Annotated in this window: 59 protein-coding genes, 1 tRNA gene and 1 other RNA gene (2 of these 61 cut by a window edge); 36 read left to right on the top strand and 25 right to left on the bottom strand. The window is 73.3% G+C overall.

Going from position 1 to position 53,819, the window contains the following annotated elements; all coding sequences use genetic code 11:
• Positions 1–354, bottom strand: the 5' portion of a protein-coding gene (locus EDD26_RS14245) for a hypothetical protein (protein ID WP_211333871.1). 552 nt of this gene lie to the left of the window's left edge; 354 of the gene's 906 nt are visible here — the first part of the coding sequence; the start codon lies at positions 352–354; its stop codon lies off the left edge, out of view.
• 125 nt (positions 355–479) lie between these two features.
• Here EDD26_RS14245 and EDD26_RS14240 point away from each other — a divergent pair, with 125 nt between their 5' ends.
• The gene (locus tag EDD26_RS14240; RefSeq protein ID WP_123698301.1) at positions 480–773 is read left to right on the top strand and encodes a DUF3039 domain-containing protein; all 294 of its coding nucleotides are present in this window, start codon (positions 480–482) and stop codon (positions 771–773) included.
• 7 nt (positions 774–780) lie between these two features.
• Here EDD26_RS14240 and EDD26_RS14235 read toward each other — a convergent pair whose 3' ends face one another.
• On the bottom strand, positions 781–2,070 hold the full coding sequence (locus EDD26_RS14235) for a nicotinate phosphoribosyltransferase (protein WP_123698632.1): 1,290 nt from the start codon (positions 2,068–2,070) through the stop codon (positions 781–783).
• Between the two features lie 66 nt (positions 2,071–2,136).
• Between EDD26_RS14235 and EDD26_RS14230 the strand changes: the two genes are divergently transcribed.
• On the top strand, positions 2,137–2,676 hold the full coding sequence (locus EDD26_RS14230; RefSeq protein WP_123698300.1) for a GNAT family N-acetyltransferase: 540 nt from the start codon (positions 2,137–2,139) through the stop codon (positions 2,674–2,676).
• Between the two features lie 16 nt (positions 2,677–2,692).
• Here the strand turns inward: EDD26_RS14230 and EDD26_RS14225 are convergent, their stop codons facing one another.
• Genes EDD26_RS14225 through EDD26_RS14210 form a run of 4 tightly spaced genes read right to left on the bottom strand, consistent with a single transcriptional unit; the run spans position 2,693 to position 5,802 of the window.
• Positions 2,693–3,628 carry an ABC transporter substrate-binding protein gene (locus EDD26_RS14225; RefSeq protein ID WP_123698299.1) on the bottom strand — a complete coding sequence of 312 codons (936 nt, stop codon included), beginning with the start codon at positions 3,626–3,628 and terminating at the stop codon, positions 2,693–2,695.
• Entirely contained in the window at positions 3,625–4,359 is a 735-nt protein-coding gene (locus tag EDD26_RS14220) for an ABC transporter permease (RefSeq protein WP_245989949.1), read from the bottom strand. Before EDD26_RS14220 ends, EDD26_RS14225 begins: the two co-directional genes overlap by 4 nt.
• Positions 4,335–4,976: an ABC transporter permease gene (locus EDD26_RS14215; RefSeq protein WP_123698298.1), complete on the bottom strand. Its 642-nt coding sequence runs from the start codon at positions 4,974–4,976 to the stop codon at positions 4,335–4,337. Before EDD26_RS14215 ends, EDD26_RS14220 begins: the two co-directional genes overlap by 25 nt.
• A 13-nt stretch (positions 4,977–4,989) precedes the next feature.
• Entirely contained in the window at positions 4,990–5,802 is an 813-nt protein-coding gene (locus EDD26_RS14210) for an ABC transporter ATP-binding protein (protein ID WP_123698297.1), read from the bottom strand.
• 102 nt (positions 5,803–5,904) lie between these two features.
• Here EDD26_RS14210 and murI point away from each other — a divergent pair, with 102 nt between their 5' ends.
• The 7 genes from murI to EDD26_RS14175 all read left to right on the top strand — a co-directional run bounded on the left by murI (position 5,905) and on the right by EDD26_RS14175 (position 11,525).
• Complete coding sequence (murI, locus tag EDD26_RS14205) at positions 5,905–6,741, top strand: glutamate racemase (RefSeq protein WP_123698296.1); 837 nt, start codon at positions 5,905–5,907, stop codon at positions 6,739–6,741.
• A gap of 11 nt (positions 6,742–6,752) precedes the next feature.
• A complete protein-coding gene (gene rph / locus EDD26_RS14200) occupies positions 6,753–7,487 on the top strand; it encodes a ribonuclease PH (RefSeq protein WP_123698295.1) in 735 nt (244 codons plus the stop codon).
• Positions 7,484–8,113, top strand: a complete 630-nt coding sequence (gene rdgB / locus EDD26_RS14195) for an RdgB/HAM1 family non-canonical purine NTP pyrophosphatase (RefSeq protein WP_123698294.1) — start codon at positions 7,484–7,486, stop codon at positions 8,111–8,113. Before rph ends, rdgB begins: the two co-directional genes overlap by 4 nt.
• Positions 8,114–8,323: 210 nt before the next feature.
• Positions 8,324–9,256, top strand: coding sequence for a metal ABC transporter solute-binding protein, Zn/Mn family (locus EDD26_RS14190; protein ID WP_123698293.1), 933 nt, complete (start codon positions 8,324–8,326; stop codon positions 9,254–9,256).
• Positions 9,253–10,002: a metal ABC transporter ATP-binding protein gene (locus EDD26_RS14185; RefSeq protein ID WP_123698292.1), complete on the top strand. Its 750-nt coding sequence runs from the start codon at positions 9,253–9,255 to the stop codon at positions 10,000–10,002. Before EDD26_RS14190 ends, EDD26_RS14185 begins: the two co-directional genes overlap by 4 nt.
• A gap of 52 nt (positions 10,003–10,054) precedes the next feature.
• Positions 10,055–10,891, top strand: coding sequence for a metal ABC transporter permease (locus EDD26_RS14180; protein WP_123698630.1), 837 nt, complete (start codon positions 10,055–10,057; stop codon positions 10,889–10,891).
• Positions 10,872–11,525 carry a metal-dependent transcriptional regulator gene (locus tag EDD26_RS14175; protein WP_123698291.1) on the top strand — a complete coding sequence of 218 codons (654 nt, stop codon included), beginning with the start codon at positions 10,872–10,874 and terminating at the stop codon, positions 11,523–11,525. Before EDD26_RS14180 ends, EDD26_RS14175 begins: the two co-directional genes overlap by 20 nt.
• Before the next feature lie 21 nt (positions 11,526–11,546).
• On the opposite strand, the gene EDD26_RS14170 is transcribed toward EDD26_RS14175, so the two are convergent.
• Both EDD26_RS14170 and EDD26_RS14165 read right to left on the bottom strand, forming a co-directional pair.
• On the bottom strand, positions 11,547–12,269 hold the full coding sequence (locus tag EDD26_RS14170) for a DedA family protein (protein WP_245989947.1): 723 nt from the start codon (positions 12,267–12,269) through the stop codon (positions 11,547–11,549).
• Between the two features lie 31 nt (positions 12,270–12,300).
• Positions 12,301–12,383, bottom strand: a tRNA-Leu gene (locus EDD26_RS14165).
• Positions 12,384–12,447: 64 nt separating this feature from the next.
• Here EDD26_RS14165 and EDD26_RS14160 point away from each other — a divergent pair.
• Together EDD26_RS14160 and EDD26_RS14155 are read left to right on the top strand one after the other, a co-directional pair.
• Positions 12,448–13,215, top strand: coding sequence for an SDR family NAD(P)-dependent oxidoreductase (locus tag EDD26_RS14160; protein ID WP_123698290.1), 768 nt, complete (start codon positions 12,448–12,450; stop codon positions 13,213–13,215).
• Positions 13,215–14,081 carry a 3-hydroxyacyl-CoA dehydrogenase family protein gene (locus EDD26_RS14155; protein WP_123698289.1) on the top strand — a complete coding sequence of 289 codons (867 nt, stop codon included), beginning with the start codon at positions 13,215–13,217 and terminating at the stop codon, positions 14,079–14,081. Before EDD26_RS14160 ends, EDD26_RS14155 begins: the two co-directional genes overlap by 1 nt.
• A gap of 1 nt (position 14,082) precedes the next feature.
• Here the strand turns inward: EDD26_RS14155 and EDD26_RS14150 are convergent, their stop codons facing one another.
• From EDD26_RS14150 to EDD26_RS14135, 4 genes are read right to left on the bottom strand one after another with little or no spacing between them, the layout of a single operon-like run.
• The gene (locus tag EDD26_RS14150; protein ID WP_123698288.1) at positions 14,083–14,508 is read right to left on the bottom strand and encodes an ATP-binding protein; all 426 of its coding nucleotides are present in this window, start codon (positions 14,506–14,508) and stop codon (positions 14,083–14,085) included.
• Positions 14,498–14,830 carry an STAS domain-containing protein gene (locus EDD26_RS14145; protein ID WP_123698287.1) on the bottom strand — a complete coding sequence of 111 codons (333 nt, stop codon included), beginning with the start codon at positions 14,828–14,830 and terminating at the stop codon, positions 14,498–14,500. The genes EDD26_RS14150 and EDD26_RS14145 overlap by 11 nt, the downstream gene beginning before the upstream one ends.
• Positions 14,827–16,797, bottom strand: a complete 1,971-nt coding sequence (locus EDD26_RS14140) for a glycosyltransferase family 2 protein (RefSeq protein WP_123698286.1) — start codon at positions 16,795–16,797, stop codon at positions 14,827–14,829. The genes EDD26_RS14145 and EDD26_RS14140 overlap by 4 nt, the downstream gene beginning before the upstream one ends.
• Positions 16,797–17,945 carry a PP2C family protein-serine/threonine phosphatase gene (locus tag EDD26_RS14135; protein WP_170165646.1) on the bottom strand — a complete coding sequence of 383 codons (1,149 nt, stop codon included), beginning with the start codon at positions 17,943–17,945 and terminating at the stop codon, positions 16,797–16,799. Before EDD26_RS14135 ends, EDD26_RS14140 begins: the two co-directional genes overlap by 1 nt.
• A 205-nt stretch (positions 17,946–18,150) precedes the next feature.
• Between EDD26_RS14135 and EDD26_RS14130 the strand changes: the two genes are divergently transcribed.
• The 3 genes from EDD26_RS14130 to EDD26_RS14120 all read left to right on the top strand — a co-directional run bounded on the left by EDD26_RS14130 (position 18,151) and on the right by EDD26_RS14120 (position 20,748).
• Entirely contained in the window at positions 18,151–18,855 is a 705-nt protein-coding gene (locus tag EDD26_RS14130; RefSeq protein ID WP_123698284.1) for a flavodoxin family protein, read from the top strand.
• 52 nt (positions 18,856–18,907) lie between these two features.
• Entirely contained in the window at positions 18,908–19,714 is an 807-nt protein-coding gene (locus EDD26_RS14125; protein ID WP_123698283.1) for an alpha/beta fold hydrolase, read from the top strand.
• 110 nt (positions 19,715–19,824) lie between these two features.
• Complete coding sequence (locus tag EDD26_RS14120; RefSeq protein WP_123698282.1) at positions 19,825–20,748, top strand: hypothetical protein; 924 nt, start codon at positions 19,825–19,827, stop codon at positions 20,746–20,748.
• A gap of 6 nt (positions 20,749–20,754) precedes the next feature.
• On the opposite strand, the gene EDD26_RS14115 is transcribed toward EDD26_RS14120, so the two are convergent.
• Positions 20,755–21,132 carry a VOC family protein gene (locus tag EDD26_RS14115; protein ID WP_123698281.1) on the bottom strand — a complete coding sequence of 126 codons (378 nt, stop codon included), beginning with the start codon at positions 21,130–21,132 and terminating at the stop codon, positions 20,755–20,757.
• A 92-nt stretch (positions 21,133–21,224) separates the two neighbouring features.
• Here EDD26_RS14115 and EDD26_RS14110 point away from each other — a divergent pair, with 92 nt between their 5' ends.
• The 8 genes from EDD26_RS14110 to EDD26_RS14565 all read left to right on the top strand — a co-directional run bounded on the left by EDD26_RS14110 (position 21,225) and on the right by EDD26_RS14565 (position 26,083).
• Complete coding sequence (locus EDD26_RS14110; protein WP_123698280.1) at positions 21,225–22,457, top strand: TadA family conjugal transfer-associated ATPase; 1,233 nt, start codon at positions 21,225–21,227, stop codon at positions 22,455–22,457.
• A complete protein-coding gene (locus EDD26_RS14105) occupies positions 22,454–23,308 on the top strand; it encodes a type II secretion system F family protein (protein WP_123698279.1) in 855 nt (284 codons plus the stop codon). The genes EDD26_RS14110 and EDD26_RS14105 overlap by 4 nt, the downstream gene beginning before the upstream one ends.
• A complete protein-coding gene (locus EDD26_RS14100) occupies positions 23,305–24,237 on the top strand; it encodes a type II secretion system F family protein (RefSeq protein ID WP_245989945.1) in 933 nt (310 codons plus the stop codon). Before EDD26_RS14105 ends, EDD26_RS14100 begins: the two co-directional genes overlap by 4 nt.
• Before the next feature lie 11 nt (positions 24,238–24,248).
• Positions 24,249–24,434 (top strand): hypothetical protein, encoded by a 186-nt coding sequence (locus EDD26_RS14095; RefSeq protein ID WP_123698278.1) that lies wholly within the window; start codon positions 24,249–24,251, stop codon positions 24,432–24,434.
• Between the two features lie 5 nt (positions 24,435–24,439).
• Entirely contained in the window at positions 24,440–24,814 is a 375-nt protein-coding gene (locus tag EDD26_RS14090) for a TadE/TadG family type IV pilus assembly protein (RefSeq protein WP_123698627.1), read from the top strand.
• Positions 24,789–25,277 carry a hypothetical protein gene (locus EDD26_RS14085; RefSeq protein WP_123698277.1) on the top strand — a complete coding sequence of 163 codons (489 nt, stop codon included), beginning with the start codon at positions 24,789–24,791 and terminating at the stop codon, positions 25,275–25,277. Before EDD26_RS14090 ends, EDD26_RS14085 begins: the two co-directional genes overlap by 26 nt.
• Positions 25,274–25,720: a pilus assembly protein TadG-related protein gene (locus EDD26_RS14080; protein ID WP_123698276.1), complete on the top strand. Its 447-nt coding sequence runs from the start codon at positions 25,274–25,276 to the stop codon at positions 25,718–25,720. The genes EDD26_RS14085 and EDD26_RS14080 overlap by 4 nt, the downstream gene beginning before the upstream one ends.
• Positions 25,721–25,882: 162 nt before the next feature.
• The gene (locus tag EDD26_RS14565; RefSeq protein WP_148058751.1) at positions 25,883–26,083 is read left to right on the top strand and encodes a hypothetical protein; all 201 of its coding nucleotides are present in this window, start codon (positions 25,883–25,885) and stop codon (positions 26,081–26,083) included.
• Positions 26,084–26,115: 32 nt separating this feature from the next.
• On the opposite strand, the gene EDD26_RS14075 is transcribed toward EDD26_RS14565, so the two are convergent.
• Positions 26,116–29,262, bottom strand: a complete 3,147-nt coding sequence (locus EDD26_RS14075; protein ID WP_148058750.1) for a PKD domain-containing protein — start codon at positions 29,260–29,262, stop codon at positions 26,116–26,118.
• Between the two features lie 194 nt (positions 29,263–29,456).
• On the opposite strand from EDD26_RS14075, the gene EDD26_RS14070 reads away from it, so the two are divergent.
• Entirely contained in the window at positions 29,457–29,696 is a 240-nt protein-coding gene (locus tag EDD26_RS14070) for a hypothetical protein (RefSeq protein ID WP_123698274.1), read from the top strand.
• Between the two features lie 33 nt (positions 29,697–29,729).
• Here the strand turns inward: EDD26_RS14070 and EDD26_RS14065 are convergent, their stop codons facing one another.
• The gene (locus EDD26_RS14065) at positions 29,730–30,308 is read right to left on the bottom strand and encodes a sigma-70 family RNA polymerase sigma factor (RefSeq protein WP_123698273.1); all 579 of its coding nucleotides are present in this window, start codon (positions 30,306–30,308) and stop codon (positions 29,730–29,732) included.
• A 157-nt stretch (positions 30,309–30,465) separates the two neighbouring features.
• Here EDD26_RS14065 and EDD26_RS14060 point away from each other — a divergent pair, with 157 nt between their 5' ends.
• Complete coding sequence (locus EDD26_RS14060; RefSeq protein WP_170165645.1) at positions 30,466–32,061, top strand: serine/threonine-protein kinase; 1,596 nt, start codon at positions 30,466–30,468, stop codon at positions 32,059–32,061.
• A 4-nt stretch (positions 32,062–32,065) separates the two neighbouring features.
• Here EDD26_RS14060 and EDD26_RS14055 read toward each other — a convergent pair whose 3' ends face one another.
• Positions 32,066–33,295: an MFS transporter gene (locus EDD26_RS14055; protein ID WP_123698271.1), complete on the bottom strand. Its 1,230-nt coding sequence runs from the start codon at positions 33,293–33,295 to the stop codon at positions 32,066–32,068.
• A gap of 60 nt (positions 33,296–33,355) precedes the next feature.
• Between EDD26_RS14055 and prfB the strand changes: the two genes are divergently transcribed.
• Complete coding sequence (gene prfB / locus EDD26_RS14050; RefSeq protein ID WP_123698270.1) at positions 33,356–34,471, top strand: peptide chain release factor 2; 1,116 nt, start codon at positions 33,356–33,358, stop codon at positions 34,469–34,471.
• 35 nt (positions 34,472–34,506) lie between these two features.
• Positions 34,507–35,901 carry a 4-hydroxyphenylacetate 3-hydroxylase N-terminal domain-containing protein gene (locus EDD26_RS14045; RefSeq protein ID WP_123698269.1) on the top strand — a complete coding sequence of 465 codons (1,395 nt, stop codon included), beginning with the start codon at positions 34,507–34,509 and terminating at the stop codon, positions 35,899–35,901.
• 63 nt (positions 35,902–35,964) lie between these two features.
• On the opposite strand, the gene EDD26_RS14040 is transcribed toward EDD26_RS14045, so the two are convergent.
• Together EDD26_RS14040 and EDD26_RS14875 are read right to left on the bottom strand one after the other, a co-directional pair.
• Positions 35,965–36,828: a right-handed parallel beta-helix repeat-containing protein gene (locus tag EDD26_RS14040; RefSeq protein ID WP_123698268.1), complete on the bottom strand. Its 864-nt coding sequence runs from the start codon at positions 36,826–36,828 to the stop codon at positions 35,965–35,967.
• Between the two features lie 451 nt (positions 36,829–37,279).
• Positions 37,280–38,017: a right-handed parallel beta-helix repeat-containing protein gene (locus EDD26_RS14875; protein ID WP_211333870.1), complete on the bottom strand. Its 738-nt coding sequence runs from the start codon at positions 38,015–38,017 to the stop codon at positions 37,280–37,282.
• Between the two features lie 1,114 nt (positions 38,018–39,131).
• Here EDD26_RS14875 and ftsE point away from each other — a divergent pair.
• The 6 genes from ftsE to EDD26_RS14005 all read left to right on the top strand — a co-directional run bounded on the left by ftsE (position 39,132) and on the right by EDD26_RS14005 (position 44,404).
• Positions 39,132–39,848: a cell division ATP-binding protein FtsE gene (gene ftsE / locus EDD26_RS14030; RefSeq protein WP_123698266.1), complete on the top strand. Its 717-nt coding sequence runs from the start codon at positions 39,132–39,134 to the stop codon at positions 39,846–39,848.
• On the top strand, positions 39,845–40,759 hold the full coding sequence (gene ftsX / locus EDD26_RS14025; protein WP_123698265.1) for a permease-like cell division protein FtsX: 915 nt from the start codon (positions 39,845–39,847) through the stop codon (positions 40,757–40,759). The genes ftsE and ftsX overlap by 4 nt, the downstream gene beginning before the upstream one ends.
• A gap of 55 nt (positions 40,760–40,814) precedes the next feature.
• A complete protein-coding gene (gene smpB, locus EDD26_RS14020) occupies positions 40,815–41,291 on the top strand; it encodes an SsrA-binding protein SmpB (protein ID WP_123698264.1) in 477 nt (158 codons plus the stop codon).
• A 105-nt stretch (positions 41,292–41,396) separates the two neighbouring features.
• Positions 41,397–42,425: a 6-phosphofructokinase gene (locus tag EDD26_RS14015; protein ID WP_123698263.1), complete on the top strand. Its 1,029-nt coding sequence runs from the start codon at positions 41,397–41,399 to the stop codon at positions 42,423–42,425.
• Positions 42,426–42,537: 112 nt separating this feature from the next.
• Positions 42,538–42,908, top strand: a transfer-messenger RNA (tmRNA) gene (gene ssrA / locus EDD26_RS14010).
• Positions 42,909–43,036: 128 nt separating this feature from the next.
• Positions 43,037–44,404, top strand: coding sequence for an NAD-dependent succinate-semialdehyde dehydrogenase (locus tag EDD26_RS14005; protein ID WP_123698262.1), 1,368 nt, complete (start codon positions 43,037–43,039; stop codon positions 44,402–44,404).
• A 13-nt stretch (positions 44,405–44,417) separates the two neighbouring features.
• Here the strand turns inward: EDD26_RS14005 and EDD26_RS14000 are convergent, their stop codons facing one another.
• Together EDD26_RS14000 and EDD26_RS13995 are read right to left on the bottom strand one after the other, a co-directional pair.
• Complete coding sequence (locus EDD26_RS14000; protein ID WP_123698261.1) at positions 44,418–45,941, bottom strand: CYTH and CHAD domain-containing protein; 1,524 nt, start codon at positions 45,939–45,941, stop codon at positions 44,418–44,420.
• 49 nt (positions 45,942–45,990) lie between these two features.
• On the bottom strand, positions 45,991–46,281 hold the full coding sequence (locus EDD26_RS13995; protein ID WP_123698260.1) for a rhodanese-like domain-containing protein: 291 nt from the start codon (positions 46,279–46,281) through the stop codon (positions 45,991–45,993).
• Positions 46,282–46,328: 47 nt separating this feature from the next.
• Between EDD26_RS13995 and EDD26_RS13990 the strand changes: the two genes are divergently transcribed.
• Positions 46,329–46,802, top strand: a complete 474-nt coding sequence (locus tag EDD26_RS13990) for a VOC family protein (RefSeq protein WP_170165644.1) — start codon at positions 46,329–46,331, stop codon at positions 46,800–46,802.
• 18 nt (positions 46,803–46,820) lie between these two features.
• Here EDD26_RS13990 and hisN read toward each other — a convergent pair whose 3' ends face one another.
• The 3 genes from hisN to aroA are packed head-to-tail and all read right to left on the bottom strand — an operon-like array spanning position 46,821 to position 49,991.
• The gene (hisN, locus tag EDD26_RS13985; RefSeq protein ID WP_281273322.1) at positions 46,821–47,597 is read right to left on the bottom strand and encodes a histidinol-phosphatase; all 777 of its coding nucleotides are present in this window, start codon (positions 47,595–47,597) and stop codon (positions 46,821–46,823) included.
• 49 nt (positions 47,598–47,646) lie between these two features.
• Positions 47,647–48,687 carry a ribosome small subunit-dependent GTPase A gene (rsgA, locus tag EDD26_RS13980; protein WP_123698625.1) on the bottom strand — a complete coding sequence of 347 codons (1,041 nt, stop codon included), beginning with the start codon at positions 48,685–48,687 and terminating at the stop codon, positions 47,647–47,649.
• Positions 48,684–49,991: a 3-phosphoshikimate 1-carboxyvinyltransferase gene (gene aroA / locus EDD26_RS13975; protein ID WP_123698258.1), complete on the bottom strand. Its 1,308-nt coding sequence runs from the start codon at positions 49,989–49,991 to the stop codon at positions 48,684–48,686. Before aroA ends, rsgA begins: the two co-directional genes overlap by 4 nt.
• A gap of 118 nt (positions 49,992–50,109) precedes the next feature.
• Between aroA and EDD26_RS13970 the strand changes: the two genes are divergently transcribed.
• The 3 genes from EDD26_RS13970 to EDD26_RS13960 are packed head-to-tail and all read left to right on the top strand — an operon-like array spanning position 50,110 to position 51,492.
• Positions 50,110–50,715 (top strand): sigma-70 family RNA polymerase sigma factor, encoded by a 606-nt coding sequence (locus tag EDD26_RS13970; protein WP_123698257.1) that lies wholly within the window; start codon positions 50,110–50,112, stop codon positions 50,713–50,715.
• Entirely contained in the window at positions 50,712–50,984 is a 273-nt protein-coding gene (locus EDD26_RS13965) for a zf-HC2 domain-containing protein (protein ID WP_123698256.1), read from the top strand. The genes EDD26_RS13970 and EDD26_RS13965 overlap by 4 nt, the downstream gene beginning before the upstream one ends.
• 43 nt (positions 50,985–51,027) lie before the next feature.
• A complete protein-coding gene (locus tag EDD26_RS13960; RefSeq protein ID WP_123698255.1) occupies positions 51,028–51,492 on the top strand; it encodes a pyridoxamine 5'-phosphate oxidase family protein in 465 nt (154 codons plus the stop codon).
• 3 nt (positions 51,493–51,495) lie between these two features.
• Here EDD26_RS13960 and aceB read toward each other — a convergent pair whose 3' ends face one another.
• Positions 51,496–53,154, bottom strand: a complete 1,659-nt coding sequence (aceB, locus tag EDD26_RS13955) for a malate synthase A (protein ID WP_123698254.1) — start codon at positions 53,152–53,154, stop codon at positions 51,496–51,498.
• 33 nt (positions 53,155–53,187) lie between these two features.
• A protein-coding gene (gene aceA / locus EDD26_RS13950; RefSeq protein ID WP_123698253.1) for an isocitrate lyase crosses the window boundary here: on the bottom strand, positions 53,188–53,819 show its final stretch. Its footprint extends 697 nt past the window's final position; the window shows 632 of its 1,329 coding nt (coding positions 698–1,329); the start codon falls outside the window, past its right edge; the stop codon is at positions 53,188–53,190.

Below are 53,819 nucleotides of genomic sequence, written 5' to 3'. Positions count from 1 at the left end.
CGCCTTCGCGCGCTCCGGGTCCTCGACGTGGATGCCGTGCACCTCGGTGACCGCCTGCGCGAAGAAGGCGCTCGCCTCGAGGAAGCCGACGGTCTCGGCGACGGTCAGCCCGAGCGCCGCGGCGGTGCCGATGCCGGGGGCGACCGCGGTCGCGCCGACCGCCGCGCCGCCGCTCGTGACGGCGGCGAGGTACTGCTTCTTGAGCCGCTCGATCACCTGCGCGGGCGAGAGCTCCGGGTGCTTGCGGCGGAGCGAGCGCAGGTGGTTGACCACGAGCGGCCGCTGCACGCCGAGGATGCGGTCGAGCGTGCCGACGAGCCAGCCGAGGTCGTCGTCGCGTTCGATCTCCTGCATGGTTCCCCCTCATCCGGTGCCGGATGTGCATCCGGCGCAGACGAGAAGCATGCCGCGACGAGCCGGGAGCGGGCTGAGCGTGCGATGCCGGGGCGTGGGATGCCGGGTCGTGGGATGATGGTGGCATGACGCAGCTGCCCGCCCCCGACACCGCAGGCCCCGGCTCGATCGGCGCCGGCGGGAGCACCGACGTGCTCGACCGCGAGCTCGAGAAGCTCCTCAACGAGGAGTCGGTGGAGGACGGCGACCACGACCGGTTCTCGCACTACGTCAAGAAGGAGAAGATCCTGCAGTCGGCGCTCTCGGGCAAGCCCGTGCGCGCGCTGTGCGGCAAGAAGTGGACGCCGGGCCGCGACCCGGAGAAGTTCCCGATCTGCCCCGCCTGCAAGGAGATCTACGAGAAGCTGCGCGAGGAGTAGGCCGTCCTCAGCGGAAGACGGTCGGGATGACCGGCTCGCCGCGCGCGAGGCGGTGCGCCTCGTTCGGCAGCTCCGCGACCGCGGCGTCGTGGCGCTCACGAGCGGTGGCGACGCCCTGCCGGCCGAGCCAGCGGTCGTCGATCTCGCCGCCCTGCACGAGCGGCACCTGCAGCGCGCGGCCGCCGGCCGCCGCCGCGTCGAGGGTCGGCCGGTGGTCGGTGACGAGCACGGTCTCCTCGACCGCGACGCCCTGCTCGAGCGTGCGCACCGCGACCTTCTCGCCCGGCTTCGACGCCTTGTCCTCGGAGTGCTTCGCGACGCCGACCCACGCGCCGTCGTCGCCCTGCCGCGCGACGAGCTTGTAGACCATGCCGGCGGCGGGTGCCCCAGAGCCGGTGACGAGGCTCGTGCCGACGCCGTAGGCGTCCACCGGGCTCGCCTGCAGCGCCGCGATCGCGTACTCGTCGAGGTCGCTCGTGACGGTGATGCGCGTGCCGGTGGCGCCGAGCGAGTCGAGCAGCGCCCGCGCCTCGGTCGCGACCTCGTCGAGGTCGCCGGAGTCGAGGCGGATGCCGCCGAGGCCGGTGCCGGCGACCTCGATGGCCGTGCGGATGCCCTGCTCGATGTCGTAGGTGTCGACGAGCAGCGTCGTGCCCACGCCGAGCGCGTCGATCTGCGCCTGGAAGGCGGCCGCCTCGGAGTCGTGCAGCAGCGTGAAGGAGTGCGCCGCGGTGCCCATCGTGGGGATGCCCCAGCGCGACCCGGCCGCGAGGTTGGAGGTGGCGCCGAAGCCGGCGATGTACGCGGCGCGGGCGGCGGCGATCGCCGCCTCCTCGTTCGCGCGGCGCGACCCCATCTCGGCGACCGGGCGGCCCTTCGCCGCGCGCGTCATGCGGGTGGCGGCGTTCGCGACGGCCGAGTCGTAGTTCAGCACCGAGAGCGCGAGCGTCTCGAGCACGACCGCCTCCGCGAACGAGCCCTCGACGACGAGGATGGGGGAGCCCGGGAAGTACAGCTCGCCCTCCGCGTAGCCGCGGATGTCGCCCGAGAACCGGTAGTCGGCGAGCCAGTCGAGCAGCTCGCTCGAGACGATGTGCTCGTCGCGCAGGAAGCGCAGCTCGTCGTCGCCGAAGCGGAAGTCGGCGAGCAGCTCGAGGAAGCGGCCGGTACCGGCGACGACGCCGTAGCGGCGGGCGCCCGGGAGCCGGCGCGCGAACACCTCGAAGACGGAGGGCCGGAACGCCGTGCCGGCGCGCAGCGCGGCGTCGATCATCGTCAGCTCGTAGCGGTCGGTCATGAGCGCGGTGTCGGTCACGGCGCAAGCCTATGACGCGCCCCCGCGCGGGACGGGTAGCGTGGCTCGGTGCCCGCATCACCCCGACCCCTGCCCGATGGCGTCGAGCTGCGCCCGCCGACCCCGGCCGACGCGCCCGCGTGGGCGCTGTTCCTCGTCGAGGAGCAGCTGCGCACCTACGCCGGCCTGCTGCCGGACGCCTTCCACGAGGACGGCCTCGCGCAGGCCGACATCCAGGGGCTCGCCGACGCCTTCGCGGCGCCCGGCGACGCGCAGCGGCGCATCGCGTGGCGCGGCGACCGCATCGTCGGCGTCGCAGCCGCCGAGCCCGCCCCGGCGGCGTGGGAGGTCGAGCTCGGCTTCGTGCCGGCACCGGCTGCGCGCGAGCTCGCGCGCCTCTACGTGCACGCCGACCTGCACGGCACGGGCCTCGGCGGCGTGCTCTTCGACGAGGTCGTCGACGAGCGGCCGCACTACCTCTGGCTCATCGACGGGAACGCCCGCGCCGCTCGGTTCTACGAGCGGCGCGGGTTCCGTCACCTGGACGAGCGGGTGTCGACCGGCCCGACATGGGGCCACATCAGCATGCATCGCATGCTGAAGGACTGACCCCGACGAGGCGTGCTCAGCCGAGCAGCCCCTGCTCCTCGAGCCACGTGGCCGCGATGTCGGCGGCCGGCGACTGGTCGACGGTGCTGCGGCGGTTGAGCTCGATGAGCTCCTCCGACGTGAGCGCCGCGCTGATCTCGTTGACGACCGCCTGTGCCTCCTCGTCGACGCGGTCGCTCGCGACCGGGACGACGTTCGACGACAGGAAGAGGCCCTCGGTGTCCTCGAGCACGACGAGGTCGTTCTCGGCGATCTCGGGCTGCGCGGTGTAGAGGATCGCGAGCTGGACGTCGCCGTCCTGCAGCGCGCGCACGGTGAGCGGGCCGCCGCCGTCCTCGATCGGCGTGAAGCCGACCTCGATGCCGTAGACGTCGGCGAGGCCCTGCGGCCCGTTCGGCCGCGTCTCGGCCTCGGAGTTCGCGCCCATCGTGAGCGGCACGTCGACGTTCGCGAGGTCGGCGACCGTCGTGAGGTCGTACTGCTCGGCGAACTCGCGCGTCACGACGTAGGAGTCCTGGTCGGTCGCGGGCGCCTGGTCGAGGACCGTGATGCCCTCGGGCGCAGCCTCGGTGAGGGCGGCGTAGACCTCGTCGCTCTCGCGCTCCTCGGGTGCGTCGGCCCAGACCTGCAGCAGCGGGCCGGTGTACTCCGGGAAGAGGTCGATCGAGCCGGACTCGATCTCGGGCAGGTAGACCTCGCGCTGCCCGATGCGCAGCTGGCGGTCGATCGTGTAGCCGGCGTCCTCGAGGCCCTGCGCGTAGAGCTCGGCGATGATCTCGTTCGAGTAGTAGTCCTGCGAGCCGACGACGAGCGTCGTGCTCTCGCCGCTGCCGCTCGGCGCGGTGGTGGGGCTCTCCTCGAGCGGGTCGGCGCTCGAGCAGCCGGCCAGGACGACACCGGCGGTGCCGAGCGCGGCGAGCGCGAGGCCCGTCCTGCGAATGGGAGTGGTCATGCGGAGTTCCTCTCTGATGCGCGTGCGCGCGCGGTGGTGCGTGGGGTGCCGAGTGGTTCGGCGCGGCGGGCCGCCGCGGATTGGGCGGCTTGGAACAGCAGCTCGACGACGAGCGCGAGCAGCGCGACGAGCAGCGAGCCGGCGAGCATGACGCCGTAGTCGCGGGTCTTCAGGCCGGAGAAGATGAGCCGGCCGAGGCCGGTGTCGGAGACGTAGGCGGCGAGCGTCGCCGTCGAGATGACCTGCAGCGCCGCGGAGCGGAGCCCGCCGATGAGCACCGGGCTCGCGAGCGGCAGCTCGACGCCGGTGAGGATCTGCCGCTCGGTCATGCCGATCGCCCGCGCCCCGCCGATCACGAGCCGGTCGACCGACTCGACGCCGGCGTAGGCGCCCGCGAGCACGGGCGGCAGCGCGAGCACGACGAGCGCGAGGAAGGGCGCCTCGAACCCGATGCCGAGCAGCAGCCCGAAGATCGTCAGCAGTCCGAGCGTGGGGATCGCGCGCGCGCCGCTCGTCAGCGCGATGACGAGCCCGCGGCCGCGGCCGGTGTGCCCGATGAGCACCCCGGCGGGCACGCCGATGGCCGCGGCGACGAGCAGCACGGCGCCCGAGAACGCGAGGTGCTCGAGGATCCGCAGGCCGATGCTGCCGTCCCCTGCCCAGTTGGCCGGGTCGAGCAGGTAGGCCATCGCCTCCGCGAACAGGTTCACGCCGCCACCGCCCGCCGCCACGGCATCGCGAGCCTGCCCGCGAGCACGACGAGCGCGTCGAGCGCGAACGCGACGACGACGGTCAGCACGATGCCGGTGAGGATCGACGCCTCGATGCCGCGCTGGAAGCCGTCGGTGAAGAGCGTGCCGAGGCTCGACGCGCCGACCACGGCGCCGACCGTGACGAGGCTCACGGTCGAGACCACCACGACGCGCAGCGACGACAGCAGCACGGGGCCGGCGAGCGGCAGCTCGACGCGCCAGAAGCGCGCCCACGCGGAGTGGCCCATGGCATCCGCCGCGAGCATCGTCTCGCGGGGCACCGAGCCGAAGGCGTCGGCGGCGCCGCGCACGAGCAGCGCCACGCCGTAGAGCGTGAGCGCGACGACGATCGTGACGGGGGAGCGCACGGGCACCCCGATGATCGGCGCGACGATGATGAACAGCGGCAGCGACGGCACGGCGTAGAGCAGGCCGGTGCCGGTGAGCAGCGGCGTGCGGGCGCGGCGGTAGCGGGCGGCGAGCCAGCCGAGCGGCACCGACACGAGGATCGCGAGCACGATCGGCACGATCGACAGCACGAGGTGGTCGACGAGCAGCGCACCGACGATGTGGAGGTTCTGGCTGAGCCAGGTCATGGCGACGCCGCCCTCACCGCGCCAGCACGCCGGTCGGGCGGTCGTCGCCGTCCACGACGATGCTGCGGCCGTCGATCTCGCGGATGCGCAGCGTGCGGCGAGCGCTGCCCGCGCCCACGAAGCTCGCGACGAACTCGTCCGCGGGGTTCGCGAGGATCTCGGCGGGCGTGCCGCGCTGTGCGATCTCGGCGCCCTTCCGCAGCACGAGCACCTCGTCGCCGAGCGCGAAGGCCTCGTCGATGTCGTGCGTGACGAAGACGATGGTCTTGCCGAGCTCGGCCTGCAGCGACCGCATCTCGGCCTGCAGCTGGTCGCGCACGATCGGGTCGACGGCGCCGAACGGCTCGTCCATGAGCAGGATGTTGGGGTCGGCGGCGAGCGCGCGGGCGACGCCGACGCGCTGCTGCTGCCCGCCGGAGAGCTGCCCGGGGTAGCGGTCGGCGAGCGCGGTGTCGAGGCCGACGCGCTCGAGCAGGCCGAGCGCATCCTGCCGAGCCTGCCTGCGGCTGCGGCCCTCGAGCACCGGCACGGTCGCGACGTTGTCGGCGATCGTGCGGTGGGGGAGCAGGCCGCCCGCCTGCAGCACGTAGCCGATCGAGCGGCGCAGCTTCACGGCATCCATCGAGCGCACGTCGACGCCGTCGATGCTGACGGTGCCGCCGGAGGGCTCGACCATGCGGTTGATCATGCGCAGCAGCGTCGTCTTGCCGCAGCCGGAGGAGCCGACGAGCACCGCGACGGCATGCGAGGGGATCGTGAGGCTGAAGTCCTCGACCGCGACCGTGCCGCCGGGATACTCCTTGCGCACGGATGCGAACTCGATCACGCGGACTCCTGCCGTCGGGATGCAGACGATACCGCGCCCCGCTGACACGACGCCCCAGGCGGTGCGCGAGCCGCTCCGCGCGCCGCGGCTAGGCTGGCCGACGTGCAGCGCCCGATCGGAGTCTTCGACAGCGGCGTCGGCGGTCTCACCGTGGCGCGCGCCATCATCGACCAGCTGCCCGCCGAGTCGATCACCTACATCGGCGACACCGCGAACGGCCCCTACGGCCCGCGCGCGCAGGCCGAGGTGCGCCGCCTGGCGCTCGACGTGCTCGACACGCTCGTCGCGCAGGGCGTGAAGATGCTCGTCATCGCGTGCAACACCGCCTCGGCCGCGACCCTCGACATCGCGCGCGAGCGCTACGAGGAGGGCATGGGCATCCCGGTCGTCGAGGTCATCGACCCGGCCGTGCGCGCCGCCGTGCGGCAGAGCAGGTCGGGGCGGATCGGCGTGATCGGCACGGCCGGCACGATCGGCTCGGGCGCGTACCAGCGCGCGTTCGCCGAGGCCGGGGTGCCGCACGTTGCCGCGGGGGCCGCGCCGCGGTTCGTCGAGTTCGTCGAGTCCGGCGTCACGACCGGCGACGAGGTGCTCGCCGCCGCGCACGAGTACCTCGAGCCGCTGCTCGCGGAGCGCCCCGACACGCTCGTGCTCGGCTGCACCCACTACCCGCTGCTCGCCGGCGCGATCGGCTACGTCGCCGGCCCGGACGTGCGGCTCGTGTCGAGCGCCGAGGAGACGGCGGCCGACGTCTACCGCATCCTGAGCGACCGGCAGCTGCTCGCGCCGCCGGGCGCGATCCCGGCCTACGAGTTCGAGGCGACGACCGAGGCGCAGGAGCCCTTCCTGCGGCTCGCCCGCCGCTTCCTCGGGCCGGAGGTCACGCACGTCGAGTTCCACCAGACCGGGGTCATCCAGCTCCCCGGCCGCACCGACTGAAGGAGATCACCGTGGCTGACACAGGCACGCGCAAGGACGGCCGGCAGGCCGACGAGCTGCGGCAGGTGACGATCGAGCGCGGCTGGAGCGAGCAGGCGGAGGGCAGCGCCCTCATCTCGTTCGGCTCCACGCGCGTGCTCTGCACCGCATCCGTCATGCCCTCCGTGCCGCGATGGATGTCGGGCAAGGGCAAGGGCTGGGTGACGGCGGAGTACGCCATGCTGCCGCGCTCGACGAACGAGCGCATGGACCGGGAGAGCATCAAGGGCCGCGTCGGCGGGCGCACGCACGAGATCTCGCGGCTCATCGGCCGGTCGCTCCGCGCGGCGGTCGACATGCGCGCGCTCGGCGAGCTCTCGATCGCGGTCGACTGCGACGTGCTGCAGGCCGACGGCGGCACCCGCACCGCCGCCATCACCGGCGCCTACGTCGCGCTCGCCGACGCGATCGCGTGGGCGCAGGCCAACGGCCGCGTCCCCGCGAGCGCCAAGCCCATCATCGACTCCGTCGCCGCGATCTCGGTCGGCATCGTCGACGGCAGGCCGCTGCTCGACCTCGCCTACGTCGAGGACGTGCGGGCCGGCACCGACATGAACGTCGTCGCGACCGGCCGCGGCCTGCTCGTCGAGGTGCAGGGCACCGCCGAGGGTGCGCCCTTCGACCGCTCGGAGCTCGACGCGATGGTCGACCTCGCGCTCGCCGGCACCCAGCGGCTCACCCAGCTGCAGCGCGAGGCGCTCGCATGACCCCCGTCGACACGGGCTTCGGCGCCACCGGCGTCGACGTGCGCGGCGGCGGCCTGCAGGTCGTCGTCGCGACCCGCAACCCGCACAAGATCGAGGAGCTGCAGCGCATCCTCTCGCCGCTGCTGCCGGGCGTCGAGCTGCTGCCCGACGACGGGCCCGAGCCCGTCGAGGACGGCGACACGTTCGAGGCGAACGCGCTCATCAAGGCGCGCGCCGCGCACGAGCGCACCGGCCTGCCGGCGCTCGCGGACGACTCCGGCATCGCGGTCGACGCGCTGGACGGCGCCCCCGGCATCCACTCGGCGCGCTACGCCGGCACGCGCGAGGACCTCGACAACCTGCAGCTGCTGCTCGCGAACCTCGAGGGCCGCACGGATCGCGCGGCGAGCTTCGTCTGCGCGGCCGCCTGGGTCGACGCCGACGGCGAGCTCGTCGAGCGCGGCGAGTGGGCGGGCACGGTCGCGGATGCGCCGCGCGGCGAGGGCGGGTTCGGGTACGACCCGATCTTCCTGCCGCACGACGGCGACGGCCGCGCCGCCGCGGAGCTGAGCGCCGAGGAGAAGGACGCGCGGAGCCACCGACGCATCGCCTTCGAGGCGCTCGCCGCCCGCATCCAGCGCGCCTGACGCTGAACCCGCCGCACGTCGATTGGTCGCTCGCGCCCGGCGAGGGCGTCGAGTGGTCGCTTGCGCCCGGCAATCGCGTCGAATGGTCGCTCGCGGCTCGGATCGGGTGGTCACGTGCGCCATACGTGACCAATCTACGATCGGAACGAGTCGGGGCCTGCGCGCTCGGGGAGGGTGGCACGAGCGCGACTGCCATGCCATGATTTCGGCATGCCGAAAGATGTGCGTGCGGGGAGGCGAATCGCCGCGCTCGCCGCTGCGTGCGCGCTCGCGCCGCTGGCGGGCTGCGCCGCGCCGGGCGCCGCGGCACCCGCGCCCGCCGACGACGGCCGCCCGCTCGTGCTCGCGACCTTCACGGTCATCGCCGACCTCGCCCGCGAGGTCGCGGGCGACGCCGCGCGGGTCGAGTCGCTCACGCGCCCCGGCGTCGAGGTGCACGACTACGAGCCGACGCCCGGCGACCTGGTCCGCACCGAGGGCGCCGACCTCGTGGTGACGAACGGGATGGGCATCGACGACTGGCTGCTCACGCTCGTCGAGCGCGCGGCTGCGCCGCACGTGGTGCTGAGCGACGTCGTCGAGCCGATCCCGATCGAGACCGGCCACTACGCCGGCAACCCGAACGCGCACGCGTGGGTGTCGCCGGCCGAGGGCGCGGCCTACGTCGAGGCGCTGCGGGTCGCGATCGGCGACCTCGTCCCCGCCGAGCGTGCCGCGATCGACCGACGGGCGGCGGCGATCACCGCCGAGCTTGAGCGCCTCGGCGACCGGCTGCGCGACGGCGTCGCCGCCCTGCCCGAGGCGCACCGCATCCTCGTCACGTGCGAGGGCGCCTTCAGCTACCTGGCGCGCGACGCCGGCCTCGCCGAGGCGAGCCTCTGGCCCGTGAACGCCGGCGGCCAGGGCACGCCGCAGTCGATCGCGGAAGTCGCAGCGGCCGTCGAGCGCACCGGCGTGCCGACCGTCTTCTGCGAGTCGACGACGCATCCGGGCACGCAACAGCAGATCGCGCGGAACGCCGGCGTGCGCTTCGACGGCAGCCTGCACGTCGACTCGCTCTCCGCGCCGGGCGGTCCCGCCCCCACCTACCTCGCGCTCATCGAGCACGACGTCGACGCGATCCTGGAAGGCCTGGGCGGATGACGGCCTTCCAGCACCCGACGACCGACGCGATCGTCACCGAGCGGCTCGGCGTGCGCTACGGCGACGTCCGCGCGCTCGCCGACGTGACCGTGCGCATCCGCGCCGGCGAGATCACCGGGCTCGTGGGCGTCAACGGCTCGGGCAAGTCGTCGATGCTCTCGGCCGTCCTCGAGCGCGTGCCGCACGAGGGCACCGTGCGCATCCTCGGCCGCACGCCGAAGGAGGCGCGGCGCGCGGGCCTCGTCGCGTCGGTGCCGCAAGCGGAGTCCGTCGACTGGGACTTCCCCATCACGGTGCGCGACGTCGTCACGACCGGCCGCTACGGGCGGATGGGCATGCTGCGCATCCCGCGCGCCGCCGACCGCGCCGCGGTCGACGAGGCGCTCGACCTGCTGCGCATCGACGACCTCGCCGACCGGCCGATCGGCGAGCTCTCGGGCGGGCAGCGGAAGCGCGCATTCGTGGCGCGCGCGATGGCGCAGGATGCCGAGCTGCTGCTGCTCGACGAGCCGTTCGCGGGCGTCGACCGCACGAGCGAGGCGCAGATCACCGAGGTGCTGCGCGGGCTCCGCGATCGCGGCCGCACCGTCGTCATCGTGCACCACGACCTCTCGGGCGTCGCCGAGCTCGTCGACGCGGTGCTGCTGCTGCGCGGCCGGCTGCTGCACCACGGGCCGCCGCACGAGGTGCTCACGCCCGAGCGCATCGCCGAGGCGTTCGGCGCCGGCACCCGCGAGGAGGCCTGACGTGGACGGGACGCTCATCGACGCTCTGCTCGCGCCCTTCGCCTACGACTTCATGCTGCGGGCGATGCTCGTCACGCTGGTCGCCGCCGTCGCGTGCGCGCTGCTGTCGACCTGGCTCGTGCAGATGGGCTGGTCGCTCATGGGCGACGCGGTCTCGCACGCGGTGCTGCCGGGCGTCGCCCTCGCCTACCTGCTCGGCCTCCCGTTCGCGCTCGGCGCCGCCGTCTTCGGCATCGGCGCCGTCGCGCTCATCGGCGGGGTGCGCGCCGTCACGAGGATCAAGGCGGATGCGGCCATCGGCGTCGTCTTCACCACGCTGTTCGCGCTCGGCCTCGTGATCGTCTCGGTGACGCCCGCCGACACCGACCTGCAGCACATCCTGTTCGGCAACGTGCTCGGCGTGAGCGACGCCGACATCGCCCAGGTGCTCGTCGTCGGCGCCGTCGTCTGCATCACGCTCGTCGTGCTGCGGCGCGACCTGACGCTCGTCGCGTTCGACGCCGGCCATGCCCACGCGATCGGCCTGCGCCCGCGCCTCCTGCACGCCGTGCTGCTCGGCGCGCTCGCGCTCACCGTCGTGACGGCGCTGCAGGCGGTGGGCATCATCCTGGTGGTCGCGATGCTCGTCATCCCGGGCGCGACCGCGTCGCTCATCGTCGGCCGCTGGGACGCGCTGCTCGGCTGGTCGGTCGGCGTCACCGCGGTGGCGGCGCTCACCGGGCTCATCGCCGCGTTCTGGCTCGACATCTCCCCGGGCGGCGCCGTGGTCCTCACCCAGGGGCTCGCGTTCGGGCTAGCGTTGCTCTTCGGGCCCCGCCGGGGGCTCGTCATCCGGTGGGCCAGGAGCCGATCGACGAGAGCGAGGCGTCATGCAGTCGACAGCGGCTGAGGACTACGTGAAGGCGATCTACCACCACACCGAGTGGCAGCCCGACCCGATCACGCCGTCGCAGCTCGCCGGCCGGCTCGGGCTCGCGAACTCGACCGTCACCGAGATGGTGAAGAAGCTCGCCGCCGCCGGCCTCGTGCACCACCGCCCCTACGGCGCGATCGAGCTCACCGACGCGGGCCGCACGCTCGCCGTGCGGCAGGTGCGCCGGCACCGCGTCGTCGAGACGTGGCTCGTCGAGCGGCACGGCTACGACTGGGACGAGGTGCACGACGAGGCGGAGGTGCTCGAGCACGCGCTGAGCGACCGCCTGCTCGACTCGATCGCCCGCTCGCTCGGCGACCCGACCCGCGATCCGCACGGCGACGTCATCCCCGCCGCCGACGGCAAAGTCGTGCGCCCGGACGCCGTGGTGCTCGCGGATGCGCCGGTCGGCCACGCGGGCACGATCGTGCGCATCTCCGACGCCGACCCGGCGATGCTGCGCTTCCTCACCGACTCGGGCGTCGCGCTCGACGCCCACCTCGAGGTGCTGGGGCTCAAGCCCTACTCCGGCTCGATCCAGGTGCGCACCGGCGCGGGCACGATCGACCTGGGACCGGAGGTCGCGCAGGCGATCTGGCTGAGCGCGTAGGCGCTGGGTCGCTCAGAGCGCCTAGCGCTCCAGGCCCGGCTCGCTCGTGCCGGAGAGGTCGAGCGTCTGCACCTGCCCGGTCGCGGTGCCGTCGCGCAGCTCGCGCTCGACCTCGCGGCGCGACTGGATGGCGTGCCAGACGATCGCGACGATGGCGATCGCGACGACGCCCAGCAGCACGAGGTCGATGTACTCGGTGACGATGTCGGCGACCCCGGGGATGTGCGCGACGCCCCAGCCGACGAGCGGCAGCCCCGCGCCCCAGAGCAGCCCGCCGACGATGTCGAGGCGGAAGAAGAGCGGCCATGGCATCCGCCCGACGCCCGCAGCGACCGGCATGAACGTGCGGACGATGCCGATGAAGCGGGCGATGATGACCGCGGCGGCGCCGTAGCGGAGGAAGAAGCGGTTCGTGCGCTCGATCGTGCGATGCGAGAACAGCCCGGACGACTTGCGCTGGAAGATCGGGGGCCCGGCCTTGTGGCCGATGAAGTAGCCGAGCTGGTCGCCCGCGACCGCGCAGATCGCGATGCACAGGCAGACGAGCCAGATGGGCTGCGGGATGACGCCCGTGAACGAGAGCACGCCGGCGATCACGAGCAGCGTGTCGCCGGGGAGCAGGAAGCCGACGAGCAGCCCGGTCTCGACGAAGACGATCGCGCAGACGAGCAGGAGCGCCCAGACGCCCGCACCGGCGATCAGCCCCTCGATGTCGATGAGGAACTCGGCTGGCAGCGCGTGCACAGGCAGGCTCCTTCGCGATGGGTCCGGGCAGTGCGGGAGAGGGGACTTGAACCCCTACGCCACGAGGGCACAGGAACCTAAATCCTGCGTGTCTGCCAATTCCACCACTCCCGCGTGGGTGTGCCCAGCGTAGCGGCGCGCGCCCACGCCGACGCGCACCGTCTGCCAAGGTTGAGCCATGGACATGCGCGCGCTCGTGACCGGAGCATCCGCGGGCCTCGGCGCCGAGTTCGCGCGCCAGCTCGCGGCGGACGGCTTCTCGCTCGTGCTCGTCGCGCGCGACGAGGCACGGCTGCGCTCGCTCGCCGACGAGCTCGCGGCCGCCCGCGGCACCGAGGTCGAGGTGCTCGCCGCCGACCTGCTCGAGCACGACGACCTCGAGCGGGTCGCCGCGCGCCTCGCCGACGACGCGAGGCCGATCGACGTGCTCGTCAACAACGCGGGCTTCGCGGTCGCCGAGCCCTTCCACGCCTCCGCGATCGAGGACGAGCGGCGCATGCACGAGCTGCTCTCCTGGGTGCCGCTGCGGCTCGCGCACGCCGCGCTGCCGGGCATGCGCGCCCGGCACCGGGGCGGCATCCTCAACGTCGCGAGCCTCGCCGGCCGGTTGCCGAGCGGCACGTACTCGGCGGCGAAGGCGCAGCTGCTCATGCTGTCGCGGGCGCTCCGCGCGCAGTACCGGCGCGACGGCATCGTCGTCACCGCGCTGCTCCCGGGCTTCGTCGCGACCGAGTTCCACGAGCGGATGGGCGTCGACGCGACGACCGTCCCCGAGATCGGGTGGGCGGATGCGTCGGCGGTCGTGCGCGACGGGCTGCGGGCGCTGCGCACGCGCCGGAAGATCGTCGTCGCCGACTGGCGGTACCGCCTCGCGGCGCCGATCGCCGTGCTCGTGCCCGACCGGATCATCGCCGGCGTCGGGCTCGGCAGCCGGCTCGACGACTGATGCGCGCTCGCGAGGTCGTCGCGGTGCTCGGCGCCGGCGTCATGGGCGCGGGCATCGCACGCGTCTTCGCGCGGGCGGGGCACGAGGTGCGGGTCTTCGACGTCGACCCCGCGGCTGCCGCGCGCGCGGCCGAGTCGGCCGGCGCATCCGCGCACGACAGCGTCGAGGGGGCGGTCGACGGCGCCACGATCGTGCTCGAGGCGGCGCCCGAGCGGCTCGAGCTCAAGCAGGCGCTGCTCGCCCAGGTCGAGGCGGCGAACGCCGAGGCGATCATCGCCTCGAACACCTCATCGATCGCCCCGGATGCGCTCGCGGCCGGCATGCGCGACCCGTCGCGGCTCGTCATCGCCCACTTCTTCAACCCCGCCGACACCGTGCCGCTCGTCGAGGTCGTGCCCGGCCCCGCCACGCCCGTGGCGACGGTCGAGCGGATGACCGCGCTGCTGACCGCTGCCGGCAAGACCGCGGTGCCGCTCGCGCAGCAGGTCGAGGGCTTCATCGCGAACCGGCTGCAGGCGGCGCTCTACCGCGAGGCGATGCACCTCGTCGAGCTCGGCATCGCGACGCCGGAGCAGGTCGACCTCGCCGTCACGGCGGGCCTCGGGCCGCGCTGGGCGCTCGCCGGGCCGTTCGAGGTGATGGACCTCGGCGGGCTCGACGTCTGGACGAGCGTGGCCGACGGGATCCTGCCGACGCTCGGCGACGCATCCGCGGCCCCCGCCATGCTGCGCGATCGCGCGGCGCGCGGCGATCTCGGTGCGAAGACGGGGGAGGGGTTCCTGCCGCGCGACGCGGATGCGCCGGCCCGCTTCGCCGCCCGGCTCGCGGCGCTGCTGGAGGCGCGCGCAGCGATCGACGGCGGCTGACTCAGTCGCGGGCTGACCCGAGCCTGTCCCGCCGCAGCCGCCACACGTTGCCGCCCCGGCGCTCGTGCTCGAACGCGTCGAGCGCGGCGGCGGCGAGCGCGATGCCTCGGCCGGACTCCTCGAGCGGGTCCGGCATCTCGGCCTCGTCGAGCTCGACGTCGGCGGGGAGCGCGGTGTCGGTGAAGCTCGCCGCCAGGTGCGTCGGGTGCACCTCGAGGGTCGCTGACACGTGCACGCTCCCCGGCGGCAGGCCGTGCTCGGCGATGTTCGTCACGACCTCGGTCACGGCGAGCTGGAAGAGCGCGCGGTCGTCGGGCGCGACGTCGCCCGCGGCACCGTAGAGCCCGTCGAGCGCGTCGAGCGTCGCCTCCACGAAGGCGAGGTCCGCAGGGCCCTCGAGGGTCGTCGTCCTGGCGTCAGTCGGCATCGAAGGCCTCCGCCGCCGTGGGGTGCGCGCGGAGCACGCGGTCGAGGTTCGTGAGCCGCAGCACCGTGCGCACCGTCTCGGGCACGGCCGCGATCCGCAGATCCCCGCCGGCCAGCCGGGCCGCCTTGAGCGCCCCGATCAGCGCCCCGAGGCCGGAGGAGTCGACGAAGTCGGTCGCCGACATGTCGATGACGATGCGCGCGCTGCCCGAGTCGATGAGGTCCTGCACCGCCTGTCGCAGCTGCGGTGCCGCGGCGGCGGTGAGTCGGCCCTCCGGTGCGACGGTGGCGTGCCGCTCGTCGGTGGTGACGGTGACGTTCATGCGATCCCCTTCTCTCGCTGCTCGGCGGCGGCCTCCTGGCCGGCGCCGACGAAGCCGCGGTAGCGGGCAGCCTGGACGATGACGCTGAGCGCCAGCAGGTCGTAGGCGACCCAGATGGTGTTGACGAGCGTGCCCGTGCCGTCGCCGGTGCCGACGATGACGCGGCCGACGCCCACGACGAGCGCGAGCACGAGCAGCGCCATCGCGGTCAGCTGCGGCCAGATCTCGCGCCACGGCACCCCACCCTCGCGCGTCTTGTCCTTGCGGGTGACGACGAAGTCGAGCGGCGCCTTGAAGACCACGTTGGCGAACGAGGTGACGCACGCCTTGATCCAGACCGGGAAGAGGGCGAGCGAGTACTGCTGGCCGCGCCAGGTCTTGATGCCCCGCGCGACGATGATGAAGAGCAGCTGGTTGACGAGGAAGTACGGCAGGAAGCGCAGGAAGAAGTCGAGGCTCCACGCCGTCACCGGCAGGATGCCGAGCATGAGGTAGACCATCGGCGCCGCGAGGTAGATGACCGCGGCGAACCCCGACAGGTAGCTCCACATCGTGCCGAAGTACATGAGCCGCTGCCCCGCGGAGAGCCCCCGCTTGAGCAGCGGGTTGTCGCGCAGCATCACCTGCAAGGTGCCCTGCGCCCAGCGGAGGCGCTGCTTGAGCATCGTGCCGAGGTCCTCGGGCGCGAGCCCGTGGGCGAGGATCTCGTGGTGGTAGACGCTCCGCCATCCCAGGGAGTGCAGCTGCATGGCGGTCGCCATGTCCTCGGTCACCGAGATGGTGGCGAGCGGCTGGATCGGCTGCGCCTCGTCGGGTCGGTCGACGCGCACGGCGTCGAGCAGCGCCGCGACGGCGTCGACGGCGCCGAGCGGCGAGAGCTCCGCGGCGGCGAGCCGGTCCAGGGCGGCGTCGTCGATCACGACGACGCCGAGCTCGGCGTCGCGCTCGACCGGCAGCGCCTGGATCGCGGCGAGGTCCTCGTGGATGCGGTCGACGTCGCTCGCGACGAGGCGGCGTGACGCGGCGTCCACGGCGGCCCGCAGCCGGAAGGTGACGTCGGCGATCGGCTCGCCCGCCTCCACGTCCGTGCGAGCCCTGGCGACCTCCGCGCGCAGGGAGGACAGCTCGGCGTGCAGCGCCGGCTCCGCCGTACGGCGCCGCGCTTCGCGATCGAGGAGCGTCTGCGCCGCCCGGAGCGCGCGGCGGGTCGACGCCTCGACGTCGCGGACGTACCCGACGATGCCGAGCTGCATGAGCGCGTCCCGGCGCAGCACCGCGTTGGAGCCGCAGAAGAACGCGGCGTTCCAGCCGTCCTTCCCCTGCTGGATCGGGCCGTAGAAGAGCGGTGCCTGGCTGCCGAGCGGGTCCGCGTCGTCGACGTTGACGAACCACTGCGGCGTCTGCACGAGCGCGACGCGGGGGTCGTCCGCGAAGTAGCCGAGCGTGCGCTCGAGGATGAGCGGGTCGGGCACCTGGTCGGCGTCGAGGATGAGCAGGAACTCGCCCTCGGTCTGGAACAGCGCGTTGTTGAGGTTGCCCGCCTTGGCGTGGCGGGGCTTGCCCGCCCAGTCGGCGGTGCGCTCGATGTACCCGATGCCGGCCTCGCGGGCAGCCTGCGCCATCTCCGGGCGCGCGCCGTCATCGAGGATCCAGGTCTCGTGCGGATAGGCGATGCGCTGCGCGGCGATCGCGGTCGCCATCACGAGCTCAATCGGCTCGTTGTACGTCGTGATGAAGACGTCGACGGTGCCCTGCGGCGGCGACGTGGGCCGGGGTCGCTCGCGCGCGCGCCACATCGTGGCCGAGAAGATGACGGTGTCGATCAGGCTGTAGGTCTCCGCGATCACGAGCGGCACGGCGATCCACCAGGCAGACCAGTTCACCGACTCGAGCCAGCGCCAGGCGACGTAGTTGACGCCGAGCAGCACCGCGAGCGTGGCGAGGACCCGGATGACGATGAGGCGCATCAGGCGCTCCTCCGCACGACGATGACCGTGACGTCGTCGGGTGCGCGCTGCTCGGCGGCGAGCCGCAGCGCCTCCTCGACCGCGCCCTGCGGACCGAGCTCGGCGAGCACCTCGGCCACGTGCCGGAACGGCTCCGCCGGGTCGAGCACGTCGAGCAGCCCGTCGCTGCAGCACAGCAGCGCGTCGCCGGGACCGAGGGCCGCGTGCGCCTCGGTCCGCTCCTCGTCGAGCCCCATCCCGAGCGGCAGGCCGGTCGAGCGGAGCTGCTCCCACGAGCCGTCCGCGCGCAGCGCGAAGGCGAGGCTGTGGCCGGCGTCGACGAAGCCGATGGCTCCCGAGGCGAGGTCGAGGCTCGAGTGGAAGGCCGTGACGAAGACCCCCGCATCGGTGAGGCTCTCCTCGAGGAGCGCGTCGAGCTCCTGCACCGCGGTCGCGATCGGCCGGTCCGGCGCGGTGCGGAGCGATGCGCGCACAGCCGAGGCGATGATGGCAGGCCCCATGCCCTTCCCCATGACGTCCGCGAGCGTCACCCGCAGCTCGCCCCCGTGCGCGACGATGTCGTGCACGTCGCCGGCGATGCTGCCCGCCGCGATCGAGCCGGCCGCGATCTCGTACCCGGGCACCGAGGGGAGGCGCCGAGGTGCCAGCGCCCGCTGGATCAGCACGGCGTCGTCGAGCTCCTTCTCCTGCGCCAGCTCGAGCTGCACCCACTGCGCGAGGTCGCGCAGCAGGTCGCGCTCGCGCGCGTCGAGGCCGCGCGGCTTCGTGTCGAGGATGCACAGCGTGCCCACGTGCTCGCCGCCCGGCGCCGCGAGCGGATGGCCGGCGTAGAAGCGCAGGTGCGGGTCGCCGAGCACGAACTCGTTGTCCGCCCAGTCGGCGTCCTCGCCCGCATCGGAGACGATGAGCGTCCCTCCGCTCCGGACCGTCGCGTCGCAGAACGAGCCGTCGCGCGGCGCCTCGCTGCCGCCGAGCCCGATCTGGGACTTGCGCCACTGGCGATCGCGATCGAGCAGCGTCACGCTCACCATCGGCACGTCGAAGAGGTCCTTGGCGAGGCGGGTGATGCGGTCGACGCGCTCGTGAGGCGGTGTGTCGAGCACCCCGAGCGCCTCGAGCGCGCGCTGGCGCTGCTCCTCATCCACCATGGCTCCGCCTTCTGGGATCGTGACATCCACGGCCCCGACGACAGCAGCGCGGCCCTTGGCATGATCGTGCCGCATCTGCACCTTTCCGCGCTACTCGCCACGGCACATGCCGATGCCGAGCAGGCGTCGATGTGCTGCATGCGAGTCCCCTGGGAGACCGCCTGCATCGGGGCTTCCCCGTCTCGTGCCGTGGAAGCATGACTGGATGACCGAGCCCATCCGAGCCCTGTACTTCAACTGCACGCTCACGCCGTCGCCCGACGAGAGCCACACCGACCTGCTCATCCAGGCGAGCGCGACGATCCTGCGCAAGCAGGGCGTCGAGGTCGAGGTCGTGCGCGCCGTCGACCACGCCATCGCCCCGGGCGTGCAGCCCGACATGACCGAGCACGGCGCGAGCGAGGACGCCTGGCCGGCGCTCTGGGAGCGCGTGCTCGCCGCCGACATCCTCGTGCTCGCCACGCCGATCTGGCTCGGCGACGGCTCGAGCGTCTTCCGCCGGGTCATCGAGCGCCTCTACTCGGAGTCGAGCGTGCTCAACGACGACGGCCAGTCCATCTCCTACGGCAAGGTCGCCGGCGTGCTCGTCGGCGGCAACGAGGACGGCATGAAGCACGTCGCGCGCGAGGCGATCTACGCGCTGCAGCACATCGGCTACACGATCCCGCCGCAGGCCGACGCCGGCTGGGTGGGGGAGGCGGGCCCCGGCCCGTCGTACGGCGACGAGCTCGACGACGGCTCGCACGCCGGCGCCGACAACGACTTCACCAAGCGCAACGTCACGATCATGGCGTGGAACCTCCTGCACCTGGCGCGGCTGCTGCAGGGCGGCATCCCCGCCGAGGGCAACGACCGCGACGCGTGGGAGCGCGGTGAGCGCTTCGGGTTCCAGAACCCGGAATACCGCTAGCCGCACGAGCGCTGCATCGACCACCCGACACCCGACCGACCCAGGAGGCACCATGCCCGACATCCGACTCCACATCGAGGACTCCGGCGGCGACGGCCGCCCGGTCGTGCTCATCCACGGGTGGCCGCTGTCGGCCGAGTCGTGGGACGAGCAGACCGACGCGCTCGTCGCGGCCGGCTACCGCGTCGTCTCGTACGACCGCCGCGGCTTCGGCCGCAGCGAGCAGCCTGAGACCGGCTACGACTACGACACGCTCGCCGCCGACCTCGACACCGTGCTCACCGACCTCGACCTCGAGGACGTCACGCTCGTCGGGTTCTCGATGGGCGGCGGCGAGGTCGCACGATACGTCTCGGCCTACGGCCAGGACCGGGTGCGCTCGGTCGTCTTCGCCGCTGCGGTGCCGCCGTTCTTGCTGCAGTCCGACGACAACCCCGACGGCCCGCTGACCGACGAGGCGCGCCTGCAGATGCGAGGCGGCCTCGAGCAGGACCGCGACGCGTTCTTCGACGACTTCACGACCGGCTTCTTCTCCACCGCGGAGGGGCTGCAGGTGACCGAGGAGCAGCGGCAGCAGGCGCTCGCGCTCGCGAAGCAGTCGTCGCAGGCGGCGGCGCTCGGCGCGATGGATGCGTGGGCGACGACCGACTTCCGCGACGACCTCGGTGCGATCTCGGTGCCGACGCTCGTCATCCACGGCGACGGCGACCAGACGGTGCCCTTCGAGGGCTCCGGCCGCCGCACGCACGCGGCGATCGACGGCAGCGAGCTGCACGTCGTCGAGGGTGCCCCGCACGGCCTCAACGTGAGCCACGCCGAGGAGTTCAACCGGGCGCTGCTCGGCTTCCTGGCCGAGTGACCCTGACCCGCTGAGGGTGTGCGTCCGAGCTGCCCGCCACTCGGACGCACACCCTCGACGGGCGCGCGCATCCGCTGGCGCACGTGGGCGGCCCGGGGCAGGATGCCCGCATGGACACCATCGACTGGCTGCTGCAGGGCGATCCGGCCATCCGCTGGCAGGTGCTGCGCGACCTGCTGGGCGCTGACCCCGACGAGGTGGCGGCCGAGCGCGCGCGGGTCGCTCGCGAAGGCTGGGGCGCGCAGCTGCTGGCCGAGCGCGGCGACGACGGCCAGTGGGCGGGCGGCGCGCACTTCCCGAAGGCCGAGCCGGCCTTGCCGGGCCAGCCGTGGACATCCACGTCGCACGTGCTGACCGAGCTGCGGCTCCTCGGCGCCGACCCGGCGGATGCCGCGGTGCAGGACGCGATCGCCGACGTCGCGCGGGTGACGCGGTGGGAGTACGACGACCTGCCCTTCTTCGACGGCGAGGTCGAGCCGTGCATCAACGCGGCGCTCGTGACGAACGCCGTCTACTACGGCGTCGACGTCGCTCCGGTCGTCGAGCGGCTGCTCGGGGAGCGCATGGAGGACGGCGGCTGGAACTGCGAGCAGGAGCGCGGCAGCGTGCGGTCGTCGTTCGACACGACGATCGCGGTGCTCGAGGCGCTCGCGGCGTTCGAGCGGATCAGTGAAGACCCGCGTGTGCCGGAGGCGCGCAGGAGCGGCGAGGCGTACCTGTTGAAGCGCAGCCTGCTGCGCCGGCGCTCGACCGGCGAGCTGATCAGCGAGGGCTACCGCGCCTTCGCGTTCCCGCCCCGCTGGCACTACGACGCGCTGCGCGCGCTCGAGCACTTCCGCGCCGTCGGTGCGGCACCCGACGAGCGGATGGCCGAGGCGATCGAGCTCGTGCGCGCGAAGCGGCGCGACGACGGGACCTGGCCGCTCGACGCGCGGCACGGCGGCGACGCGCGCATCGACTACGGCGAGGTGGGCGAGCCGAACCGGTGGATCACGCTCCCGGCGCTGCGGGTGCTGCGCTGGGCGGGGGAGTGATCGGCGTCAGTCCTGCTCGTCGCTCGCCTCGGCGCCGAGGTACAGCAGGAAGCCGTCCGGATCGCGCACCTGCGCGACGCGCTCACCCCACGGCATGAGCTCGGGCTCCGCCACGCTCGTCGCGCCGGCCTCCAGCGCCGCCCGGTGGCTCCGGTCGACGTCGTCGACGTAGATCCAGAGCGCTGCTTCGACGGGGGGACCCGGGAGGTCGTCGTCGAGTCCGATGCTCACCGTCGACGCACCGATCTGCATCGCGATGTAGACGTCGCGACCGTCGTCGGCGTAGGCGTAGACCCGCTCGGCACCGAACGCGTCCCGATAGAAGGCCTCGAGCCGCTCGAGGTCGCGCGTCGACAGGATCGGGAAGGTCCGCTGCACCGCCATGCGGCCGATGCTAGGGGTGGACATCCGTACCGTCGACCCGTGCTGTGGACAACTTCCGCGCCGGGAGACGCCGGTCGGCTTCACTGGCACGCATGCGCCAGGCCGTCGCCGACATCACCGCATCCGTGCGGGCGAGGGTGCGGCGCGACGGGGTCGACCTCGCGCGCTCGGGCGACCTCGCCGAGCGCTACGTGCGCGATGCGGTGCGCTCCTATGCCGAGCGGTCGCTCGGCGGCAGCCTGCCGATGCTCGCCGACGAGCAGCAGGCGCAGCGCGACGTGCTCGCCGCGGTCTCGGGCTACGGCCCGCTGCAGCCGTACCTCGACGATCCCGAGATCGAGGAGCTCTGGATCAACCAGGGCTCGCGTGTGTTCTGCGCTCGCGCCGGTGTGAGCGAGCCGCTGCCGCTGCGGCTCACCGAGCGCGAGGTGCGCGACCTCGTCGAGCGGATGCTGTCGACGACCGGCAGGCGCGTGGACCTCTCGACGCCGTTCGTCGATGCGTCGCTGCCCGACGGCTCGCGGCTCCACGTGGCATCCGGCGACGTCGCACGGGGCGCCATGAGCATCAACATCCGCAAGTTCGCACGCCGGCTGTCGTCGCTCGCGGCGCTCGTCGAGCGGGGAGCGCTGAGCCAGCAGGCGGCGCACTTCCTCCGGCAGTCGGTGGTGGCCGGCAGCAACATCCTCGTCTCCGGACCGACGCACGCCGGCAAGACGACGCTGCTCAACGCGCTGCTCGCGGCGGTCCGGCCTGGTGAGCGCGTCGTGACGGTCGAGGAGACGTTCGAGCTCGACCCGCCGGTCGACGACATCGTGGCGCTGCAGTGCCGGCAGCCGTCGCTCGAGGGCACCGGCGAGATCACGCTGCGCCGCCTCGTCAAGGAGAGCCTGCGGATGCGGCCCGATCGGCTGATCGTCGGCGAGGTGCGCGAGGCGGAGGCGCTCGACCTGCTCGTCGCGCTCAACTGCGGCGTGAGCGGCATGTGCTCGATCCACGCGAACTCGGCGCGCGACGCGCTCGGCAAGCTCACGACCCTGCCGCTGCTCGCCGGCCGCAACATCGATGCGGGCTTCGTCGTGCCGACCGTCGCGCAGTGCATCGACCTCGTCGTGCACCTCGCGATCGACGCGCGCGGCAACCGCAGCGTTGTCGAGATCCTCGCGCCGACCGGGTCGGCGACGAGCGGCGTCATCGAGGCGTCGACGCTCTTCGCGCTGCGCGACGGGCTGCTCGAGCCGACCGGCTCGCACCCCGCCCGGACCGCCAAGTTCGCCGCGGTCGGCATCGATCCGGTCGCGCTGCTGGCGGGAGGCGCGGCATGATCTGGCTGCTCGGCGCCGCGTTGGGGCTGGGCGTCGTGCTCGCGGTCAGCCCGTGGCTGTGGCCACGCGCCCCGCGTCGCCCCGAGCGCGCCGGGCGACCCGTGCTCGACCGGCTCGCGCACGCCGGGCTCGAGGGCATCCCGCCGCTCGCGGTCGCCGCGGTGGCGCTGCTCGCCGGCGTCCTCGCCGCCGGCATCGCGCTCGCGCTCGTGCCGGTCGTCGCCGTCTCCGGCGCGGCGTTCCTCCTGGGCGTCGCGGCACCCCCGCTCGCGGTCCGCTGGCGCGCACGACGACGCCGCCGCGCGCAGGCCGGTGTCTGGCCCGACGTCGTCGACCACCTGGTGTCGGCGGTGCGGAGCGGCCTGGCGCTGCCGGATGCGGTGGCGCAGCTCGAGCGCGCGGGCCCGGAGCTGACACGACCGGCCTTCGCGGCCTACGCCGCCGACCTCCGGGCGACGGGCAGCTTCGGCTATGCGCTCGACCGTCTGAAGGACCGGCTCGCGGACCCGGTCGGGGACCGCCTCATCGAGACCCTGCGCATGGCCCGCGAGGTCGGGGGCACCGAGGTGACGACGGTGCTGCGGGAGCTGGCCGCCTACCTGCGCGTCGACCTCGCGACGCGCGGCGAGCTCGAGGCGCGACAGTCCTGGATCGTGAGCGCCGCGCGGCTGGGTGTCGCAGCGCCGTGGATCGTGCTGCTCATCCTGTCGACGCGACCGGAGGCCGCGCAGGCCTACAACGCACCCGGCGGGCTGCTGCTCATCATCGGCGGGGCAGTGGTGACGTGCATCGCCTACCGGGTGATGCTCCGGATCGGCGCCCTGCCGACCGAGGCGCGGTGGTTCGCGTGAGCGACGCCGGCTGGAGCCTCATCCTCGGCGCGAGCCTCGGCCTCGGGCTGTGGGTGCTCGTGAGCCTGACGCCGATGCTGCGCCGGCCGCTGCTGCTGCACCGCGTCGCTCCCTACGTGCTCGACGTGTCCGCCGGCGCGCGCGACCTCGTCGCCCGACGCCGCGTCAGCCCCACCCGGGTGCTCGGGGTCGTCGCCTCGCCGGTCGGCGACCGGCTCGCCCCCGTGCTCCGCGCCGTGGTCGGCGCACCCGACGGCGTGCGCAGGCGCCTCCGACAGGCAGCATCGACGGAGACGGTCGCGGAGGTGCGCGGGAGGCAGCTGCGCTGGGCGGTGCTCGGCGGAGCCGCCGGGGCGGCCGCCGGTGTCGCCGGCGCGGTGCAGGGCGGCCCGCCGGCGCTGCCCGCGGCGCTCGCCGCGATGGGCGCCGCGAGCGGCGCCGTCGCCGTCGACTGGCTGCTGCAGCGCCGCGCGAAGCGACGGCTCGCGCGCATCTCCAGCGAGCTGCCGTCCATCCTCGAGTTCCTGTCGCTGAGCCTCGCAGCGGGAGAGGGGCTGCAGGATGCGCTGCGCCGGGTCGGCGCGGCCGGCTCGAGCACCCTGGGTCGCGAGCTGGCCGGTGTCGTGGCCGATGCCGCGGCGGGCACGAGCCTCTCGAGCGCGCTTGCGACGCTGGCCGACGAGCTCGGGCACCCGGCCGTCACCCGCTGCGTCGAGCAGATGCGGGGCGCGCTCGAGCGCGGCACCCCGCTCGCCCAGACGCTGCAGGCGCAGGCGCTCGACGCCCGGGAGGCGGCGAAGCGGGACCTGCTCGAGGCCGCGGGCCGCAAGGAGATCTCGATGCTCGTGCCACTGGTCTTCGGGCTGCTGCCGACGACGGTGGCGTTCGCGCTGTGGCCGGGCATCCACGTGCTGCAGGTCGGATTCTGAAGGAGGACACCATGTCGACGATCAGCATCAGGTACGCGCGCCTCGTCGGGCGCATGAGGGAGGAGCGTGGCGATGTGCCCGGTTGGGTGCTCGTCACGCTCATGACGGCGGGGCTGGTGATCGTGCTCTGGACCGTCGCCGGTCCGGCGCTCACCGGCGTCTTCGAGCAGGCGATCGCGCGCGTCTCGAGCTTCTGATGCGCATGACCGACGAGCGCGGCTCGGCGGTCGCGGAGTTCACGATGGTCGCGGCGCTGCTCGTGGCGCTCGTGCTGTCGGTCATCCAGCTCACCCTCGCGCTGCACGTACGCGTCACCCTCGCCGATGCAGCCGCCGAGGGCGCCCGCCACGCGTCGCTCGTCGGCGCGGACGCGTCGGCGGGCATCGCGCGCACGCGCGAGCTCATCACCGTCGCGCTCGGTCCCGGCTACGCGGAGCGCGTCTCCGCCACCACCGCGTCGGTCGCCGGGCTCGAGACGATCGAGATCCGCGTCGCGGCACCGCTGCCGGTGCTCGGCCTCGTCGGGCCGATCGGGCTGGAGGTGACCGGGCATGCGCCGGTCGAGTCGCTCGGATGAGCCGCCGGTTCGCACGCCCGGTGCCCGGCTCGTCGACGAGACGGGCTCCGCGTCGCTCGAGTTCCTCACCGTCGGCGTGCTGCTGCTCGTGCCGCTCGTCTACCTCGTGCTCGCGCTCGGCCAGATCCAGCACGCGGTGCTCGGCGTCGAGGGGGCGGCCCGGTACGCGGCGCGGACGATCGCGCAGGCGCCGAGCCACGACGCCGGCCTCCAGGCCGCCGACCGTGCGCTGCTCGTGGCGATGGCGGACGCCGGCATGGAGCGGGACGCGGCACTCGTGACGATCGCGTGCGAGCCCGACCCCGGCGCGTGCTGCACGCGCGGCGGCACCGTCACGGTGCAGGTGGACGCGACGGTGCCGCTGCCGCTCCTGCCGCCGGTCCTCGCTCCCGACGTCGGCATCGGCGTGCCCATCTCGGCTCGAGCCGTCCAGCCGGTCTCCGCCTTCGGCGGTGCGCCGTGAGGCGACTCGCGCGCCGGCTCGCGCGGGAGGACGACGGGTCGACGCTCGTGCTGACCATCGGCTTCGCTGCCCTCGCGCTGGCGCTCATCTTCGCCGTCGCCGCGGCCACCAGCTTGCTCATCGAGCGCCGCCGGCTGTTCACGGTGGCCGACGGCGCAGCGCTCGCCGCCGCCGAGGCGTTCGCGCTCGAGCAGGTGCGGTTCGACGGCGATGCGGCGGCGCCAGAGCTCGCCGACCGCGCCGTCGACCTGGCGGCCGCGGCCTGGTCCGTCGCGGCCGGCAGCGGCCTCGCGGGCCTCCGGGTCGAGGGCGCGAGCGCCGACGCCCGCAGCGCGACCGTCACGGTCTCGAGCGCCTGGCGCCCGCCGGTCGTGACACTCTTCCTGCCCGACGGCATCCGGCTCGACGTGACGTCGACCGCCCGCGCGGTCTTCGTCGACTGACGCGGCGCAGCTCCTCAGCATCGGGCGAGGGCCGACGCCGAGGAGCCCGAAACCCGCTGGAAATGTAACCCCGTTACGCTGGAGGTCTGAGCGGCGCTACCCGGCGCGACCGCTCCAGTGTCGGACGCCGCTCCCATCCACGTACGGAGAGGAAGCCACGACATGGCAAGCACCACACCCACGCCATCACCCGCTTCGAGCCTGCAAGCAGGCGTGGCCGAGGCGATCGACACCTGGCTGGTGACGCTCGCTCGAGCGTACGAGAGCGGAGACACGTCCACCGCCGAGCGTGCCCTGGACCGCATCGCGCTCGCGACGCGCCTCGGTCAGCGCGATCTGCATCGCGCTCGCTCCGACGCCTGACCAGCCGTCCTGGCTCGACGATCGGTCGGCCGTCAGCTCGTCGTCACCCGGTAGTCGTCGTAGCGGATGCGCGTCGTCGCGACCGTCGACGACGACGAGATCGCCGACTTGAGCGTCACGATGCCCGCGGTCTGCATCGCGGCCGTCGCATCGGTCGCCTGCAGCTGCCAGCTCGCGGGCTGCGTGCCGCTCGCGCGCCAGATCATGGCGCCGAGCGTCGTCGGCGAGGCACCGCGCACGCTGAGGCGCAGCATGATCGCCTCGCCGGGCACGTAGGCGCCCGGCAGCACGTAGCTGCCGGCGAGCGCCACCTCGTCGCGCAGCAGGTAGAGCCGGATGGTGCCGCCCGGCTCGAGCCGCAGCCGCGCCGCGTACGTCGACGTGCCCACCATGCGCCCGACCACGGTGGCGCTCGCCGCACCGCCTGCCGCCGCGGCATCCGCGCTGATGCGTACCGTCACGACCGCGTTCGAGGTCGAGACGCCCGCGAGCCGCGCCTCGCGCGTCGAGCCGGGCCCGATCGCCACGACGCCCGCGCCGCCGCCGACCGAGAAGGCCGAGGCCGTGCCGCTCAGCGTCCACGGGCCGCCGGTGTCGGCCGTGCCCCACGCGTTGCTGAGCACGCGGCCGAAGGCGTCGGTCGCCAGCACGCCCGCGGGCGGCGCGGTCGTCACCGTGACCGACCGGGTCGTTGACGCGGTGGCGCCGTCGTCATCCGTCACGGTGAGGGTGACGGCGCGGGTGCCGTCGGTCGCGTAGGTGTGCGTCGGCGTCGGACCGCTGCCGATGCTGCCGTCGCCGAACTGCCACGCGTACGTCGCGATCGTCCCGTCCGGGTCGGTCGAGCCGCGCCCGTCGAGCGCGACCGTGCGGCCGGTGATCGTCGGTGCGGCGATCGCCGCGGTCGGCGGCTGGTTCTGGGGCGGGAGAGCGGTGACGGTGACGCTGCTCGACGTCGCATGGGTGGCGCCGCCGTCGTCGGTGACGGTCAGGCCGATCGAGTACGTGCCGGCGGCCGCATAGGTGTGCTGGGCGGTGGAGCCCGTGCTCGTCGAGCCGTCGCCCCAGGTCCACGCGTACCCGGTGATCGTGCCGTCGGCGTCCGTCGACCCGGTGCCGTCGGCGGTCACCGTGAGACCGGTGCCGCCGGTCGTGAAGCGGGCCACGGGCGCGGCGTTCTGCGGCGGCACGCCCACCGGGTCGACGACGCGCAGGTCGTCGAACGCGACGCGCGTCGACGCGACCGTCGACGTGGAGCTCACGGCGGTCTTGATGACGACGGGTCCCGCCGCCTGCATCGCCGCGACGGTGCTCGTCGCCGTCAGCTGCCACGAGATCGGCTCCGGCGAGCCGACCGGCCAGACCATCGTCGCCAGCTGCGTCGGATTCGTCCCGGTCACCGAGAGCCGGGTGTTGAAGCGCTGGCCGGGCGTCCAGGTCGTGACCCTCTGCGCGAGCGCTGTGTTGTTGTGGAGCAGGTAGAGGCGGAGCACGCCGTTCGGCTCGAAGCGCACGTTGAGCCCGTAGCTCGAGGTGCCGACCTGCCTGCCGATGATGGTGGTGTGCGCGGCGCCACCGGCAGCGGCGAGATTCGTGCTCACGCGCGCGTCGACCACCGCCGACGTGCCAGAGGTCGAGCCCAGCCGGACCTCGCGCGTCTGGCCGGGCGCGAGCGTCATGAGCCCCTCCGAGCCGTTCACCGAGAACGGGCCGGTGGTGCCGGTGCCGGGCGTCCATGCGCCGCCCACGTCGGCGCTACCCCACCCGCCGGTCACGGTGCGTCCGAACGCGTCGGCGGCGAGCACAGCCTGCGGGGCGGGCGGCGTGCGAAGCGTCCACGTCGCCGACGCGGTCCTCGTCGCGCCGTCGTCGACGACCGCGCGCCACTCGTACGCGGTGTCGTGCGCGAGGCCGGACCACGTCGCGGATGCGGTGCCACCCGACGAGACGGTGCTCGTCGCGATCGGCGCGAACGGTGCCGGCTGCGGCTCGGTCAGCTCGAACGGCAGCGTGAACGACGAGTTGCCGTCGGTCTCGTAGCGGTCGAGCGTCGGCGAGTAGGTCGTCGCGCGCATCGTGTTCGCCGCCGGGTCGAAGGTGTAGTACCGCAGCCAGCCGTCCCCGCCGTTCGCGCGGGCCTGGTAGTCGGTGAGGATCTGCGGCACCGGCTCGCCGCACGCGTTGGCGTCGACGCGGTGGGCCTCGCCGAGGTCGCCCTGGTGCTCGTGGCCGGCCACGACGAGGTCGATCTCGCAGTGGGTGCGCACGAAGCCCTCCCACAGCGCGGTCTGCGACGTGCCGCCGGGACGCTGGGCCGTCGCGCGGCGCGTGCCGTTCACCGACACGAAGCTGTGCGTCGCCATGATGACGCTGCGGCCGGGATGCGCGTCGATCACCCGGTCGGCCCAGTCGAGCGCGTACTGCGGCGCCTCCCACTCGAGGTTCAGCACGAGGAAGTCGCGGCCGCCGGCGGTGAAGAGGGCATAGCTGTCGCCGTTGCCGCGGTCGATCGGGTCGGGCCCGAACTGGTCCTGCCCGAGGTAGCCGCCGTAGCGGGTGGTCGCCGTGTTCCACGATGCGCCCGAGTAGCGGGTGGAGGGGAAGTGGCTGTTGTACGGCCCGAGGTCGCCGGTCACGTTGTCGAAGTCGTGGTTGCCGGGCACGACCGTGTTGGGCACGCCGGCGTCGTCGAGGATCGCGAACGAGCGCGACACGTTGTCCCAGTGCCGCGGGGTGTCCCACTCGCTCACGAGGTCGCCGACCTGGATCACGAAGGCCGTGTCGAGCGCGTCGCGCGAGTCGCGCACCCACCCCAGCTGCGCATCCAGCAGGTCGATCGGCCCGTAGCTGTAGTTCTGGGTGTCGGGCACGACGACGACCGAGAAGGGCTCCGCGTCGGTGGCGCCGGGGACGGTCGCCCCCACCCGGCGGCCCTCGAAGGTCACGTCGAGGGGGCCGCCGTCCGGGTCGCTCGCGGTCACGCTCAGCGTGGGGCTCGCGGATGCGGTCGTCCCGCCGTTCGTGGGAGCGACGAGCACCGCCGCGGCCGGGGCGGCCGCCGACGCGGCGGTCGGCATCGCGAGGCTCACCACGAGCACCGCGACGGCGGTGACGGCGACCGCGCTCGCTGGTATCGAACGACGCGGGATCGGACGACGAGGGACGGGACGACGCTGCACGGGATCCTCCACCACCGGCCCGTGACGCCTCAGGTCTCAGGGGGCGCCGCCCTCGGCGCCCGCTGCGGCAAGGATGGCACCGGCCCGCGCGGGCGACAACGCAGGATTCCGTCAGCGCGGGCACCAGCGTCCGCCCAGCGCAACGGGTCGGTCCGCAGCCACCGCCGCCCAGGCCGCGCCGGTACCCTCGCCGCATGACCGAGCAGCCCAGCGATCAGCCCGAGCCCGACTACGACGCCGTCGCGGCGGCCCTCCCCGTCGAGGACCCCGAGCGGGCGGCCGACGGGCTGCGGGCGCTCATGGAGAACCCGGCATTCCGCCAGCTCGTGCAGCAGGTGCAGTCGGGTGAGCTGAACGACGACGAGCTGCGCGAGGAGGCGACGTCGATCGCCCACGACCTCGCCGCCCGCCAGGAGCTGCGTCGCGACGAGTAGCGCTCGCGGAGTGCAGTGACGGCCGCCGCGTGCTCAAGCCGACAGCGCACCGGGATCGCGCCCTGGGAGGGGCGCGGCGGATGCGCGCCGCAGTCGTCGCATCCCGTCACGCAGGTGCGCCTGCACGGTGTCGAGCGGCACGCCCTGGTGCTCGGCGATCTCGGTCTGCGTCATGCCCCCGAAGCAGGCCAGCACGATGGCCTCCCGCTGCACGTCGCTCAGCTGCGCGAGCGCTTCGCGGACCCGCGCTGCGTCCCCCGACCGCTCGACCTGCTCCTGCACGGACACCTCCGACCCGGCGCTGTCGCGAGCTGCCGGGAGGAGGCCCCGGTCGCGCTGGGCCTGCGTCGCTCGCACGCGATCGACGGCGCGCGCATGCGCGATGCGGAGCAGCCAGCTCGTGGCGGAGCCCCGGGCGGGGTCGAAGCGGCCCGCGCTGCGCCAAGCCTCCACGAACACGTCCTGCGCGACCTCCTCGGCCTGCGCACGATCGAGGAGCACCCGGAGGATCGTCCCCAGCACGCGCGTCGAGGTGAGGTCGAAGACGGTCGCGAACGCCCGCACGTCGCCGGTGCCCGCGAGCTCGAGGTGACGTTCGAGGCTCGGCTGCACTGCGCGAGTGTTGCACGGTCGGCAACTTCCTGACCGGAACGTGACCCAACCGTAACTTAGTTGCCTTGGCTAAGTAAATTCGCGCGGCAGACTCACCCGCGGCGTCCAGCGGCGACAGGGGAGACTGGGGGACATGCTCCCCGGTTCCGTGCTCGCAATGCGATACGAGCTCGTCCGACCGCTCGGTCGGGGTGGCATGGGCCAGGTGTGGCTCGCGGTCGATCGCGTCCTGGGCCGCGAGGTCGCCATCAAGACGATCGACGTCGACGGCACGGGGGACGCGACGGTCGCCGAGCGCTTCCAGCGGGAGGGGCAGGCGGCGGCCTCCCTCATGCACGAGCACGTCGTGACGGTGTTCGACTCCGGCGCCGATGCGGGCATCGCGTTCCTCGTCATGCAGCTGCTGCCCGGACCCACGGTCGCCGACCTGCTGCGGCACGGCGAGCCGCTCCCGCTCGCGCAGGCGGTCACGATCGCGGAGCAGACCGCGGCGGCGCTCGCCGCGATCCACAGCATCGGCATCGTGCACCGCGACATCAAGCCGGCCAACCTCGTGTTCGACGGCTCCGGGCGGCTCAAGGTCGTCGACTTCGGCATCGCGAGCGTCGCCGACGCGCCGGCCGCGCAGCTGACGACCGCCTCGACCATCCTCGGCAGCGCCGCGTACATGGCACCGGAGCAGGCGGAGGGCGGGCGTGCGACGCCGGCGACCGACCTCTACGCGCTCGGATGCGTGCTCACCACGCTCGTGACCGGTGCCGCGCCCTTCACCGGCGAGCATCCGCTCGCGCTGCTGCAGCAGCACGTCGCAGCACCGGCACCGCGGCTCGCCGCGCGGCGGCCGGAGGTGCCGGCCGCGCTCGACGAGCTCGTCGACCGACTGCTCGCGAAGGCGCCCGAAGCGCGTGGCGACGACGCCGCCCGGGTGCGCGATGAGCTGGCCGCCCTCCGGGCCGCGCTGCCGGTGACCGCCGCCGCTCTCGCGATCCCGTTCGAGGGTCCTCCCGAACCGGTGGACGCGGAGGCGAACGCTGCGCTCGTCGGCGCGACGGCGGTCGATGTCCCACGCACCCGCCGCCGCTCCGCTGCCCGTGTCGTGCTCCCCGCGGTCGTCCTGGCGGCGATCGCGGCGCTCGCGATCGCCGTGCTGCCGGGGCTGCTGCAGCACGGTGGGGCGGGGGAGGCGCTCGCCTCCCAGCCCCCGGCCGCCGCGACCGCCAGCCCACCGCCCGCGGCGAGCGCCGAACCCGCCGTCGCCGACGGCGCGACGGCGGCGCCCGCCACCGCCTCGGACCGGGCGGCCGACGAGCCGGCGAGCGGCGAGGGGGCGCTCGCGGAGGGATCCCGCGGCGCTGGCACACCCGCACCCTCGCGCTCGGCCGAGCAGCCGGCGCCCACCTCGCCATCCTCGACCGAGCCGGCGACTCCGCCCACCGAGTCGACGGCCCCGCCCCCCGAGCCCGCGCCGGAGGAGCCCGCGCCAGTCCCGCCGGACGCGCTCGCCGGCGTGCGCGCCGCGATCGCCCAGGCGATCGAGAGCGGGGGACTCGAGGGCGACGCCGGCGGAGCGCTGGGCGAAGGTCTCGCTGCGATCGAGGCATCGCTCGCGGACGGCCGGACCGAGGAGGCGCGCGCGGCGCTGGGCGAGCTGCAGGGACAGGTCGCCCAGCTGCAGGAGGCGGGCGCAGTGACCCCGGATGCCGCGGCCGGCATCCAGGCGGCGATCGACGACGCGGCCGCGTCCCTGCCCTGACGCGCTAGTCGCGAGGCTTCCGGGGGAGCCAGCGCAGCAGCATGCCGGCGCCGACGATGCAGAGCGCGGTGAGCCCGCCCGCCGCCCAGGCGATCGAGGCGATCGAGACGAGCAGCGAGATGAGCAGCGGCGCTGCCGCGCCGCCGAGGTCGGTGGTGAGCCGCCACGCACCGAGGAACGGCGCCGGGTTGCGGCGATCCGCCAGATCGGCCCCGAGGGTCATGAGGATGCCCGAGCCGAGGCCGTTGCCGAGCGCGAGCACGAGCGCGGCGGCCGTGAACCAGCCGGTGGCGGCATCGAGGTCGTGCGACACCGCCAGCATCGCGAAGGCCGCGGCCATGAGCGTGAGCGACGGCACCACGCTCCAGAGCCGCCCGAAGCGATCCATCACCCAGCCGGAGACGAAGAAGAGCGCGAAGTCGACGCCGCCCGCGATGCCGATCACGAGACCGGTCGTGACGCCGTCGAGCCCGATCGAGACGGCCCAGAGCGGCAGCAGCACGTTGCGCGCAGAGCGGGCGAGCGCGAGCATCGCGGCCCCGACGCCGACCGTCGCGAGCACCCGCGCGTTGCGGCGCACGACCTCGCCGACGCCGGTGCGCTCCGCCCGCAGCTCGATCGTGCCGGTCGTCAGCGGCGTCCACTCGAACGCCGACGAGGGGTCGGGCAGCACGATCAGCACGACGATCGCGATGACGGTGCCGATCGCGCACACGACCCAGACCGACGCGAGCGGCAGGCCGAGGCCGAGGACGGCCGAACCGAGCAGCGGCCCCACGAACATGCCGAGGCGGAAGATGCCGCCGAGCGTCGAGAGCGCCCTGGCGCGGAACCGGATGGGCACGAACGTCGTCATGAAGGCGTGCCGCGCGAGCGCGAAGACGGCGTGGCCGAGGCCGAGCACGAAGATCGCGGCCCCGAGCATCCACACGTCCGTCGACACGAACGCGATCGCGAGCGCGACGAGCACGAGCAGTCCGGCGCCGATCATGGTCGGCCGCTCGCCGAAGCGCGCAACGACGCTGCCGCCCGGCACGTCGCCGGCGAGCTGCCCGACCGTGAGCATCGCCGTCACGACCGCGGCCACGGCGAGCGATGCGCCCAGATCGCCCGCGATGAGCGGGATGTAGGGGATGACCGCGCCCTCGCCGATCGCGAACGCGGCGGTCGGCACGTAGGCGGCGCCGGCGACCCTCCGCCAGGGGAAGCGCTCGGACTGGTCGACGCCGCTCATGCAGCGAGACTACGGGCCGTCGCGCCCGAGACCCGGCCGCGTCGGTAGGCTGGAGGCACCATGGCCGATCTCGACATCGCCGGCGACATCGCCGCTCTCCGCTCCACGTTCTCCGACATCAAGGCGGTGGCGGACGTCGACAAGATCGCCGCCGACATCGAGCGCCTCTCGGAGGCCGCCGGTGCCCCCGACCTCTGGGACGACCCCGACGCCGCCCAGAAGGTGACGAGCCGGCTGAGCCACGCGCAGACCGCGCTCCGCCGCCTCACCGAGGCCGAGGCTCGCATCGACGACCTCGAGGTGCTCGTCGAGATGGCCAACGAGGAGGCCGACGAGGCCACCCAGACGGAGGCCCGCAAGGAGCTCGCGAGCCTGCAGCGCCTCGTCTCCGAGATGGAGATCCAGACGCTCCTCGACGGCGAGTTCGACCCGCTGCCCGCGGTCGTCACCATCCGCGCGGGCGCCGGCGGCGTCGACGCCTCCGACTTCTCCGAGATGCTCATGCGCATGTACCTCCGCTACGCGGAGCAGCACGACATGCCGGTGACGATCTACGAGACGAGCTGGGCGGAGGAGGCCGGCATCAAGTCGGCGTCGTTCGAGATCGACGCGCCCTATGCCTTCGGCCACATGTCGGTCGAGGCCGGCACCCACCGGCTCGTGCGCATGAGCCCGTTCGGCGCGGCCGGCAAGCGGCAGACGTCGTTCGCCGCGGTCGAGGTCGTGCCGCTCTTCGAGCAGGTCGACGAGGTCGAGGTGCCCGAGGGCGACATCCGCGTCGACGTGTTCCGCTCCTCGGGCCCGGGCGGCCAGAGCGTCAACACGACCGACTCCGCCGTGCGCATCACCCACCTGCCGACCGGCACGGTCGTCTCCATGCAGAACGAGAAGAGCCAGATCCAGAACCGCGCGGCCGCGATGCGCGTGCTGCAGAGCCGCCTGATGCTGCTCAAGCGCGAGGAGGAGGCGGCCCGCAAGAAGGAGCTCGCCGGCAACATCTCGGCGAGCTGGGGCGACCAGATGCGCTCCTACGTGCTCGCGCCCTACCAGATGGTCAAGGACCTCCGCACGCTCCACGAGGTCAACAACCCGTCGGCCGTGTTCGACGGCGACCTCGACGGCTTCATCGCCGCCGGCATCCGCTGGCGCAAGCAGCAGCAGCTCGAGGCCGAGTAGGCGCCGAGGGCGCCGCACCGACGCAGGGAGCCCGGATGACCCGCCCGCAGACCGGCAGCGACTACCTCGCGAGCCTCGACGACGGCCGCGTCGTCGTCCACGACGGCGTGCCGGTGGAGCGCGTGGCCGAGCATCGTGAGCTGGCCGGGCTCGCGAGCACCATCGCGTCGCTCTACGACGCGCTGCACGGTGACGAGGCGGATGCCCTCCTCGCACCGACGGCGGACGGATCGGGCGTGACGCACGCCTTCTGGACGGTGCCGCACACCCGGGACGACCTGCGGATGCAGCGCGACGCGATCCGGGCCTGGCAGCGCAGCACCCGCGGCTGGGTCGGGCGCACGCCCGAGTTCATGGGCGCGGTGCTGACCTCGATGGCTGCGCATGCGAGCGAGTTCGGGCGCTTCGAGGGGAACGTCCGCGCGGCGCTCGCGCGCGACCAGCGCGACGTCACCCACTACGCCCAGGCGCTCGTCAACCCGCCCGTCGACCGCGACCTGCCGCCCGACGAGGTCGGCGATGTCTTCCTGCACGTCGTGCGCGAGACCGACGAGGGGGTCGTCCTCCGCGGCGCGAAGGCGGTCGTGACCGGCGCGGCGACCGCTCAGCGCCTGCTCGTCTCGCACTTCGGCGGCGAGGTGCAGACGGATGCGTTCGCGATCGCCGCGTCGGTCGCCGTCGGCACGCCGGGCATCCGGATCTACACGAGAGGCACGCCCGCCCGCGACGACCAGCCGCTCGCGAACCGCTTCGCCGAGCACGACGCGCTCGTCGTCTTCGACGACGTGCTCGTGCCGTGGGACGACGTCTTCATCCGCGACGCCGAGGCGATGCTCGCCTTCAACGGCGGCTCGATCGGCTGGAACCGCCGGCTCGCCTTCCAGGCGGCGACGCGGCTCGAGGCCAAGCTCGAGCACATCGCCGGCCTCGCCGTGCGCGCGACCGAGATCATGGGCACGACCGAGCGGCGGGGCGTGCAGGCGGCGCTCGGCGAGGTGCTCGCGTTCCGCCACATGACGGCGGGGCTCCGCGACGCGATGATCGAGCAGGCGGCACCCTCGGGCGACTCGATCGGCCCGGGCGCCGAGGCGGCGCTCGCGTTCGCCGCGTTCGCGCCCGACGCCTACAGCCGCATGCGGGTGACCCTGGAGACCACCCTGTCGTCGGCCTTCGCGCACCTGCCGGTGCCGCTCGCGTCGCTCGGCACCGACGCGGTCGCGGCGATCGAGCCGCTGCTGCGCGGCTCCGGCGGCGCGGACGCGCGCGAGCGGCTCGAGGTCATGGGCGAGCTGTGGGATGCGGTCGGCACCGGCTTCGGCGCCCGGCACGAGCTCTACGAGCGCAGCTACTGGGGACAGCCGGAGCGCACGCACGTCGGCATCCTCGGCCTCGCGCGCGCCGACGGCAGCCTGGCGCGCTGGCGCGGCTGACGCCGGGTGCCAGAGCGGGCCGCCTCGTCGGTGACGAGGCGGCCCGCTCCTGCGATGCGCGGATCAGTGCAGGTTGATCCGCATGGCCTTGCCGGTGACGGTCGTGTTGCCCGTCGCCGTGATGTCGCCCGCGGTGCGGATGATCTGGCAGTTGAACACCGAGTTCGCGCCGAAGATGTTGCCGACGATGTCGATGTTCTGGAACTGGCCCTTGCCCTTGTCGTGCAGGTTGACCGTGCAGCCGCCGCCGTCGAGGAAGTTGTCGCGGATCATGACGTTCGAGACGCGTCCAGCGTCCTGCGTGATCATGATGCCGGCGTTGTTCGCATCCTCGATGCGGTTGCCCGTGATCCAGTAGCCGGAGCCGCTCTGGATCTGGATGCTGTCGTCGTGGCTCGGGCCGCCGTTCCAGCCCGGGTCGCTCGCGTAGTGCAGGTTGTCGTGCAGCCACGAGTTGCGCAGCTGCACGTTACCGGAGCCCCAGAAGTGCGCGGGGTCGATGACGTGGCTGATCTCGAGCCGGGTGGCGTCGATGTTCCAGCCGCGCAGGCCGTTGACGCGGTACGTCGACTTGCTGGCCCGCAGCGTGCTGTCGTAGATCCGGAGGCTCGCCGCGTTCGAGGCGCTGCGCACGAGGAAGTCGTGGGTGCCCGCCGAGTCGCCGCGGATGATGGAGTTGCGGATCGTGACGTTGGCCGCGCGCACGTCGACGGAGCCGTAGATGTCGAGCCCGCTGATGACGGTGCCGGCGCGGGTGATGACCATGTTGCCGCGGTGGACGCGCAGGGCCACGCCCGAGGGCACGCCGGTGTTGCTGGCGCCGGGCATCGACGTGGCGACGCTCGCGGGGCGGTCGATGACCGCAGGCGCGGCGGTGGCCGCAGTGGCCGGCAGGAGCGTCGCGCCGAGGGCGACGAGCGTGGTCACGACCGCGAGTCGGAAGGTGCGGCGACGCGTGCTGGGGGCATGCGACGACGCGATGGCAAGGGGGAGATGCGTGATGGGAATGGCGTGTACCTCTCATGGGGATGCACGACGGCATGCCGACGGGCGGCAGGCCTGCGTCGGCACGGCGTGATGGTGCAATCGAGCTGCCGGCGCTGCCGAGGGATACGGCTGCTGCACGGCGTGAGCTCCAGCGACCGGCGCGGAGGTCGTGACCCCATCCGCTGCTCGGCAAGACGCTAGCGCGCTGCTCGACCCCTCAAGAGTAACAGAAGCGTAACGATTGTCTTGATTGTTGACCATGACCCGGCGTGGCGCTGTATACGGACGTCGTTATGATCACTCGTTTCCGGTCCACGGGTCCGGATGCGCAGGAACGACGCTGCCCCGCCGAGGAGCTCGGCGGGGCAGCGAAGCGTGTGCTGGGAAGCGGTCAGCCCCGGACGACGACCACCGCGGCGTCACCGTCGGTGTCGACGTTGCCGCTGGTCGAGATGCTGCCCGCGGCCGGGCGGATGATCGCGCAGTTGTAGGTCGAGCGCCCGAACGTGTTGTCGGTGACCGCGATGCCCTGCAGCGGGCCCTGGTCCTTCTGGGCGAGGTTCACGGAGCAGGCGCCGCCGTCGAGCCAGTTGCCGCTGATCCGCACGTCCGAGGTCGGGCCGGCGTCCTGCGTCAGCTGGATCGCGGCGTTGTTGCCGCCCTCGATGCGGTTGCCGGTGATCACGTAGTCGGAGCCGCTCTGGATCTGGATCGCGTCGTCGTGGCTCGGGCCGCCGCCGCGCGGGTCCGAGGCGAAGTGCAGGATGCCGTGGATCCAGGAGTCCTGGAGCGTGACGTCGCCGTCGCCCCAGAAGTGGGCACCGTCGAGCACGTTGCGGATCTCGAGGCGCTGGGCGTCGATGTGCGAGCCGCGCAGGCCGTCGGTCGCCCACGGGACGGTCGCGACGAGCTCGCTGTCGGTGATCGTCAGGCTGGCGCCGTCGGTCGCGCTGCGGACGAGCGAGTCCTGCGCGCCCGGCTCGCCGCCGCGGACGATCGAGTTGCGGATCGTGACGTTCGCGGCGCGGACGTCGACGAAGCCGTGGATGTCGAGGCCGTCGATCACGGTCCCCGGCTCGGTGATCACCAGGTCGCCCTGGTGCACCCGCAACGACGTGCCCGCGGGCACGCCGGTGTTGCTCGCGCCGGGCAGGCCGCCCGTCGGGGGTGCGGGTGCCGGAGCCGGCGCGGGTGCCGGAGCAGGCGCGGGTGCAGGAGCAGGCGCGGGAGCGGGAGCGGGTGCGGGAGCCGGAGCCGGTGCGGGTGCCGGCGCAGGCGCGGGTGCCGGGGCCGGCGCGGGAGCGGGAGCCGGAGCCGGAGCCGGAGCCGGAGCCGGGGTGGGAGCCGGAGCAGGCGCCGGAGCCGGGGTGGGAGCGGGAGCCGGAGCCGGAGCCGGAGCCGGAGCCGGAGCCGGAGCCGGTGCTGGCGCGGGAGCCGGTGCGGGAGCCGGGGCCGGTGCGGGAGCGGGGGCCGGTGCGGGAGCAGGCGCAGGAGCCGGGGCCGGGGCCGGTGCGGGTGCACGAGGCGGAGCGGGCTCCGGCCGCGGCTGCTCCGGCAGCTGCAGGTAGCGCGAGGGCGCCGGCTGCTCGGACTCCACCGCCGCGGGCTGGGCTGCGACGGGCTCGGGCGCCACGGGCGCGGGTGCTGCGCTCGCCGTGGGCTCGGGCGCGACGTCGGCCTCGGGAAGGGCCTCCTCGCGGCCCGCCGACGCCTCGCGGCCTGCAGCGCCGCGGCCGCCGAGTCCCTCGGCCGGGGTGGCCGTCTCGGACGACGTCGGGCCGGTGGAGAGCAGGGCGACCTTGGCGTCGACGCCAGCCTGCATCGGCGAGCAGGCCACGAGCAGGATAGCGCCCGCCGACACGACGGAGGTGGCGACGACGAGCCGCGTCCTGCGGCTGAGGGGCGTGGTGGTGCGGTGCTGAGGGGTCATGGAGTGGTGTGGCCTTCCGGTTGCACGATCACCACCGTCGCCGACCGTCGACGCATGGACGGGAGGCTCGGACTTGCACAAGGTGGTGGTTGCCGCGGAGCTGCACGCAGGGCACGATCACCGCTCGGCCGCTCATCCGACCCGGGCTCACGCTGCGTGCGATCCGGAGGGAGATGGGCTCCCGGTCCGCACGCGGCACGGCAACGATAACAGATTGATAACAGTGCTTGGCAAGCACGAAGTCTGATGGATCCATGGAACCGCCGGTGCGGCGCGCCGGTCGGGGCGCCGCCGCCCATACCCTCGACAGGCCATGATCCGCTTCGACGAGGTCTCGAAGACCTACTCCCGCAAGGCCCGCCCAGCCCTCGACGGCGTCTCCCTGGAGATCCTCAAGGGCGAGTTCGTCTTCCTCGTCGGCGCCTCGGGCTCCGGCAAGAGCACGCTCATCCGCATGGTGCTCCGCGAGGAGAGCCCGACCGAGGGCGAGGTGCACGTGCTCGGCCAGCGGCTCAAGGCGCTGCCCAGCCGTCGCGTGCCGTTCTTCCGCCGCAACCTCGGCGTCGTCTTCCAGGACTTCCGGCTGCTCAACAACAAGACGGTCTACGAGAACGTCGCCTTCACGCTGCAGGTCATCGGCAAGAGCCGCGGCTTCATCTCGGAGGCGGTGCCGGACGTGCTGAAGACCGTCGGGCTCGCGGGCAAGGCCAGCCGCCTCCCGCACGAGCTCTCGGGCGGCGAGCAGCAGCGCGTGGCGATCGCCCGCGCGGTCGTCAACCGGCCGCCGATCCTGCTCGCCGACGAGCCGACCGGCAACCTCGACCCGTCCACGAGCGCTGGCATCATGGCGCTGCTCGCCCGCATCAACGAGGGCGGCACGACCGTGGTCATGGCGACGCACGAGGCGTCGATCGTGAACGAGATGCAGAAGCGCGTCGTCGAGCTCGATGCCGGCGTCATCATGCGCGATGAGGCCTCGGGCAGCTACCGCAGGCAGCTCGCGTCGCACGCCGGGGAGGAGCTCGCATGAGGATCCAGCTCATCGCGAACGAGGTCTGGAACGGCCTGCGCCGCAACCTCTCGGTCGTCGTCTCGGTCGTGCTCGTCACCTTCATCTCGCTCTCGTTCGTGGGGGCGGCCATCCTGCTGCAGCAGCAGATCAACCAGATGAAGGGCTTCTGGTACGACCGGGCGCAGGTCGGCATCTACTTCTGCGGGCCGGTCGACGCGACCGACACCTGCACGCAGACCGCCGCGACCCCCGAGCAGATCGAGGCCGTGCGCAGCACGCTCTCGAGCGGCGCGATCGCGCCCTACGTCGCCGACGTGCAGTTCGAGGACCGCGAGCTCGCCTACCAGCACTTCATGGAGCAGTTCGGCGGCACCGCGAGCGCCGAGTTCGCGAGCCCCGAGACGATGAACGAGGCGCTCTGGGTGCGGCCCACGACGCCGCAGGACGCCGACCTCATCCGGGAGGCGACGACGGCGCTCCCGGGGGTGCTGGAGGTGCGCGACCAACGCGCGCTGCTGGAACCGATCTTCCAGGTCCTCAACACCGCGAGCCTGGCGGCGATCGGCGTCGCCGTGCTCATGCTCGTCGCCGCGGTGCTGCTGATCTCGACGACCATCCGTCTCTCTGCCTTCTCGCGGAAGCGTGAGCTCGGCATCATGCGGCTCGTCGGGGCGTCGAACCGCTTCATCCAGACGCCCTTCATCATCGAGGGGGTGGTGGCGGCGCTCATCGGGGCGGTGCTGGCCGCCGGCTCGGTCGTGGCGGTCGTCCACTTCGTCCTGCAGGGCTACGTGGCGCCGATGCTGCAGACCATCGCGATCGTGGGGCTCGACGACGCCCTCGTCGTCGCGCCCGTGCTCATCGGCATCGGCGTGCTCTTCGCCGGGGTGGCGGCGGCGGTCGCGATCCGCAGGTACCTCAAGATCTGATCCGGCTAGACTGGGCGGCTGCCCGGTGGTCGGGCACAGGATGCAGGAGCGAACCATGCCGCGCGAACAGGGCCAGAAGGTCGTGGCGCAGAACCGCAAGGCGCGCCACGACTACACGATCGAGGATCGCGTCGAGGCGGGCCTCGTGCTGACGGGCACCGAGGTGAAGTCGCTGCGCGCCGGCAGGGCGTCGCTCGTCGACGGCTACGCCTTCATCGAGTACGGCGAGGCCTGGCTCGACGCCGTGCACATCGCCGAGTACGGCCAGGGCACGTGGACGAACCACCCGCCCCGCCGGAAGCGCAAGCTGCTGCTCCACCGCGACGAGATCGACAAGCTGGCCGCGAAGGTCGCCCAGGGCGGCTACACGCTCGTGCCGCTCTCGCTGTACTTCTCGGATGGCCGGGCGAAGGTCGAGCTCGCCGTCGCGAAGGGCAAGAAGGAGTACGACAAGCGGCACGCCCTGCGGGAGCGGCAGGACAAGCGCGAGGCCGAGCGTGCCATGCGCACCCGCAACCGCCTGAACGAATGAATGCCGCCGAGTGAGCTGACGCCCGCGGTTCGACAATCGCCCGCGCAGCCGCTTGGATGGGCTCCGCCGGCAGGATTCACCCAGGGCCCTCCGGCGGAAGGCGAAATGCGAGTCGGCATCCTCACGTCCGGCGGCGACTGCCCCGGTCTCAACGCAGTCATCCGAGCCGCCGTGCTCACCGGCATGGTCCACCACGGCCTCGAGTTCGTGGGCATCCGCGACGGCTACCGCGGCCTCGTCGAGGGCGACGTCCGCGTGCTCAACCGGTCGTCGGTGCGCGGCACCTCCCGCATCGGCGGCACGATCCTCGGCACGAGCCGCACGAACCCCTACGAGGGCCCGAACGGCGGCGCGGCGAACGTCGCCAAGACGCTCGAGCGGCTCGGCATCGACGCCGTCATGGCGATCGGCGGCGAGGGCACGCTCGCCGCGGCCAACCGGCTCGCCGACGACGGGCTGCCGGTCGTCGGCGTGCCGAAGACGATCGACAACGACCTCGACGCGACCGACTACACGTTCGGCTTCGACACCGCCGTGCAGATCGCGACGGAGGCGGGGGACCGGCTCCGCACCACCGGCGACTCGCACATGCGCTGCATGGTGCTCGAGGTCATGGGCCGGCACGTCGGCTGGATCGCCCTCCACACGGGCATCGCGACCGGCGCGCACGTCACGCTCATCCCGGAGCAGCCGCGCTCGATCGAGTGGATCTGCGAGTACGTGCAGTCGGTCTACGACCGCCGCCGCGCGCCGCTCGTGGTCGTCTCGGAGGGGTTCAAGCTCGAGGGCATGGACGAGGAGTACTCGCGCAAGGGCCTCGACGCCTACAACCGGCCGCGCCTCGGCGGCATCGGCGAGGTGCTCGCACCGATGATCGAGGAGCGCACCGGCATCGAGTCGCGCTCGACGGTGCTCGGCCACATCCAGCGCGGCGGGGCGCCGAGCGGCGCCGACCGCGTGCTCGCGACCCGGTTCGGGCTCGCCGCGATCGACGCCATCACCGCGAAGGCGTGGGGGACCATGGTGTCGCTGCGCGGCACCGAGATCGTGCGCGTGCCGATGTCGGATGCGCTCGGCGACCTCAAGCGCGTGCCCGACCACCGCTACCGCGAGGCGGAGCTGCTCTTCGGCTGAGCGCCTTGCCGCGCGGACCGCGGGCGCGATATGATGACGGGCTGGCCCAGCCAGCGCGCCGGAGCGATCCGGCCTTGACAACTCCACAGCGTGCGACTCGCACACCCAGCACGGGGATGATCGGTTTCGACATCGTCTCGGTTGCTGCGGGAAGCGGGTAGAGGATGCAGGGTCATCTCTTCAACGCCCCCTGCAAACCCATAGGTGCCAACGCAAAGCGCACCGACTTCGCCCTCGCTGCTTAAGCGAGCCTGAAGTCCGTCAGACCGGAGACGCCCTCGCTCCGGACCCTGGCGTCATCTTGAGGGCTTGCTGCGATGCTGCGTCACAGGGCATCGCGGGACTTTTCCTGTGACTGGGCTCGTCGACCTAGGTGCTCAGGACAAAGGTCGGAGCCGAGCAGAACGCCTTCCCTGAGCTGCACCCGGAGAATCCGCACGATATGAGCGTTGGACGGGGGTTCGATTCCCCCCATCTCCACCATTCAGGCTGCGAGTCGCACGTTGTGAGAGTCCTCGATCGAGGCGCCCTGCTGCCCCTCGGCGGCTGCCGGCCGCTCGTCGTGCCACCACTACGCTGGTGGTCCACCGACGCTGCGAGGAGGCAATGGCGTGAGCGAGTACCGCGTGACGGACCCGTACACGGGTCAGGTCGTGAAGGAGTTCCCGACCGCGACGGATGATGAGGTGCGCGCCGCGATCGAGCGTGCGCACGCGGCGTACGAGCCGTGGCGGTCGACGCCGCTGCCGGAGCGGGCGGCGGTCCTGGGCCGGGCGGCGGACGCGTTCGCGTCGCGGTCGCGGGAGCTGGCGGATATCATCCGCACCGAGATGGGGAAGCCGCTCGGGCAGGGGGTGTTCGAGGCGGAGTTCTCGGGCGAGATCGTGCAGTACTACGCCGACAACGCCGAGGCGTTCCTCGCGGACGAGGTGCTGCAGGTCCGGTCGGGTGTGGATGCGCGGGTGCGGAAGTCTGCGCAGGGCGTGATCCTCGGCATCATGCCGTGGAACTTCCCCTACTACCAGGTGGCCAGGTTCGCGTTCCCGAACCTGATGCTCGGCAACACGATGCTGCTGAAGCACGCGCCGCAGTGCCCGTGGTCGGCGACCGTGATCGCCGAGATCCTCGCCGAGGCGGGGCTGCCGGCGGGCGCGTACGAGAACATCTTCGCCACCAACGACCAGATCGGCGACATCGTCGTCCCCGACCCGCGAGTCCGCGGCGTCTCCCTCACCGGGTCCGAGCGCGCGGGCGCCGCGGTCGCCGAGATCGCCGGCCGGCACCTGAAGAAGGTCGTGCTGGAGCTGGGCGGCTCCGACCCGTTCATCGTCCTCTCCACCGACGACATGGACGCGGTCGTGGCGGCGGCGGTCGAGACGCGGATGGAGAACTCCGGCCAGTCCTGCAACGCCTCCAAGCGGTTCATCGTCATCGACGACCTCTACGACGAGTTCACGCGCAAGCTCGGCGAAGCCATCACGGCGCTGCCGGTCGGCGAGGCCGATGACGAGGACGCGCTCGTCGGGCCACTGTCGTCGCAGGCGGCCGCCGACCGGCTGCGGGAGCAGACCGGCGCCGCGGTCGCCGAGGGCGCGCAGGTGCTCGCCGGCACCATCACCGCCTCCGGCGACGCCCGCATCACGCCCGCGCTGCTCGGCGGCGTCACCGACGAGATGGACGCGTTCCGCGAGGAGCTGTTCGGCCCCGTCGGCACCGTCTACCGGGCGACCGACGTCGACGACGCGCTCCGGATCGCGAACGGCACCCCCTTCGGGCTCGGCGCGCGCCTGTGGTGCACCGACCCCGAGCTCGCGGCCTCGGTCGCCGACCGCATCGACGCCGGCATGGTCTCGATCAACGGCGCAGGCTCCGAGGACTACGACATGCCCTTCGGCGGCACCAAGCGAAGCGGCTTCGGCCGCGAGCTCGGCCCCCACGGCATGGAGGAGTTCATGAACAAGAAGCTCATCGTCGGCTGACGAGCGCGCGCGCTCAGTCGAGCCAGCGCCGCAGCCGCGGCCGCACGGCCTTCGCCTGGGCGCGCGCCATCTCGCCCTCGAGCGAGGCCGCGGCGGCGCGCTCCTGCGCGTGGAGGAGCCCGAAGCTGAAGGCGTTGTCTCCGTCGAGGTGCGCCCGCACGCCCAGGTCGCGCAGCGCCTCGCGCGCCACCACGGTGTCGTGCTGCTCGCCGAGCACCGACTGCACGCGCTTCGCCGCGCGGGCGAGCCGCTCGGCGGGCTTGTTAAACGCGGGGGCGAGCACCTCTGCCGCGTAGCGGGCGCGCTTCGCCGCCTTCCTGGCCTCGTGCAGCAGCCCGTCGCGCGCCGCCGCGTCCGTTGCGGTGTCGGCCGCGTCGATCCGCCGTCGCATCCGTCGGTGCTCGCGGCGCATGCGCGACCGCAGCACGTCGGCCGCGGTGCGGGAGGCATCGGCGGTCCACGGCGGCGCCTCCGCGAAGCGCTGGAGGTCGTCCATGAGCGCCAGGTAGCGCTCGGAGCGCATCGCCTCGAGCACCGCGGCGTGCGCCGAGCGGCGGTGGGTGCGGAGGTCGTCGTCGATCCGCTGCGCGACCCGACCCAGCACGAGCTCGACGGGCTGCGCCGCGACGAGCTGCGCGAGCCGCCGCCGCTGCACCTCCGCGTCCCGCGCTGCGCCGAGCTCGCCGGCGATCCAGCGCAGCTCGCGCCGGATGCGCTCGACCGCCTCGCTGTCGAGGAGCGGCCGGAAGGTCGCGAGGATGCTCCGCAGCCGCCGCGCCGCGACGCGCATCCGGTGCACGCCTCCGTCGACGTCGGCGCGCACGAGCGGGTCGTGGATGCGCAGCGCATCCACCTGGGCGCGCAGCGCGGGCTGGAGCACCTCGCGCGCCTCGCTCTGCGGTGCCAGCGACAGCGCAGGCTCCGACGCGGTCGCAGCGCGATCGTCGCCGAGCACGCGCGCGAGCTTCGACCGGCTCGCCGCCGGCTTCGCACCGGCCTCGCCGAGCAGCGCGATCGCGGCGTCGAGGAGCCCGGGATCGCCGTCGACGACCTCGACCTCCCACTCCCGCCAGGTCATCGGCTCGCCGTCCGGCAGGGTGCGCGCGACGACGGTGTCGTCCGCCACCTCCACGAGCACGCGACCCGCTGCATCGCGGAGCCGGTGCGCGACCCTGCGCGTGCGCAGCTCGGCGATCGGCCGCAGCGGCTCGTCGCGCACGAACAGCTGTGCGGCCTCGCGGAGCTCCGCGGGCACACTCGTCCTCGCGCGGCCGAGCGGCAGCCGCAGCTCGTCACGGCCGTCGCCGCGCGCGGGCACCTTCAGGTGCCACCCCGCGTCGTCGCCGCCCGTCCGCCGTCGCAGCGAGATCCGCGCTGCCGCGAGCGCACCGCCCTCGGTGTCGAAGTAGGTCGCGGACAGCTGCTGCTCGACCGGCTCGTCGACGGCGGCGACCCCGTCGAGCCGGTCGAGCGGCGGCACGGCCGCATCGTCGGGAGCGTCGAGCTTGATCTCCACCTCGCGGTACCTCGTCGGCATGCGTCGGTTCTACACCCGACGGCCGTCCGCGCGCCGTGCGCTCAGGCGATCAGAGGACCGCGCCCACCATCGGCCGGCCCTCGGCCGCCCACTGCAGCGTGCCGCCCGCGACGTTCGCGGCATCCCGGCCCTGCTGCTCGAGGTAGGCGACCACCTGTCCGCTGCGCGCGCCGGAGCGGCAGATGACGGCGGCGCCGTCGGGCACCTCGTCGAGCCGGGCGACGACCTCGCTCATGGGGATGTGGATCGCGCCGACCGCGTGGCCGGCGTCCCACTCCTGCTGCCCCCGCACGTCGACGATGGGCATGGTCCCGACCTCGGCCGGCTGGATCTCGCGCATGGATTCCAGGCTAGCGCGAGCGCGGTCGGTGCCCGAGGATGGCGGGCATGGACGTGAGCACCTGCATCTGGTTCGACGGCAACATCGAGGAGGCTGCGCGCTTCTACGTCTCGCTCGTGCCCGGCTCGGAGGTCGGGTCGATCAGCCGCTACCCGGAGGGCAGCGAGTTCCCCGGCGGGACACCGGGGGAGGCGCTCACCCTCGACTTCACGCTCGCAGGCGTGCCCTACCAGCTGCTCAACGGCGGCCCGGAGTTCCCGCTCACCGAGGCCGTCTCGATCGCGCTGATCGTCGACGACCAGGACGAGGTCGACCGCGTGTGGGACGCGCTCATCGCCGATGGCGGTCAGGAGTCACAGTGCGGCTGGTGCAAGGACCGGTTCGGGCTCTCGTGGCAGGTCGTGCCGCGGCGCTTCGTCGAGCTCATGTCCGGCCCGAGCGCCGGCGCGGTCTCCGGCGCGCTCATGCGGATGCGGAAGATCGACGTCGCCGAGCTCGAGGCGGCCGCGGCCGGACGCTGAGCCCGCTCGCCCGCGACGTCAGTCGGCGAGGCGCGCGAGCAGCCCTGCGTGCAGCGCCCCGTTCGTCGCGAGCGCGGAGCCGTGCCACGGCCCGGCCTGGCCGCCGATCGACGTGAACGTGCCCCCGGCCTCCTCGATGACGGGCACGAGCGCCGCCATGTCGTAGGGCTTGAGGTCGAACTCCGCCACCGCGTCGATCGTGCCCTCGGCGAGCAGCATGTAGCTCCAGGCGTCGCCGTAGGAGCGCGCGCGCCAGACGTCGCGCTGCAGGGCGACCAGGTCGTCCATCCTGCCCGCGCCGTCCCAGCCCTGGATCGAGTTGTACGAGAGCACGGCGTCCGACAGGTCGGCGACCTTCGAGACGTGGATCTGCCGCGGCTCAGCCACGTCCGTCCACGCGCCCTGGCCCTGCGCCGCCCACCAGCGGCCGCCGAGCGCTGGCGCCGACACGACGCCGACGACCGGGTGGTGGTCGACGACGAGCGCGATGAGCGTCGCCCAGATGGGCGCGCCCCGCAGGTAGTGCGCGGTGCCGTCGATCGGGTCGATGATCCACTGGCGCTCCGCGTCGCCGGTCGAGCCGAACTCCTCGCCGAAGATGGCGTCGTCCGGCCGCTCCGACTGCAGCACGTCGCGGATGCGCTGCTCGACGGCGCGGTCGGCGTCGGTGACGTGCGTGGTGTCGGCCTTCGTCGTCACCTGCAGGTCGCGCGCGCCGAAGCGCGCCATGGCGATGGCATCGGCGGCGTCGGCCATCCGCAGCGCGAGGTCGAGGTCGTCGTCGTAGCGGGTCACGCGACCAGCGTACGACGGCGCGCGGACGCCCGGCAGGGCGCGAGCCCGGTCACTCCTGGTGCCGCTGCTCGCGGATCGCGACGAGCGTGCCGAGCAGCCGCTGCATCGAGTCGACTCGGCGCGCCTCGAGCCTGCCCTCGGCGGCGGCGATCGACAGCTCGCAGTACTCCTCGTCGGCGAGGTGGGTGCAGCCGCGCGGGCAGTCCTCGGCGACCGCGGCGAGGTCGGGGAAGCCGCGCAGCACGCTCGCGGTCGCGACGTGGCCGAGCCCGAAGGAGCGCACGCCCGGGGTGTCGATGATCCAGCCGTCGCCGAGCTTGAACGACACGGTCGACGACGAGGTGTGGCGGCCGCGGCCGGTGACGGCGTTCACGTGGCCGACGGCGCGCATCGCGCTCGGCACCAGCGCGTTCACGAGCGTCGACTTGCCGACGCCGGAGTGGCCGACCGCGACGGTGGTGTGGCCGTCGAGGCGCGCGCGCAGCGCCTCGACCGGCGGGTCGTCGATCGACGACCGCCACACCTCGATGTCGAGGCCCTCGAAGAGCGCCAGGAACGGCTCGGGGTCGGCGACGTCGGTCTTCGTGATGACCATGATCGGGGTGATGCCGGCGTCGAGCGCCGCGACGAGGTAGCGGTCGACGAGCCGCGGTCGCGGCTCGGGGTCGGCCGCCGCGACCACCATGAGCATGAGGTCGGCGTTCGCGACGATGACGCGCTCCACCACGTCGGTGTCGTCCGCCGAGCGCCGCAGCACCGTGGTGCGAGGCTGGATGCGCACGATGCGCGCGAGGGTGCCGGTGTCGCCCGTCGCGTCGCCGACCGCGTCGACGCGGTCGCCCGCGACGATCGCCTGCTTGCGCAGCTCGCGGGCGCGCGCCGCCGTGACGATGGCCTCGTCGTCCTCCCCGATGCGCACCGCGAGCGTGTAGCGGCCGCGGTCGACGGCGGTGACGATGCCCGTGATCGCGCTCTCGTGCTCTGGCCGCTGCTTCGACCGCGGCCGGTTGGCCTTCGGGTTCGGCCGCTCGCGCACGCTCGACTCGTCGTAGTCCTCGTACGGGTCCTCGTAGTCGCCCAGCCAGCTCATGCGAGCATCGCCGCCCACAGCTCGGGGAACTCCGGGATCGTCTTGGCGGTCGCGCCGATGTCGTCGACCTCGACGCCCGGCACGCGCAGCCCGATCACGGCGCCGGCGGTGGCGATGCGGTGGTCGGCGTAGGCGCCCCACGGACCGCCGGTGAGCGGTGCCGGTTCGACGCGGATGCCGTCGGGGAGCGCGGTCGCGACGCCGCCGATCGCGACGATGTCGTCGACGAGCGCGCGGATGCGGTCGGTCTCGTGCCCGCGGATGTGCCCGATCCCGGTCACCTCGACGGGCGCGGACGCGAGCGCGCCGAGCGCGACGATCGTGGGCGCGAGCTCGCCGGCGGCGCGCAGGTCGAGCGTCGCGCCGGGGATCTCGCCCCCGACCGCCTCGACCGTGAGCGTGCCGTCCGCGACGCGCGACGTCGCGCCAAACGGCGCGAGCAGCTCGGGGAGCAGGCGGCCGACCTGCGTGGTCCGGGCGGGCCACCCGTCGAGCACGACCCGGCCGCCGACGGCGACGACCGCGGCGAGGAACGGTGCCGCGTTCGAGAGGTCGGGCTCGATGTGCTCGTCGAGCGGTGCGATGGGCCCCGGCTCCACGCGCCACGACGCGCCGTCGCCCGCGTCGAGGGATCGCGCGTCGACGCCCCGCTGCCGCAGCGCCTCGAGCGTCATCTCGATGTGGGGGAGCGACGGCAGTCGGGAGCCGCGATGGTGGAGCGTCAGCCCCGCGTCGAAGCGGGCGGCGACGAGCAGCAGCGCCGAGACGAACTGGCTCGACGCGCTCGCGTCGATCGTCAGCTCGCCGCCCCGCACGCGGCCGGCGCCGTGCACCGTGAACGGCAGGCGCGGCGCAGCCGCCTCCACCTCGACGCCCAGCGCGCGGAGCGCCGCGATCGTCTGGTCCATCGGCCGCTCGCGCGCATGCGGGTCGCCGTCGAACGAGACCCGACCGTCGCCGAGCGCCGCCATGATCGGCAGGAACCGCATCGCGGTGCCCGCGAGCCCGCAGTCGATGGCCGCGCCGCCGGCGACCGGACCCGGCGTGACGACCAGGTCGGGGCCGAACAGCCCGTCGCCGGGGGCCTCGCGGATGTCGGCGCCGAGCGCTCGGAGCCCGGCGGCCATGATCGACGCGTCGCGGCTGCGCAGCGGCCGGTGGAGCGTGCTCGGACCGTCGGCCAGGGCGGCCAGGAGCAGCGCGCGGTTCGTGAGGCTCTTCGAGCCGGGCAGCTGCACGCGCGCGTCGAGGCGGGCGGTCGCCGTCGGCGCGGTCCATGGGCGGGAATGATCTGGTGCAGGCATCGGTTGCAATCTATCGGTCACGCGTCCAGCCGAGGAGGTGCCTGTGCCCACAGCCACACTGCCTGTCGCCCTCTCGGCGACCGCCGCAGCGACGACCGCGACACTAGACTCACCCGCGATGACAAGCGACCAGACCGACGCCGCGAAGCGCGACGACTTCGCCGAGCAGGCCATGCAGTACGCCGACCAGCTCTACGGCGCGGCGATGCGCATGACGCGCAACCCGGCAGACGCCGCCGACCTCGTGCAGGACACGCTGCTCAAGGCGTACGCGGCGTACGGCTCGTTCAAGCAGGGCACGAACCTGCGCGCGTGGCTGTACCGCATCCAGACCAACACCTACATCAACACCTATCGCAAGCAGCAGCGGCGGCCCTTCGAGGCGCCGCTCGACGACCTCGAGGACTGGCAGGTCGGCGACGCCGAGTCGTTCACCGCCACCGCCTCGCGCAGCGCCGAGGCCGAGGCGATCCATCGGATGCCGTCCGGCATCGTCAAGGACGCCCTCCAGCAGGTCCCCGAGGACTTCCGCATGGCCGTCTACTGGGTCGACGTCGAGGGCCTCAGCTACGCCGAGACGGCGGAGGTCATGGAGTCGCCCGTCGGCACCGTGATGAGCCGCCTCCACCGAGGGCGCAAGCTGCTCCGCGGCCTGCTCGCCGACTACGCCAGGGAGCAGGGGATCGCCGTGCAGGGCACCACCGAGAAGGAGAAGAAGCCGTGACCGAGACCGGCAGCCTCGCACCCGAGGCGAAGAAGGATTGCACCGAGGCTCGAGCCGCGCTCGAGGAGTTCCTCCACAACGAGCTGTGCGCCGAGGACGCCGCCGACGTGCGCGCGCACCTCGCCACGTGCGACGAGTGCTCCGCGGAGCACCACGTGGGCGAGATGCTCACGGCGGCGCTGCAGGGCGCCTGCCGCGACCGGGCGCCCGAGGAGCTGCGGGCGAAGCTGCTCGCGAGCCTCCGCCAGGCGCGCGACCAGCACGCCTGACGCCAGCCTTCCCGCCGAGCGGCGCATATGGTAGCCAGGGCGCATGAGCGCCGCACCGGATCCGACCTCGCCCGCCGCGCTCGCGCGACGCATCCTCGACGCGAACGCCTACCTCACGCTCGCGACGGCCGACGCCGACGGCCGCCCCTGGGCGACCCCGGTCTGGTTCGCGGACCGCGACGGCCGCGAGCTCATCTGGGTCTCGCGCCCCGAGGGCCGGCACTCGCACAACATCCGGGTGCGACCTGAGGTCGCGCTCGCGGTCTTCGACTCGACGACGCCGGTCGGCGACGCGACCGCGGTGTTCGCCGACGCGGTCGCCGGCATCGTCCCGGACGACGAGGTGCTCGGCGCGCTCGCGGTCTTCAACGCGAAGACCGTCGCCTCGGGGCGGCCGGCGTGGGAGCCGCAGCGCGTGACGGGGGCGTCGGCGCTGCGGCTCTACCGCGCGGTCGCCACCGAGGTGTGGATCATCGACGAGGACGAGCAGCGCGTGCCGCTGCGCTGACCGTCACGCCGCCAGCCGCGCGGGTGCATCCTCCGGCGCGTCCTGCACCGGGATCGAGCCGGTGGTCGGCCGCTCGACGCCGTCGCCGAGGTAGCGCTCGGTGCCGGCCAGCGTGAGGAACGCCGGGTAGGTCTCCTCGAGCGCGATCTCGCGGAAGAGCGCGATCGCCTCCCGGAACCGGTTGCCCTCGGTGAGGTCGAAGCCGGCCGCGAGCTCGTCGACGATCGACTCGCAGCGCTCGCGCGTGATCGTCCGGCCGTCCGAGGTCGACGACTCGTTGTGGATCCACTGCCACACCTGCGAGCGGGAGATCTCGGCCGTCGCGGCATCCTCCATGAGCGAGTGGATCGCGACCGCCCCGTGCCCGCGCAGCCACGCCTCCATGTAGCGGATGCCGATCTCGATGTTGGAGCGCAGGCCGCCGTCGGTGATCTCGCCGCGCGTCGTCGACAGGTCGATGAGCGCGTCGCCGTCGACCGGCACCTCCTCCCTGGTGCGCTCGAGCTGGTTCGGGCGCTCGCCCAGCACCGCGTCGAACGCCTCGCGGCACGTCGCGACGAGTCCCGGATGCGCGACCCACGAGCCGTCGAAGCCGTCGGCCGCCTCGCGCGCCTTGTCGGCCGCGACCGCCGCGAGCGCACGCCCCGTCGCTTCCGGGTCCCTCGCGCTGGGCACGAACGCGGCCATCCCGCCGATCGCGTGCGCGCCGCGCCGGTGGCACGCGCGCACGAGCTGCTCGGTGTAGGCGCGCATGAAGGGCGCCGTCATCGTGAGCTGCGAGCGGTCGGGCAGCACGAAGGCCGGGCCGCGCAGGCGGAACGCCTTGATCATCGAGAAGAGGTAGTCCCATCGGCCGGCGTTGAGGCCCGCCGAGTGCTCTCGCAGCTCGAAGAGGATCTCCTCCATCTCGAACGCCGCCGTGATGGTCTCGATGAGCACGGTCGCGCGGATCGTGCCCTGCGGGATGACGAGCAGGTGCTGCGCCACCACGAAGACCTCGTTCCACAGCCGCGCCTCGATGTGGCTCTCGAGCTTCGGCAGGTAGAAGTACGGGCCGCGCCCGCGGGCGATGAGCTCGTCGGCGTTGTGGAAGACGTGCAGCCCGAAGTCGACGAGCGCGCCCGAGACGGGCGTGCCGTCGACGAGGATGCGGTGCTCGTCGAGGTGCCAGCCGCGCGGCCGGACGACGATCGTCGGCGTCGTCTCGGCCGTGACGCGGTACCGCTTGCCCTCCGGGCTCGTGAACGCGATCCGGTCGCGGATGGCGTCCTGCAGGTTCACCTGGCTCGCGATCACGTTCCGCCACAGCGGGCTCGACGCGTCCTCGCAGTCGGCGAGCCAGACCTTCGCGCCCGAGTTGAGCGCGTTGATGGTCATCTTGCGCTCGATCGGCCCGGTGATCTCGACGCGGCGGTCCTCGAGCCCGGGGGCCGGCGGCGCCACGCGCCAGCTGGCGTCCTCGCGGATGCGGCGAGTCGACTCCAGGAAGCGCGGCGAGTCGCCGTCGGCGAAGGCCGCGCGGCGCTTGCGGCGGATCTGCAGCAGCTGCTGCCGCGTGGGCTCGAAGCGGTCGTGCAGCGCGAGCAGGAACGCCAGGGCCTCATCGGTCAGGACCCGGTCCTGGCCCTCGGCGGTGTCGGTGATGCGGATGCGGTCGTGCATGGTCGTGTCCTCTGCGGTCGGTGCTGGTCGGGTTCAGTGGAACTGCTCGGACTCGGTCGAGCCCGCGAGCGCGAGCGTCCCCGAGGTCGGGTTGAGCGTCGTCGCGACGAGGTCGAACCAGCCGGTGCCGACCTCGCGCTGGTGCTTCGTGGCCGTGTAGCCGTGCGCCTCGGCGGCGAGCTCGCGCTCCTGCAGGTCGACGTACGCCGTCATGTGCTGCTGGGCGTAGCCCTTCGCCAGGTCGAACATCGAGTGGTTGAGCGCGTGGAAGCCGGCGAGGGTGATGAACTGGAAGCGGTATCCCATCGCGCCGAGCTCCCGCTGGAACGCGGCGATCTGATCGTCGTCGAGGTGCTTGCGCCAGTTGAACGACGGCGAGCAGTTGTAGGCCAGCAGCTGGTCGGGGAACGCCTCCTTGACGCCCTCGGCGAAGCGGCGGGCGACCGCGAGGTCGGGCTTGCCGGTCTCCATCCAGAGCAGGTCGGCGTAGGGCGCGTAGGCGCGGCCGCGGGCGATGCACGGCTCGATGCCGTTCCGCACCTCGTAGAAGCCCTCCGACGTGCGCTCGCCGGTGACGAACGGGCGGTCGCGCTCGTCGACGTCGCTCGTGAGCAGGGTCGCGGCCTCCGCATCGGTGCGGGCGATGATGACGCTCTGGACGCCCT

The sequence above is a fragment of the Agrococcus jenensis genome (genome assembly GCF_003752465.1).
Lineage (GTDB): Bacteria > Actinomycetota > Actinomycetes > Actinomycetales > Microbacteriaceae > Agrococcus > Agrococcus jenensis.
This window is presented reverse-complemented; position numbering and strand designations above follow the sequence as displayed.

Bases quoted from the DNA above. Each gene is read 5' to 3' on its own strand.
- EDD26_RS14240 (WP_123698301.1), top strand. From the start codon at position 480: ATGACGCAGCTGCCCGCCCCCGACACCGCAGGCCCCGGCTCGATCGGC.
- EDD26_RS14235 (WP_123698632.1), bottom strand. From the start codon at position 2,070: ATGACCGACCGCTACGAGCTGACGATGATCGACGCCGCGCTGCGCGCC.
- EDD26_RS14225 (WP_123698299.1), bottom strand. From the start codon at position 3,628: ATGACCACTCCCATTCGCAGGACGGGCCTCGCGCTCGCCGCGCTCGGC.
- EDD26_RS14215 (WP_123698298.1), bottom strand. From the start codon at position 4,976: ATGACCTGGCTCAGCCAGAACCTCCACATCGTCGGTGCGCTGCTCGTC.
- rdgB (WP_123698294.1), top strand. From the start codon at position 7,484: ATGACCCCCGTCGACACGGGCTTCGGCGCCACCGGCGTCGACGTGCGC.
- EDD26_RS14190 (WP_123698293.1), top strand. From the start codon at position 8,324: ATGCCGAAAGATGTGCGTGCGGGGAGGCGAATCGCCGCGCTCGCCGCT.
- EDD26_RS14185 (WP_123698292.1), top strand. From the start codon at position 9,253: ATGACGGCCTTCCAGCACCCGACGACCGACGCGATCGTCACCGAGCGG.
- EDD26_RS14180 (WP_123698630.1), top strand. From the start codon at position 10,055: ATGCTGCGGGCGATGCTCGTCACGCTGGTCGCCGCCGTCGCGTGCGCG.
- EDD26_RS14175 (WP_123698291.1), top strand. From the start codon at position 10,872: ATGCAGTCGACAGCGGCTGAGGACTACGTGAAGGCGATCTACCACCAC.
- EDD26_RS14160 (WP_123698290.1), top strand. From the start codon at position 12,448: ATGGACATGCGCGCGCTCGTGACCGGAGCATCCGCGGGCCTCGGCGCC.
- EDD26_RS14155 (WP_123698289.1), top strand. From the start codon at position 13,215: ATGCGCGCTCGCGAGGTCGTCGCGGTGCTCGGCGCCGGCGTCATGGGC.
- EDD26_RS14150 (WP_123698288.1), bottom strand. From the start codon at position 14,508: ATGCCGACTGACGCCAGGACGACGACCCTCGAGGGCCCTGCGGACCTC.
- EDD26_RS14145 (WP_123698287.1), bottom strand. From the start codon at position 14,830: ATGAACGTCACCGTCACCACCGACGAGCGGCACGCCACCGTCGCACCG.
- EDD26_RS14140 (WP_123698286.1), bottom strand. From the start codon at position 16,797: ATGCGCCTCATCGTCATCCGGGTCCTCGCCACGCTCGCGGTGCTGCTC.
- EDD26_RS14135 (WP_170165646.1), bottom strand. From the start codon at position 17,945: ATGGTGGATGAGGAGCAGCGCCAGCGCGCGCTCGAGGCGCTCGGGGTG.
- EDD26_RS14130 (WP_123698284.1), top strand. From the start codon at position 18,151: ATGACCGAGCCCATCCGAGCCCTGTACTTCAACTGCACGCTCACGCCG.
- EDD26_RS14125 (WP_123698283.1), top strand. From the start codon at position 18,908: ATGCCCGACATCCGACTCCACATCGAGGACTCCGGCGGCGACGGCCGC.
- EDD26_RS14120 (WP_123698282.1), top strand. From the start codon at position 19,825: ATGGACACCATCGACTGGCTGCTGCAGGGCGATCCGGCCATCCGCTGG.
- EDD26_RS14115 (WP_123698281.1), bottom strand. From the start codon at position 21,132: ATGGCGGTGCAGCGGACCTTCCCGATCCTGTCGACGCGCGACCTCGAG.
- EDD26_RS14110 (WP_123698280.1), top strand. From the start codon at position 21,225: ATGCGCCAGGCCGTCGCCGACATCACCGCATCCGTGCGGGCGAGGGTG.
- EDD26_RS14105 (WP_123698279.1), top strand. From the start codon at position 22,454: ATGATCTGGCTGCTCGGCGCCGCGTTGGGGCTGGGCGTCGTGCTCGCG.
- EDD26_RS14095 (WP_123698278.1), top strand. From the start codon at position 24,249: ATGTCGACGATCAGCATCAGGTACGCGCGCCTCGTCGGGCGCATGAGG.
- EDD26_RS14090 (WP_123698627.1), top strand. From the start codon at position 24,440: ATGACCGACGAGCGCGGCTCGGCGGTCGCGGAGTTCACGATGGTCGCG.
- EDD26_RS14085 (WP_123698277.1), top strand. From the start codon at position 24,789: ATGCGCCGGTCGAGTCGCTCGGATGAGCCGCCGGTTCGCACGCCCGGT.
- EDD26_RS14565 (WP_148058751.1), top strand. From the start codon at position 25,883: ATGGCAAGCACCACACCCACGCCATCACCCGCTTCGAGCCTGCAAGCA.
- EDD26_RS14070 (WP_123698274.1), top strand. From the start codon at position 29,457: ATGACCGAGCAGCCCAGCGATCAGCCCGAGCCCGACTACGACGCCGTC.
- EDD26_RS14060 (WP_170165645.1), top strand. From the start codon at position 30,466: ATGCGATACGAGCTCGTCCGACCGCTCGGTCGGGGTGGCATGGGCCAG.
- EDD26_RS14055 (WP_123698271.1), bottom strand. From the start codon at position 33,295: ATGAGCGGCGTCGACCAGTCCGAGCGCTTCCCCTGGCGGAGGGTCGCC.
- prfB (WP_123698270.1), top strand. From the start codon at position 33,356: ATGGCCGATCTCGACATCGCCGGCGACATCGCCGCTCTCCGCTCCACG.
- EDD26_RS14045 (WP_123698269.1), top strand. From the start codon at position 34,507: ATGACCCGCCCGCAGACCGGCAGCGACTACCTCGCGAGCCTCGACGAC.
- ftsE (WP_123698266.1), top strand. From the start codon at position 39,132: ATGATCCGCTTCGACGAGGTCTCGAAGACCTACTCCCGCAAGGCCCGC.
- ftsX (WP_123698265.1), top strand. From the start codon at position 39,845: ATGAGGATCCAGCTCATCGCGAACGAGGTCTGGAACGGCCTGCGCCGC.
- smpB (WP_123698264.1), top strand. From the start codon at position 40,815: ATGCCGCGCGAACAGGGCCAGAAGGTCGTGGCGCAGAACCGCAAGGCG.
- EDD26_RS14015 (WP_123698263.1), top strand. From the start codon at position 41,397: ATGCGAGTCGGCATCCTCACGTCCGGCGGCGACTGCCCCGGTCTCAAC.
- EDD26_RS14000 (WP_123698261.1), bottom strand. From the start codon at position 45,941: ATGCCGACGAGGTACCGCGAGGTGGAGATCAAGCTCGACGCTCCCGAC.
- EDD26_RS13995 (WP_123698260.1), bottom strand. From the start codon at position 46,281: ATGCGCGAGATCCAGCCGGCCGAGGTCGGGACCATGCCCATCGTCGAC.
- EDD26_RS13990 (WP_170165644.1), top strand. From the start codon at position 46,329: ATGGACGTGAGCACCTGCATCTGGTTCGACGGCAACATCGAGGAGGCT.
- rsgA (WP_123698625.1), bottom strand. From the start codon at position 48,687: ATGAGCTGGCTGGGCGACTACGAGGACCCGTACGAGGACTACGACGAG.
- aroA (WP_123698258.1), bottom strand. From the start codon at position 49,991: ATGCCTGCACCAGATCATTCCCGCCCATGGACCGCGCCGACGGCGACC.
- EDD26_RS13970 (WP_123698257.1), top strand. From the start codon at position 50,110: ATGACAAGCGACCAGACCGACGCCGCGAAGCGCGACGACTTCGCCGAG.
- EDD26_RS13960 (WP_123698255.1), top strand. From the start codon at position 51,028: ATGAGCGCCGCACCGGATCCGACCTCGCCCGCCGCGCTCGCGCGACGC.
- aceB (WP_123698254.1), bottom strand. From the start codon at position 53,154: ATGCACGACCGCATCCGCATCACCGACACCGCCGAGGGCCAGGACCGG.